Annotated in this window: 42 protein-coding genes, 1 tRNA gene, 2 pseudogenes and 1 other annotated feature (1 of these 46 running past the window's edge); of the genes and pseudogenes, 27 read left to right on the top strand and 18 right to left on the bottom strand. The window is 36.8% G+C overall.

The genetic code is table 11. The annotated features are described in order from the left end of the window. Both F6K27_RS00230 and F6K27_RS00225 read right to left on the bottom strand, forming a co-directional pair. Positions 1–94: the 5' portion of a photosystem II protein Y gene (locus F6K27_RS00230; protein WP_124147437.1), read on the bottom strand. It extends 32 nt beyond the left edge of the window; only the first 94 of its 126 coding nucleotides appear in the window; it begins with the start codon at positions 92–94; the stop codon falls past the left edge of the window. Positions 95–483: 389 nt separating this feature from the next. Then, a complete protein-coding gene (locus F6K27_RS00225; protein ID WP_124147465.1) occupies positions 484–1,011 on the bottom strand; it encodes a gamma carbonic anhydrase family protein in 528 nt (175 codons plus the stop codon). Positions 1,012–1,327: 316 nt separating this feature from the next. On the opposite strand from F6K27_RS00225, the gene F6K27_RS00220 reads away from it, so the two are divergent. From F6K27_RS00220 to F6K27_RS34250, 7 genes and pseudogenes are all read left to right on the top strand, one after another. Then, on the top strand, positions 1,328–1,852 hold the full coding sequence (locus F6K27_RS00220) for a TIGR02652 family protein (RefSeq protein WP_124147436.1): 525 nt from the start codon (positions 1,328–1,330) through the stop codon (positions 1,850–1,852). 354 nt (positions 1,853–2,206) lie between these two features. Then, positions 2,207–2,644: a VOC family protein gene (locus tag F6K27_RS00215; RefSeq protein ID WP_287273818.1), complete on the top strand. Its 438-nt coding sequence runs from the start codon at positions 2,207–2,209 to the stop codon at positions 2,642–2,644. 385 nt (positions 2,645–3,029) lie between these two features. Beyond that, positions 3,030–3,344, top strand: a complete 315-nt coding sequence (locus tag F6K27_RS00210) for a PepSY domain-containing protein (RefSeq protein ID WP_287273819.1) — start codon at positions 3,030–3,032, stop codon at positions 3,342–3,344. Between the two features lie 829 nt (positions 3,345–4,173). Beyond that, positions 4,174–5,019, top strand: coding sequence for a type I methionyl aminopeptidase (gene map, locus F6K27_RS00205; RefSeq protein ID WP_287273821.1), 846 nt, complete (start codon positions 4,174–4,176; stop codon positions 5,017–5,019). Between the two features lie 860 nt (positions 5,020–5,879). Then, positions 5,880–6,095, top strand: coding sequence for a hypothetical protein (locus F6K27_RS00200; protein ID WP_287273822.1), 216 nt, complete (start codon positions 5,880–5,882; stop codon positions 6,093–6,095). 653 nt (positions 6,096–6,748) lie between these two features. Continuing rightward, positions 6,749–7,441 (top strand): response regulator transcription factor, encoded by a 693-nt coding sequence (locus tag F6K27_RS00195; RefSeq protein WP_287273824.1) that lies wholly within the window; start codon positions 6,749–6,751, stop codon positions 7,439–7,441. A gap of 157 nt (positions 7,442–7,598) precedes the next feature. After that, positions 7,599–8,406 (top strand): annotated as a pseudogene (locus tag F6K27_RS34250) (transposase); the annotation flags it as partial. Positions 8,407–9,286: 880 nt separating this feature from the next. On the opposite strand, the gene F6K27_RS00180 reads toward F6K27_RS34250, so the two are convergent. The 3 genes from F6K27_RS00180 to F6K27_RS00170 all read right to left on the bottom strand — a co-directional run bounded on the left by F6K27_RS00180 (position 9,287) and on the right by F6K27_RS00170 (position 13,377). Then, positions 9,287–10,000 (bottom strand): PHP domain-containing protein, encoded by a 714-nt coding sequence (locus F6K27_RS00180; protein WP_287273826.1) that lies wholly within the window; start codon positions 9,998–10,000, stop codon positions 9,287–9,289. Positions 10,001–10,869: 869 nt separating this feature from the next. After that, complete coding sequence (locus tag F6K27_RS00175) at positions 10,870–12,111, bottom strand: HetZ-related protein (RefSeq protein WP_287273827.1); 1,242 nt, start codon at positions 12,109–12,111, stop codon at positions 10,870–10,872. Positions 12,112–12,720: 609 nt separating this feature from the next. Next, positions 12,721–13,377, bottom strand: a complete 657-nt coding sequence (locus F6K27_RS00170; protein WP_287273829.1) for an L-threonylcarbamoyladenylate synthase — start codon at positions 13,375–13,377, stop codon at positions 12,721–12,723. Positions 13,378–13,849: 472 nt separating this feature from the next. On the opposite strand from F6K27_RS00170, the gene larC reads away from it, so the two are divergent. After that, a complete protein-coding gene (gene larC / locus F6K27_RS00165; protein WP_287273833.1) occupies positions 13,850–15,175 on the top strand; it encodes a nickel pincer cofactor biosynthesis protein LarC in 1,326 nt (441 codons plus the stop codon). Between the two features lie 117 nt (positions 15,176–15,292). On the opposite strand, the gene F6K27_RS00160 is transcribed toward larC, so the two are convergent. From F6K27_RS00160 to F6K27_RS00150, 3 genes are all read right to left on the bottom strand, one after another. Further along, on the bottom strand, positions 15,293–19,756 hold the full coding sequence (locus tag F6K27_RS00160) for a tetratricopeptide repeat protein (RefSeq protein WP_287273835.1): 4,464 nt from the start codon (positions 19,754–19,756) through the stop codon (positions 15,293–15,295). Positions 19,757–20,002: 246 nt separating this feature from the next. Next, positions 20,003–20,218 (bottom strand): hypothetical protein, encoded by a 216-nt coding sequence (locus F6K27_RS00155; RefSeq protein WP_287273836.1) that lies wholly within the window; start codon positions 20,216–20,218, stop codon positions 20,003–20,005. A gap of 540 nt (positions 20,219–20,758) precedes the next feature. Then, complete coding sequence (locus F6K27_RS00150) at positions 20,759–21,043, bottom strand: hypothetical protein (protein ID WP_124145216.1); 285 nt, start codon at positions 21,041–21,043, stop codon at positions 20,759–20,761. Positions 21,044–21,716: 673 nt separating this feature from the next. Here F6K27_RS00150 and F6K27_RS00145 point away from each other — a divergent pair. The 3 genes from F6K27_RS00145 to F6K27_RS00135 all read left to right on the top strand — a co-directional run bounded on the left by F6K27_RS00145 (position 21,717) and on the right by F6K27_RS00135 (position 25,522). Beyond that, positions 21,717–23,126: a NupC/NupG family nucleoside CNT transporter gene (locus tag F6K27_RS00145; RefSeq protein WP_287273837.1), complete on the top strand. Its 1,410-nt coding sequence runs from the start codon at positions 21,717–21,719 to the stop codon at positions 23,124–23,126. 863 nt (positions 23,127–23,989) lie between these two features. Continuing rightward, positions 23,990–24,574 carry a hypothetical protein gene (locus F6K27_RS00140; RefSeq protein WP_287273838.1) on the top strand — a complete coding sequence of 195 codons (585 nt, stop codon included), beginning with the start codon at positions 23,990–23,992 and terminating at the stop codon, positions 24,572–24,574. A gap of 336 nt (positions 24,575–24,910) precedes the next feature. After that, positions 24,911–25,522: a DUF3318 domain-containing protein gene (locus F6K27_RS00135; protein ID WP_124145213.1), complete on the top strand. Its 612-nt coding sequence runs from the start codon at positions 24,911–24,913 to the stop codon at positions 25,520–25,522. Between the two features lie 694 nt (positions 25,523–26,216). Here the strand turns inward: F6K27_RS00135 and F6K27_RS00130 are convergent. Continuing rightward, entirely contained in the window at positions 26,217–28,385 is a 2,169-nt protein-coding gene (locus F6K27_RS00130) for a glycosyltransferase family 39 protein (protein ID WP_287283979.1), read from the bottom strand. A gap of 22 nt (positions 28,386–28,407) precedes the next feature. On the opposite strand from F6K27_RS00130, the gene cofH reads away from it, so the two are divergent. Continuing rightward, complete coding sequence (cofH, locus tag F6K27_RS00125) at positions 28,408–29,592, top strand: 7,8-didemethyl-8-hydroxy-5-deazariboflavin synthase subunit CofH (protein WP_287273841.1); 1,185 nt, start codon at positions 28,408–28,410, stop codon at positions 29,590–29,592. 1,258 nt (positions 29,593–30,850) lie between these two features. Here the strand turns inward: cofH and groL are convergent. Further along, positions 30,851–32,533, bottom strand: coding sequence for a chaperonin GroEL (groL, locus tag F6K27_RS00120; protein ID WP_287273842.1), 1,683 nt, complete (start codon positions 32,531–32,533; stop codon positions 30,851–30,853). A 122-nt stretch (positions 32,534–32,655) separates the two neighbouring features. On the opposite strand from groL, the gene F6K27_RS00115 reads away from it, so the two are divergent. After that, positions 32,656–32,952 carry a trehalase family glycosidase gene (locus F6K27_RS00115; RefSeq protein WP_287273844.1) on the top strand — a complete coding sequence of 99 codons (297 nt, stop codon included), beginning with the start codon at positions 32,656–32,658 and terminating at the stop codon, positions 32,950–32,952. Positions 32,953–33,319: 367 nt separating this feature from the next. On the opposite strand, the gene F6K27_RS00110 is transcribed toward F6K27_RS00115, so the two are convergent. Next, the gene (locus F6K27_RS00110) at positions 33,320–35,080 is read right to left on the bottom strand and encodes an EamA family transporter (RefSeq protein WP_287273846.1); all 1,761 of its coding nucleotides are present in this window, start codon (positions 35,078–35,080) and stop codon (positions 33,320–33,322) included. 919 nt (positions 35,081–35,999) lie between these two features. On the opposite strand from F6K27_RS00110, the gene rplS reads away from it, so the two are divergent. From rplS to rplL, 8 genes are all read left to right on the top strand, one after another. Next, positions 36,000–36,383 (top strand): 50S ribosomal protein L19, encoded by a 384-nt coding sequence (rplS, locus tag F6K27_RS00105; RefSeq protein ID WP_124146811.1) that lies wholly within the window; start codon positions 36,000–36,002, stop codon positions 36,381–36,383. A gap of 100 nt (positions 36,384–36,483) precedes the next feature. Beyond that, positions 36,484–36,556: transfer RNA gene (locus tag F6K27_RS00100), tRNA-Trp, on the top strand. A 406-nt stretch (positions 36,557–36,962) separates the two neighbouring features. Beyond that, positions 36,963–37,187, top strand: coding sequence for a preprotein translocase subunit SecE (gene secE, locus F6K27_RS00095; protein WP_124146810.1), 225 nt, complete (start codon positions 36,963–36,965; stop codon positions 37,185–37,187). After that, positions 37,184–37,858 (top strand): transcription termination/antitermination protein NusG, encoded by a 675-nt coding sequence (nusG, locus tag F6K27_RS00090; protein WP_287273848.1) that lies wholly within the window; start codon positions 37,184–37,186, stop codon positions 37,856–37,858. The genes secE and nusG overlap by 4 nt, the downstream gene beginning before the upstream one ends. After that, positions 37,858–38,283 (top strand): 50S ribosomal protein L11, encoded by a 426-nt coding sequence (gene rplK, locus F6K27_RS00085; protein ID WP_287273850.1) that lies wholly within the window; start codon positions 37,858–37,860, stop codon positions 38,281–38,283. Before nusG ends, rplK begins: the two co-directional genes overlap by 1 nt. A 115-nt stretch (positions 38,284–38,398) precedes the next feature. After that, positions 38,399–39,115: a 50S ribosomal protein L1 gene (gene rplA, locus F6K27_RS00080; protein WP_124146807.1), complete on the top strand. Its 717-nt coding sequence runs from the start codon at positions 38,399–38,401 to the stop codon at positions 39,113–39,115. A 205-nt stretch (positions 39,116–39,320) separates the two neighbouring features. Next, positions 39,321–39,509: a sequence feature (ribosomal protein L10 leader region), on the top strand. Positions 39,510–39,522: 13 nt separating this feature from the next. Continuing rightward, positions 39,523–40,095 (top strand): 50S ribosomal protein L10, encoded by a 573-nt coding sequence (rplJ, locus tag F6K27_RS00075; RefSeq protein WP_287273851.1) that lies wholly within the window; start codon positions 39,523–39,525, stop codon positions 40,093–40,095. Positions 40,096–40,240: 145 nt separating this feature from the next. Further along, positions 40,241–40,645: a 50S ribosomal protein L7/L12 gene (gene rplL, locus F6K27_RS00070; RefSeq protein ID WP_287273852.1), complete on the top strand. Its 405-nt coding sequence runs from the start codon at positions 40,241–40,243 to the stop codon at positions 40,643–40,645. Between the two features lie 338 nt (positions 40,646–40,983). Here the strand turns inward: rplL and F6K27_RS33405 are convergent. The 4 genes and pseudogenes from F6K27_RS33405 to F6K27_RS00050 all read right to left on the bottom strand — a co-directional run bounded on the left by F6K27_RS33405 (position 40,984) and on the right by F6K27_RS00050 (position 43,728). Next, positions 40,984–41,604: pseudogene (locus F6K27_RS33405) on the bottom strand (prohibitin family protein). A 55-nt stretch (positions 41,605–41,659) separates the two neighbouring features. After that, positions 41,660–41,875, bottom strand: a complete 216-nt coding sequence (locus F6K27_RS00060; protein WP_287273854.1) for a hypothetical protein — start codon at positions 41,873–41,875, stop codon at positions 41,660–41,662. Between the two features lie 648 nt (positions 41,876–42,523). After that, a complete protein-coding gene (locus F6K27_RS00055) occupies positions 42,524–43,483 on the bottom strand; it encodes a Rieske 2Fe-2S domain-containing protein (RefSeq protein WP_124146804.1) in 960 nt (319 codons plus the stop codon). A gap of 122 nt (positions 43,484–43,605) precedes the next feature. Beyond that, complete coding sequence (locus F6K27_RS00050) at positions 43,606–43,728, bottom strand: hypothetical protein (protein ID WP_287273855.1); 123 nt, start codon at positions 43,726–43,728, stop codon at positions 43,606–43,608. Positions 43,729–43,767: 39 nt separating this feature from the next. Between F6K27_RS00050 and hisZ the strand changes: the two genes are divergently transcribed. From hisZ to F6K27_RS00035, 3 genes are all read left to right on the top strand, one after another. Then, a complete protein-coding gene (gene hisZ, locus F6K27_RS00045; RefSeq protein WP_287273856.1) occupies positions 43,768–45,300 on the top strand; it encodes an ATP phosphoribosyltransferase regulatory subunit in 1,533 nt (510 codons plus the stop codon). A gap of 476 nt (positions 45,301–45,776) precedes the next feature. Beyond that, positions 45,777–46,793 carry an ATP phosphoribosyltransferase gene (gene hisG / locus F6K27_RS00040; RefSeq protein ID WP_287273857.1) on the top strand — a complete coding sequence of 339 codons (1,017 nt, stop codon included), beginning with the start codon at positions 45,777–45,779 and terminating at the stop codon, positions 46,791–46,793. A 716-nt stretch (positions 46,794–47,509) separates the two neighbouring features. Next, positions 47,510–47,755, top strand: a complete 246-nt coding sequence (locus F6K27_RS00035) for a ferredoxin family protein (RefSeq protein ID WP_124146801.1) — start codon at positions 47,510–47,512, stop codon at positions 47,753–47,755. 119 nt (positions 47,756–47,874) lie between these two features. Here the strand turns inward: F6K27_RS00035 and F6K27_RS00030 are convergent, their stop codons facing one another. From F6K27_RS00030 to F6K27_RS00020, 3 genes are all read right to left on the bottom strand, one after another. After that, positions 47,875–49,692 (bottom strand): ribonuclease J, encoded by a 1,818-nt coding sequence (locus tag F6K27_RS00030; RefSeq protein ID WP_287273859.1) that lies wholly within the window; start codon positions 49,690–49,692, stop codon positions 47,875–47,877. A gap of 488 nt (positions 49,693–50,180) precedes the next feature. Then, complete coding sequence (dapA, locus tag F6K27_RS00025) at positions 50,181–51,065, bottom strand: 4-hydroxy-tetrahydrodipicolinate synthase (RefSeq protein ID WP_287273861.1); 885 nt, start codon at positions 51,063–51,065, stop codon at positions 50,181–50,183. Between the two features lie 358 nt (positions 51,066–51,423). After that, positions 51,424–52,461, bottom strand: a complete 1,038-nt coding sequence (locus tag F6K27_RS00020; RefSeq protein WP_287273862.1) for an aspartate-semialdehyde dehydrogenase — start codon at positions 52,459–52,461, stop codon at positions 51,424–51,426. A gap of 1,253 nt (positions 52,462–53,714) precedes the next feature. Here F6K27_RS00020 and tig point away from each other — a divergent pair. From tig to clpX, 3 genes are all read left to right on the top strand, one after another. Next, a complete protein-coding gene (gene tig, locus F6K27_RS00015) occupies positions 53,715–55,154 on the top strand; it encodes a trigger factor (protein WP_287273864.1) in 1,440 nt (479 codons plus the stop codon). 156 nt (positions 55,155–55,310) lie between these two features. Continuing rightward, positions 55,311–55,997 (top strand): ATP-dependent Clp endopeptidase proteolytic subunit ClpP, encoded by a 687-nt coding sequence (gene clpP / locus F6K27_RS00010; protein ID WP_124145365.1) that lies wholly within the window; start codon positions 55,311–55,313, stop codon positions 55,995–55,997. 12 nt (positions 55,998–56,009) lie between these two features. Next, on the top strand, positions 56,010–57,356 hold the full coding sequence (clpX, locus tag F6K27_RS00005) for an ATP-dependent protease ATP-binding subunit ClpX (RefSeq protein WP_124145364.1): 1,347 nt from the start codon (positions 56,010–56,012) through the stop codon (positions 57,354–57,356). Positions 57,357–57,671: the final 315 nt, after the last annotated feature.

Genomic DNA, 57,671 nt, shown 5'->3' with positions numbered 1-57,671 from the left:
GTTGAATGGCTACAGCCCCAATATTGTAAACTGCCCAACCACCAGCAGCAATTATAGGTAATAGAACAATTAACAAACGAAAGTCAAATTCCATTTACTCCCCTCCTAAAGATTTTTAAAGATTTATCATTTCTTATAATCTTAATCTAAAATTAAGTTTTTTGAGCAAAATTTGAATAGGGAATAGGGATTAACGAAGTCAGAAGTCAAAAGTCAGAAGTCAGAAGTTAGAAGTGATTTTTGTAACGGGAATTTTAGCAAAGCTCCAAAAATATTTCCCCTTAAAAGCCAGGGTTGCACGACCAAATTATTTTGATAAAATACATTTGTGTCCTTGAGCAGTCGATCTAAAAATAATTTTTCTTACCTATTTAACCTGACCATCAAATATACAATTAATTTTGCTTGACTACTTATAAGCCTCAATTCACTTTTGACTTTTGACTTTTGACTTTTGACTTCAAATACACTTTTCTTTTGACTTCACTTGGTAAATCCAACATCAGTTCCCTTGCCAGCGTGGACTAAAGCTAACTTTTCATAACGTTGAGCGTGTTCAATTAAATTAGCAGCCTCTGACTCTGAAATATCCCTAACTTTTTTCGCCGGTACTCCTACCACCAGAGACAATGGCGGTATATCCTTAGTGACAATAGACCCAGCTCCCACAATACTACCTGCCCCTACCCGTACACCATCCAAAATTACAGCTCCAATACCAATCAAACAACCTTTTTCTATATGAGCTGAGTGAATCACAGCTCGATGTCCAATTGTCACATGATCTTCCAAAACAGTTACTAAACCAGGGTCTCCATGAAGCACTGCCCCATCTTGGACATTACTATGGTTTCCAATCACGATCCGTTCTACATCCCCTCGGACAACAGTCCCATACCAAATACTAGCTCCCACTCCTACTTCCACAACACCCATAACTACAGCGTTATCTGCCACAAAAGCAGCTTGGGATAAATCTGGAGGAGGCCAAAAAGAGGGCTGATTTGACATGATCTTCGTTAATATTAGTGATGTTTGCTTAATCGGAATTTTATAGCAGGCAACAGGCAACAGGCAAGAGGAAACAGTGGGAAAAACATTACCTAATCTAAGATTCATCATTAGTCCATATCCTAATCAACCCGTTCCTTGCCATAGGCTAAAAAATATTTAACTCCTGACTCCTGGTTGAAACATCACAAATTCTCTACCCCATAATGTAGGTTAAGAGTTTGATGTAGTACTTTAGTAACTATCCTGTAGCTATTTAGCTCAGATTCTTTAACCAAGCTAACTATAATTAAGTCACCACAGCTCTCTAGAAACTATGACCCAATCCTCTATCAATTCTGCCCTCCAATACCCAATGTTTGGCCCTGAAATTCAGTGTCCTCACTGTCGCCAGACCATACCAGCTCTCACCTTGACAGATACGTATTTATGTCCTCGTCACGGAGCTTTTGAGGTTGACCCAAATACTGGTAAGTTGTGTCATCTTCAGTCTGGCCGTCACTGGCGTCTATGGAACGATGAGTGGTATCGGCAACATACTCATCCCGATGGTATTAGGTTTGAAATCCATGAAGCGCTGGATCGACTTTATACTGAAGGATATAGAGCTACTCGTTTGATTATTGCTCAAAGATATCAGGAGTTGGTTAGTACCTATTTGGAACGTAGTACCCCTTGGCGTTCTAACTCTGACTCTTCCTGTAAGCCCAAACTTTATGGTTTACCTGTAGAATTTAGTCCCGACCCCAAGGATGAGCCTTGCTGGGAAGTAATCAATTTTCAGTTGGACAAAGAAGCAGGAGTACCCGTTCGATATCCCTATTTTCGATTGTTTGAATAAACTATTCCGCAGACTTCTTGCGGAAGTCAGGCAATAGGGAATAGCGGTGCGACCCCGCGTCGGCGACAGACCCAAGGGAACGCGCACCAAGAGAGAGAATAGGGAATAGGGAATAGGGAGGTGAAATTGTTGATTTAATATCTTGAATTGATTTAATTAAAACTTTTGCAAGAGGTCTAGCATTTATAAATGATTTATAAATATTGATTGATTGAATAGGGTTGATAGCTGAAAAGTCTTTCCCTTTTCTCTTGAAAAGTTATCCTTATTTATTGCCAAAATAAATTAGTCTTAACTGAGTTCTATTTACTGTAAAATTAATACTGAAAATCAGGTTAAAAATATTAAACTAGAATGCACCATGCCTCGATTCGGACAGCCAATATTCATCGGGCGATCGCTTTCTATGAAAAACTAGGTTTTACGGTCTGCGAACGCTTTACTACAGGCTATACTTTAGCTTGTTGGATGGAGGGATTAAATGGCAGAATTGAACTGATTGAAATTCCTCAGCCAAAACCTGCACCTGATGCTTTTGGGGATGAGCATTATGTTGGATATTATCATTTATCATTTGATTTGACTCAAAATACTACAGATTTACCTAGTTGGTTAAATGATTTAAAACAACAATTTGATGCTACAGCAGCAGCACAACCAGAAATTTTTCAACCATTGAAAATTCTTTTAGAGCCTACTCAACAAATGATTGGAAATAATGTTTATGAAGTTGCTTTTATTGCTGACTGTGATGGTTTACCTCTAGAATTTATTAGAAAGTTAAATCCTTAGAGTAAATTGGACAATGCTTTGAAGATTTTACAGCAGTTTTGGAGTTGATGAGGTACAAAATTTTAGGACTTTAGGGAGTAGGGAGTAGGGAAAAAAAGATTAATCTTAAAACTATACCTCACGCTCCCTAAAAAGTGCTGTAAAATGCAGCATTCAATTATTGTAGTGGACCGACACAGCTTAAATGGTGCATTAGCTTTTTTCATAATCACCCCATCACCCCATCTCCCCATCACCCCATCCCCCCATTTTCTAATGCACAAAATTAGCTGTGTCAGTCCAGTAGTATGTGATAGCCTTGCTTCTAGAAAAAAATACAATCAAGCAAACCGTTAAATATTCCACTTTACTTCATTACTGGTAACTTTAAACTTTAAAGGAAATTATGAAACAAACATTCCGTAAATTACATAGAATAATAGCCCCAATAGTTTTTCTACCATTATTTGTCACTGTCATTACAGGAGTAGCTTACCGACTTGGTAGAAATTGGTTTGGTTTATCCAGAGACCAGGCACATATTTTAATGGTAATTCACGAAGCCGAATATCTTGGAGAAGACATTAAACCTTTTTATGTACTCCTAAATGGTATCGGATTGATCTGGATGTTAGTAACAGGTATTATTATGAGTGGCTTATTTAATAAAAAGAAACCCAAGGAAAATACAGAATCAAATACAACTACAGTAGAATCATAGAATTACAGAAGTTTTCGAGTTGATAAGGTACAAAGTTTTATGCTTTTAGGGAACAGCGGTGCGACCCCGCGTCGGCGACAGACGCAAGCGGTCAGATCCCGCGTCGGCATCAGACGCAAGGGAATGCTGACTCCTGTGAGGGAATGTGCACTCCTGTGAGGGAATAGGGAATAGGGAACAACAAACAAATGAATAAAAAGTATAGATTAGTCTTAAACTGTACCTCACGATCCTGAAATTTGCAGTATTAAAAATTCTGAGTAGATCGGGACTTACGCAAAGTAGAAATTATACACCATCTGTAGGGGCGTTCTTCGTAACGCCCCTAGTATATGTGGTGGTTATGCGTAAGTCTTGTAGATCTCATCAAAAAAAGCTAGTGCAAAAAAGCAGAAGGCTTTAGTTATCTAGGATAGCTTTAGTTATCTAGGATAGCTTTAGTTATCTAGGATAGCTTTAGTTATCTAGGATAGCTTTAGTTATCTAGGATAGCTTTAGTTATCTAGGATAGCTTTAGTTATCTAGGATAGCAGAAGGCAGAAGGGAAGAAAGGTTATTGTACAAGCTTTTGAACCTTTTTTAACTGGTTAGTTATTTCCGCCATCCTGCACTAGTAAACCAATAATTTCATAATATTTTAGTCAAAAAAAGTCTCAATCTATCAATTCCAAGTAGAGTTTAAATATTCTCAATTTATCTTGTCTCAGTCAAGGCATCAATTTGACATTTGACTTTAGTTCTACCTAGACTTTAAGATGTCATAGATAATATTTAAAAAGCGTTTCGGTACAAAAAATGCTGATAGCTAGTTAACAACTTGTCAGAAAACATGAACATTTTTAGTAATATACTCGCAACTCCCGCAAAACCTAAGCCACGTCCTACTGTTAAGAAAAAACAACGTCGAGGAATAGAAATTAAATCTCAACGAGAAATAGAAATTATGCGACAATCCTGTAAAATAGTCGCAACAGTACTCAAAGAAATTTCTCTGATTGTTAAACCAGGAATGACAACTGCTGACCTAGATGCATATGCAGAAAAACGCATTCGAGAAATGGGGGCAACGCCAAGTTTTAAAGGTTATCATGGTTTTCCTGGTTCTATTTGTGCTTGCATAAATAACGAAGTTGTCCATGGTATTCCCAGCAAGAAAAAAGTTATTCGAGTTGGTGATGTTTTAAAAGTAGATACAGGAGCTTACTATCAAGAATTTCATGGAGACTCTTGTATTACCATTGGCGTAGTTGAAGTTGCTCCTGAAGCAGCCAAACTAATTCGTGTAGCAGAAGAAGCAATGTATAAAGGTATCGAACAAGTCAAAGCTGGTGCTTATCTACTCGATCTTGCAGGAGCTATTCAAGATCATGTAGAAGCAAATGGTTTTCGTGTAGTCGAAGAATTTACAGGTCACGGTGTGGGAAGAAATTTACACGAAGAACCTTCTGTTTTTAACTCTCGAACTAAAAGTTTGCCAAATGTGAAACTCAAAGCAGGCATGACTTTAGCTATTGAACCAATTCTGAATGCTGGTTCTAGATTTACACGAATTTTATCCGATAAATGGACTGCTGTTACTGTTGATAATTCTCTTTCAGCTCAGTTTGAGCATACAGTATTGGTAACAAATACTGGTTATGAAATTTTAACAGATCGCTCCCAAGTTAGCTGTTAGGTATCATGTGATAGATGTGATAGTTTTTTTTCTATCTTAATAATTAGAACTTATAGAACCTATTTTGTATTTTTATTCAAGCTAAATTAGCTTCTGAAGTAGCTAGTATATCGAGCAATTTTTGGCTAGATAGTGGTTGAGTGATAACTATTTATGCCAATCATGATTAAACCAAGAAAATGTAAGGCTGATGTTAGGTAAGGAGAACTCAAATGGGTTCTATAAGTATTTGAGTGGGACTCAAACAATTTCTGGAGATGTAGCAATTAGCTATCGGGTACAAACGTCAATAAATAATCTTATATAAGTAACATTTTAGGGTAGTAGAAGTCAAGATTAAACCCTGCAATTAAGTCAAACTTCATTAAGTCTTTAAATATTTTTTTTAGTTATAGCAATGTGCGCTCAGGTATTTACAATGTCCAGCTCAAAGTGCAGTAAGCGAACAGGTGTACAAAAAATAATGTGTAAATATGCCAGCGCACATTGCTATAAATTATACTTGAATGTTTATTCTGTAATATCATGTCCGGATAATTAGTTATAAAAAAACTTTCTCCTTCTTCTGCTGTTGTTCTTCTTTATTACCTCTTTCCTCCTGACTCCTGAGGACTGACTCCTGAGGACTCCGTAGTTATTTATTTATCACTGTTTAACCGGACATGATATAAGACTTTTAACCACAAATATATGGATGGGAGAAATATGTTGTTTTGATGAAGCTCTGTAAAAACACTTGCACTGACTGGAAAATGTTTGCTATTTTCTCCATCAATAAGTAAAGAAATGCTGCAAAAAATTAAATTTGTGCATTTACATTTACTGGATGCTCATAATTTCAGAACTCCAAAATTCTAAATATGAAACATAGTAGATTACTAGCTCTAACAGTTCTAAGTTCGGTTGTATCACTATATGTTAAAGTGCCTGAGGTACGAGCTTTAACTATCAATTTAACTTCGACTGACAATACGCAAGCAGATATTGGTTTTCGGAAAGCTGCTGATTTTTGGGAGAGTCAATTTACAGATGATATCACTGTCAACATTTCTGTGTGGCCAAATAGCGATCGCTAGTCTCAAATCCTTGCTGATTCTGTCATTGAATAGTCTAGAGATATTAATGATGGGTTAGGAAGCAATTAAATGCGTTGGCGGATCCTAGCGGTAGCTATATCGCGCCCTTGAGTACAATAGCAATACATCCTCTAGGAAACTGAATGGATGCGATCAGCTGAAAGGGAGAAATTTTTCACCTAAATCCCTAATGGCCAAAATATTGAATTCCTTACCCTGCCTTACTTGAAAAATATTTAAAATTTCTACTATAACCTGCAGAATGTGGGATAAAAAGTAAAATCAATTCTTATCCAGAAATCATCCATTACTCTTCCCTGTTCCCAGATCCGGTGTTCCCTCTTTTGGAGGAGATGTCTAATGGAAATACTTGTACAGTCTGCCTCTTGCCCTCTACCTTGAGGACAAAGCCCGTTAATTAATTATCTAATACCTTCATTATTGACATTAGGAACGGGTTGAAGTTACTGGCAAAATCTGCTCCATAAAATTTAAAAATAACTTAATAACTTTTTGTCAAGTGTTATAAACCATACATTATTTTAGCTCCACTAATAATGAAAATTAGCTAAATTATAGAAAGTAGTAAAACTAGAAAAATCTATATGCCTGGAATGATTCAAGCTAAAAATAAGCTAGAGGAAAAATTAAAAATGCCAAGCAAAATATTATTAGTAGATGATGAACCAGGGTTACGGGAAGCCGTACAAGCTTATTTAGAAGATAGTGGATTTAATGTAAACGTTGCCAGTAATGCTAATCAAGGATGGGATATCCTACAATCATATTTACCAGACTTAGTAATTACAGATATTATGATGCCTCAAATAGATGGCTATCAATTTCTACAAAAATTACGAGAAGATCCAAGATTTAAAGCTTTACCAGTAGTATTCTTGACAGCCAAAGGAATGACTACAGACCGCATTCAAGGTTATCAAGCAGGTTGTGATGCTTACCTTTCTAAACCCTTCGATCCTGAGGAGTTAGTAGCTATAGTAGAAAATTTGTTAGAACGTCGAATAGTAGCGAAAAGCCCAAATGAAGGGGAAAATACTTCAGATATTGCTGTTTTAGCAAGTCAAATTGCCGAAATTAAAGCAATGTTAATGGGGAAAAATACAATCGCTCAAACCCCATCACCAATTAAAATGGATTTAACCCCAAGAGAGCAAAGTGTATTAGATTTAGTAGCCAGAGGGCTAATGAATAAAGAAATAGCTAGAGACCTAAACACCAGTGTCCGCAATGTAGAAAAGTATGTCAGTAGACTATTTACGAAAACTGGTACAAACAGCCGAACAGAATTAGTTCGTTATGCTCTAGAGCATGGGTTAACTAAATAGTATGATAGTCCTGCTCGCGGAATGGTAGATGAGGATGAACAACGACGCTTCATGGGAGCAAGATACAAGCAAGGGAGCAAGATGCTCCCACTCCACATTGGAGTGGGGGAGTGGGGGAGAAGTAAAGATAATAATATCAGGACTTAGGCACTGACATTGGAAAATCCAAAGGTTTTGTATTCCAGAAAGGGATTTAGCCAGATTTGTCTCCTAAATGGAAGTTGTTCTCGATCTTTACAGCAGTGTCCATTCTGAAGAAAAACCATTAATTAATATGGATGAAGCCTCTGTGCAACTTCAAGGACATCTCTACGAAACCATCCCCATGAAGCCAGGAGAAGACAAAAAAGAAGATGATCACTATACTCCTGAAGGAGTACAAGCTTTGTTCATGTTTTTTGATCCTAACAGAGGATGGCGGCGGCTTAGTAATCGAGATAGTCGGACTCGAATAGATTGGGCAGAAGAAGTGAGGCAATTATTGGATGTGGACAATTCCATTTGCTCAAAAAGTCAAGTTAGTTTGTGATCATCTCAATACCCATAATATCGCTTCTTTTTATGAAGCATTTCCAGCTCCAGAAACCCACCCTTTAGCTCGAAGATTGGAAATTTACCATACCCCTGGCAATGGTAGTTGGTTAAATGTAGCCGAGACTGAACTAAGTATTTGATCGAAACAATGTTTAGAGCGAAGAATTTGTAGCAAAGAAAAATTGGGGGGGTTGCACATTAAAGAATGATAATAGATTTTAAACTATACATATATTGAGGAAAGAATTATCCAAAAATATCTACTTTCGGATTTCATCATTCCTGATTGTGCAACGCCAAAATTGGAAAAAGAATTAATTGCATGGCAAACCGAGCGTAACCAAACTGCCTCTAAGGTGAGCTGGCAATTCTCAACTGATGATGCTAGGGTTGAACTCAAACATCTTGATCCGGTTTTTGAGACCGCCTAAGACTCAATAATTATCACTATCAATTCAATAGCGATCGCTTGTTTCCTGCTACCAATTGACAGTGATCGCCTGTTTGTGATTTTCCATTTTTCTTCAAAGCTGTTATCTTTAAAATAGCAACTTTTTCCTGACTATTCTATTGCACTATTTTAGATTAAACAATCCACTACCAATAGCGTTTATGTGTAATATCATGTCCGGATAATTAGTGATAAAAAAACTTTCTCCTTCTCTTCTCCTTTCTTCCCTCCTGACTTCTAACTCCTGACTCCTGACTTCTCCATCATTTATTTATAACTGTTCAACCGGACATGGTATAAGTCCTAAATAAAATAAATAATGCTAAATAGCTTGCTCATTCTACTTCCTACTCCCTCTTTATCTAAAGATGTCTAATATCAATAAAATATAAGTTTAATCACAAAATATTAATATTTGCCTCGAACTCTTACAACACTTGTTATCCTGAATACATCAATTTAACAAACTGTGATAAAAATCATGAGAGTATCAAAATCATCATTACATCTTGGCCAGTCAATATCTCTAGGAATTGTTTTGTTGCTAATGAGCTTTGGGGTAATGCTTGTAACAACAATAATGATAGCAAATGGAAGCTAAAAAAACAGCAGACCCCTTTCACTAAAATAAAGAGGTCTGGCAATTCAATTTAACAGAAACAGTAAGAATTTCTGTGAACTCTAGTAAAGGAAGTTCATAATAGAATAGCGACAAGTCTAATAAAAATACAGGTAGAAGACCCTGGTGTATAAACAGCGACTCCGCACGCTAGTTTAATCCTGTGGTGTCGCCTAAGCGCAACATCGGGAGTATATCAATACAGCTTTAATTATAGGGGTGGAATAGAGATATTCCCACCCTATAAACGTAGTAAAAGATTTTTTCCATGAGTATCAGTACCGCAGGTATTAAGTAGACCATAAGTAGCACTGAGTTTTTTCACTTGTTCTGTTTGTTTTGGGCTAGGATACCAGGGTTTAGTATGAGTGTAACCGTAGTAGGTTTCTACACCATCAATTCCTAACTTAGCTGCTGCTTTGATTAGATCGGTAGCAGAACGCTTATAACGACAGGGATGAGCAAGTACCGCTAAACCACCAGCTTGTTGAATTGCAGTGATGACATTAATAGCTTGATATTCTTGACCTTGAGTCGCTTTTCCTGTTAAATAGGGCTGCAAACTTGAGTGTTCTGGGTTAAAGCCATATCCTAGAATATGTACTTCAATATTAATTAAGTTGGCGTTAATTTCTACTCCACTCCACAAAGTCGGTGCTAACCGCTCGCGGTCTCCATCATTAGATTTCCAGTTTTCTAACCAACTTTTAGCTACTTGATAACCAGCAACAGTATGATGATCGGTAATGGCCAAACCTTTAAGGCCGATGGCAATTGCTTGCTCCATCAAACTTTCAGGTTTTAACTTTCCATCCGAGTAAATTGTATGTAGATGAAAGTTATAATAGTATGGACAGCTATGAGCATCAATAGTTTCAAAGATTTGCTTAATTTGAGAGTAGTTATTGGCCACTCGATTAGTCAAATCAGGAGCCAAAGCTATATTGATAGACATATATTTTAATAAATCGTTACTTTATCCAATATATCTAATTTTTATCCAAAACTGCTAATTAGCTCCAGCTAACTAATATATTAAAATTTTATATTTAAAAATATCTAATTGATTAAATAGTATTGATTTAATGAGAATGATGGGAAAAATTTCTATCAAAAAATAAGAGGGTATTTATACTGATTAAATTATTTTCGGTTAAATACTGATAATATCTGTGAAAGTAAGTAATTGGTAATTGATAATTGATAATTGATAGTTGGTTATAGTTTAAATAGCTTCATTGTTTGATGGAATGGTAATCCTGAACTCAAAATAGTTAATGACGAATGTACGTCGCTAATCGGACAACTCCCCTAACTGGCTATTGGCTACTAAATATAATAATAATTGCCGATCTCAACAGAATATTAGTCCCAATTAATTTGTATTTTAAATAACATAACAATCTTGAATAGACTGAATATAATACCAATTCACTCTAAGGATGTCACAAATAGTCAGCAACTGATGATGTGGAATAATAAGCTGAAATTATTGTAAACGTCAATACTTTAAGTCTATCAACTTTCACTTCGCGCCTTCTAACTTCTGACTTTTGACTTCTGATACCAATTCAGTTTAAAGATGTCACAAATAGTTTCAAACTTTAAATGTTAAATAATTTCCTGAAATTACTGTATAATTAAAGTTTTGTAGATCTATAAAATCTTACTTTTGACTTTTGACTTTCGACTTATAACTTCCGTGAAACGGTATGACTTCCATAAGGTGGGCATTGCCCACCCTAGACAGAAGCAGGATGACCCATATCGCAAACTTTAATTGATGGATGAGTAAAAAGAATCTGTTTCATTTTTAATACCATACTAACTTTGGTCGCTATTGCGAAAGACCCAAGCCATATCCAACAATTTTGCCCAACGTTTTTGTAACTGTTTCGGAGTACATTTAATAGTCTTCGCGATCGATTGTTCATCTTCACCATTGCGCTTGAGTTGTAAAATTTGCTGTTGTTCAGGAGAAAGAGTTGCCTGGAAAGCTTCCCATTTATTAGAATTCATACCTAATTTTTGGTCAATGTCAGCACCTAACCATTGATGCACTAACTTCCAATTTTTAGAACAAGCAAATTTTTCAACATGATACTTAAAACGTTGTTGTAAATAATCCCGTTGACGAGAAGTTAAACCTAGCTCCTTATCAATATCAGATGCTTGATAATCTTGTAATTTTAGACGCAGATAATCAATACATTGGTCTTGACCTTGAACTTCCAAGTAATTGATTAATTCAGAAATCACGCGATCGCGCAATACAGCCTCAGCAGGGTCAACAGCTTCAGAAACCATTTGCTCCCGTACTTGTTGCACAGCAGAAGACCGACTAAAAGCTTCTGCATCTTCACCTTTGGGAGACTCAACTGCCATTTCAATATCAAGAGAAGTTTCAGGAGGTTGACCCTTAGCAAAACCTTGAGCGCGGAGTACAATCAATCTTTGACGATTCCGGCCAGGCAAACCAATTTGACGCTTGGCGTACTGTTCAGTAAATGCCATATATTCTGCTAATTCTAATTTCACTCTAGGAGTATAGTCTTGCTCCAGATTGTGTTCCCGGCGGAAAGCTCTTAAAGATTCAATATAAAAACCTTGCAGAAAATCCTCAATCAAGTTATAGCGACCTTGGAAACTCAATTGTGCTCTAAAAGAAGCAATATGACGATAAATCATAGAAGCTAGCAGAGAGTGTAATTCTACCCGACCTTGTTTAGAACCAAGTTTGTAGTATTGTACGCACTTTTGCAAGCGATGACGAGCCAAACTAAGTTGCCAAGATTGAACTTCACCAGAATTTTGAATCCGATTACTCTTTTGGCAAATCCGCTCTACTTCTTGGGCGATGCGAGTGATTATGGTTTCAGCTTTTGCTGGCTTACTTTTCAAAGTACCTTGCAATTCTTGCAAAACTACAGCAGCTAAAGTTTCAGTATTCATTTCTAGTACAGTATTCGCTGTATTGTGATTTTCAACTTTGCTGTTGTTAACTTCTGGAGCAATAGCAGGGTTTGTGTTCAGGGAGTTGGGGGTGTGGGCAATGTTAACAGTCATTTGATTTTACCTTTGAATAATGCACGGTAGGTGTACGAAGTAATCATGTAGAGTGATTAGGTGTTGGTTGAAATCTGTGTGATTCCTTTGTTGCCTCTACAGTTACGACTATAGGAAAGTTCACCCAACTATTTGCAGAGGAGGGTTCCACTTTTATGATGTGGTTTTTCTGTTAACAACCAATTCTCTAATTCACTATCAGAAGTATATTTTCCGGATTTCGGTCTAAAATCAACGAAAGCTAGATATAGATTGAAAATCAGAACTTTACTTACCAAATTATCCAACTCAAAGAGACTGTGACAATATTCAAATTGGCAGTGCCACCCGTGTAACAAAAACACAAGTGGCACAGTAGTAGGTCTTAGGTTGTAGGTTTTATGGAAGAAGGAAGAGGGTAGAGGGAAGAAGGAAGAAGGGACACAGAAGTAAGGAAGAGGGAAGAAGGGAAAATCTTAAGACCTACTACCTAATATCATGTCTCTTTAAATATTAGGGAATAGGGAGCAGGGAACAGGGAGTAGGGACGTTGCATGGAACCTCCGTACAGAGGCAGATTTTGCCTTCTGGCTCCTGCCTTCTGGCTCCTGCCTTCTGCCTTCTGCTGTATTAACCAATCAGAGCTGTTACAGTTTCAACTCCAAGACCTTGCCTAATGAGATTTGGCTCTTGGCCAGTTAATTCCAGGATAGTGGATACTTGATATCCAGGATCAGAACCGTCATCAACAATTATGTCCACTAAATTTTCTAGACAATCAAATAATTCTGCTTTACCAGTAACTGCTCCTACATCTACTGGGGCCATTCCTTCCGCATCACTGGTAATGTGAGCTGATGTTGAAATGATGGGATTGGCCAAAGTCTCCAACAAAGACAAACAAGATTGATTGTCTGGAACCCGAATACCCGTTGTTTTTCGCTTAGGACTCATCACCAGCCGTGGGACTAACTTTGTGGCAGGCAACACAAATGTGTAAGGGCCAGGAATTAAACGTTTGATGATTCGGTAGGCTGAGTCACTCACAATAGCGTAATTGGCGATATTGGACAGAGAGGAACAGAGGAATGTCAGAGGTTTATCATTAGACAGTTGTTTAATTTGTCTGACTCGCTCCACAGCAGATTTAGCATAGAGGTCGCAACCGATCGCGTAAACGGTATCCGTAGGATAAAGCATCACTGCCCCATTTTTCAGATCGCTAATAATTTGTTCTACGCGTCTTTGTTGGGGTGTATCAGGATGAAGTTCATAGAATATTGCCATAATTATTATTTTAGATTATAGAAAAAGCATATGTTAGATTTTAGATTGGAAAAATTTACCAAAAAATGGGGTTTAAAGACCCGTCCTTTAGCGTAGCGGAGGAAGGCTTTTTAGAGGAAGGAAGAAATAATACTAAATCTCAAAAAGTTTGCTATATATCTTTAGTAATGGGGAGATGGGGAGTATTAAATGTAGTAAACTGACACTTATGCAATGATGCCCTGCGACGGATTGTTAAAAGCCTTTCAAAGTCTAGATTTTAGCCGTAAATATGCGCCCTACAAATTTGGCTTCTCCCCAACTATGGCCCAAAATACGCTCATTTTTGAACCGGAACTACCTAAAAGCTAGCACTTTTTGATACCTAAAAATCTTCAAACCTTTATTTGTAAAGACTTTGAGATTTAATCATCAGAGCAATCATTATTAATTATTAATTATTGAATCACCTACCACCTAAGACCTAAAATTTATGAAAAAAATAGCTTACCTTGAATGTCCCACTGGCATTGCGGGCGATATGTGTTTGGGTGCTTTAGTCCATGCGGGTGTTCCCCTAGAATATCTGATAGAAAAACTCAATCTTCTCGGCATTTCCCAGGAATATCAGTTAAGCACTGAAAAAGTGCATCGCAATGGTTTACTAGCTACGAAATTTCATGTCAATCTAACTTCTGCAAATCCTGAAAATGGAGAACCTCTAACTTTTGACCACCACCATCATTCTCACCATTCAGAAAATGACCAAAGTACGGAAAAACACAATCATTCTCACAACCGTCACTTGCCAGAAATTGAAGCATTAATCAAAAAAGCAGGATTGCCCCGACGTGCTGAAGCTTGGAGTTTAGCTGTATTTCACAAATTGGCTGAAGCTGAAGGTGCCGTACATGGTATTGCCCCAGAGAAGGTACATTTTCACGAAGTAGGGGCAACTGATGCTATTGTTGATATTGTGGGGACTTGTTTAGGATTAGATTGGTTGAATATTGACCAATTATATTGTTCGCCTTTGCCCACTGGTGGGGGTACTGTGCGGGCGGCTCATGGTCGGTTACCTGTACCTGTCCCAGCAGTGCTAAAACTTTGGGAGTTGCATCAGGTTCCGATTTATAGTAATGGCATTGAAAAAGAATTGTGTACTCCTACAGGTAGCGCGATCGCTTGTACTTTGGCCAGTAGTTTTTGCTCGCCACCGTCAATGTCTCTAGAATGTGTGGGTTTGGGTGCGGGTTCCCGGGATTTAGCTATTCCTAATATTCTACGTTTGTGGATCGGAGCAGGGGAGGTTAATACTCCACATTCTCAACTTACAGAATATCATTCTCCCAGTTCCCCACATCCACACCTAGAAACTGTAATGGTGTTGGAAACTCAAATAGATGATTGTACTCCTCAAGCGATCGCTTATACTTTTGATGCTCTATTTGCAGTAGGTGCATTAGATGTTTTTACTCAACCTGTGACAATGAAAAAATCTAGGTTAGGAGTGTTACTTACTGTTATTTGTCTACCGGAAAAGTTATCTGCTTGTGAGGAGGTAATATTTCGAGAGACTACAACTCTGGGTATTCGTCGCTCTACTCAAAAACGGGCTATTTTGCAGCGAACAATTGATCGGGTGCAGACAGACTATGGAGCAGTGCGGTTAAAAGTGGCAAAGATGGGGAATCAAATTGTAAATGTGCAACCTGAATATGAAGATTGTGTCGCATTAGCTAGACAGCAAAATATTCCTTTGATGAAAATACAGAAAATGGTATTACAAGCGTGGAATGGGCATCTTGCCCGTTCCTGATATTTTCACCGCAAGTGCTGCGCGCAGGTAACAGGCAACAGGGGGAATAATTTATATTTTGTATTTTGGATTGTTTGAACTATTTGTTAATATTAACTATTCCCTGTTCCCTGTTCCCTATTCCCTATTCCCTTGACTTTCTTTCCACTCTCCCTGCAAAGTAAAAGCTGCCCAATAATAAGGTTCTTTCCAACGAGTCTCAGAAACCATCTCCAACTGTGCTTTTCTTAATGCTTCTGTTGGTGATAATTTGTCTTGTAACATCAACCTATAGAATCTACTCATTATTTCGCTAGTAGCAGCATCGTCGATATTCCACAAACTGACAAGTACGCGAGGTGTACCTGCATACATAAATCCCCTGGTTAATCCTACTAACCCTTCTCCCCGTATTTGTTTTCCTAATCCAGTTTGACAAGCACTCAACACTACTAAGTCTGCGGAAAAATCCAGGTTGAAAACATCATGGAGACGTAAAAATCCATTCAGCAAGTTTCCCTGTGGATCTAGCATCGATAACACAATTCCAGAAAGTTCAGGGTTAATGCTATTAAGTAGTCCGTGGGTAGCAAAGTGGATAATTTTGTATTGATTCAGTTGAGAATTGATTACCTGGGTACGATTTGCCACAAAATCAAAGTAGGAGATAGTCTCTGAGTTTGGCAAAAGGGCGAGAATTGCTTCTGCTTCTGTTCGGGTTTCTGGGAGTCGTTGCCAAATTCCTACATCCATTTGTCGAGCGGCACGATTGAGGTTATATTGTTCCCTATTTTCATTCTGAGTTGATACGGCAGTTTTTAATCGGGTATCATCAGGACTAAAGATTGGATCGGCAACTATCGCAATGGTTTTGGGTGCAGTTTTTCGTTGTTGGGCATCTCGACGTAGAATACTTAAGGTTGATGCAGAAGGAAGATTGACAATTTCGTGCTTACTTATTAAAGGTAAATAATTTGCTTCTGATGAAGTTGTTGGTAAGGAAATGGCAGCAAAGGGAATGTAATGTAAAATGCCATCACTAACGATCGCCAAGCGTCGATCTTTCAGTTGAGGAGCAACAGGAGCTAAAATTATCTCATAGAGAGATTGAGAGATTTCTAATAACAAAGATGGATCTACTCGTCTATCAGTAATAGTAAAACGAAATTCTTTAACTATGTTTTCAATTAATGCTTTTGGAGGGAGTTCATGACTGGTAATACTATTTTTAGTAACCGCCCAAAGAAAGCTACGCTTCTTACCTAAAGCATATTGCAACAGAAGTGTATCATTATCCAGAATTTGTGCTTGAATCTGTTTTAAAGTGAGGGGTTGAGGTTGAGTGATAGCTGCATAACTCGGACTTTTTTCGCGGATTTTTGCCTGGACTTCTTGATATTTTCGGAGGAGGTATTGTCGTTCTTGTTCGATCGCTGTTTTTTGTTCTAGGGTTTCTTTTTCACTAATGTAAAGTTCTACCCGTCGTCGCTCAATGGCATCTAATTGTTGTTGTAAATTTCGTTCTTGAATGACTAATTCTGGTTCAACACCTTTGCGGATATCGGTGTTTGCTTCGGTGAGGAGTTCAAGGAGACTTCTTGCTTTAGAACGTTCGCTGATATTCAGTGCTTGAGCATCATATCCTTGAGAGGGATTTTGTTGATGCAGTTCCATTAATAGGTCGATGTAAAATTCATAATAGTCTTGTTTGGAGGTAAAAAAGGTAAGACGTTCTTCGGGAGAATTTTTGCTAGTTCGTGTTTTTTCTATTAAAGAAATTGCTGTTTTTATTTGAGTTAAAGCTGTCTGGAGATTACCTTGTTTTTGTTCGACTTTAGCAATACCAAACAAGTTTTCTGCTTTTGATTCGGGATAGTTCTTGTCAAGTAATTCTAGGGATTTATTAAAGAACTGCAAGGCTGTTTCGAGTTCTCCTAAATTAGAATAAACTTTACCTATCTGTGTATGCAAAGAAGAATAATTTTTTCCATGAGAATTTAGAGCTTGTTTTAAAAATTCTAAGGCTGTTTCTAATTCTCCGAGTTCAGAGTAGATTGCAGCAATATTCATAGAGATGGAGACTAATTTAAGAGGGTAATTATCCTGGGAAATTTTCCAGGCTTGCTGATAAAATGTTAGGGATTTTTCTAAATCTCCGAATTGCTGGTAAAGTTTACCAATTTTGTTCAAAATATCGGTTTGTTGATTATAATTTCTGAGTTTTTTGTAAATTATCAATGCTCGATTGTAGAATTCTAAAGTTTTTTCTTTATCTCCTAATTCAGAGTAAGTATCACCAATTTCACTTAGTATTAAGGCTTGTTTGTTAGGATTCTCAATTTTCTGAGCAATTCTCAAACCTCGATTGAAAGAATCTAAAGCATTTTGATAATTTCCAGCCTGAAAATAAATCCGAGAAATCCAAATTAAAGTATTTATAACTCCCTCATCAAAACCACTATTTTGATAAACTTTCTTAGCTTGATTGAAAAAGTATAATGCCTGCTTTGAGTCTCCTAATTCAGTATAATCTTTACCAATTCGCATTAGACCTGCTCTTTCTAGATCTGGTCCCAGTTTTTGATAAATTATACGATATTGTTCAAAGGCATTTAAAGCATTTTCTGGACTGTCAATTTGATAGCACAGTTTACCAATTTCCCTAAATACTTCTGTGTTTGAAATTGTTTTTGATTGAAGAATTTCTTGACCATAGCTTAGGGATTTTTGGCAAAATTCTAGAGCTTTGTCTGAATCTCCTAAATAAGCATAGATTCGACTCATTCTAATCAATATATCAAGGCTTCGTCTTTCTCGAAGAGGTGCATCATTTTCTTGCTCATAAATAGGTAAAGCTTGCTGATAGGAATCTAGAGCTTTTTTGAAATCTCCTAATATGGTGTAACTTTTACCAATTTCATAAATTGTCCAAGCTTCTCCTGAACGGTCATTATTTTTTTGATAAATACTTTGTGCTTGATTAAAAGTTTCTAATGCTTTGTTTGGATTTTCTAATTCATAGTAAAGCTGACCAATAGTTCGCCAAATCCATGCTTCCTTTTTGTAATCTCCTAATTTTTGAGAAATTGGGATGGCTTGATAATAGAATTGTAAAGCAGTTTCCTTATCTCCAAATTTAATGTAGTCTTCTCGAGCAATATTGGTGAAAATATCTACTGCTTTTTTATCTTCACCATTTTCTATAAAAACTTTTCCTGCTTGCTCAAATACTTCTAAAGCTTTCTCTTTACTGCCTAATTCATAGTATATTTTGCCAATAGTTCTGAGGATATATGCTTCTTCACTAAAATCATTAATTTCTCGATAAAATAAAAGAGCTTGACTATAAAAATCTAGTGCTTTTCGTTTACTTTCCAATGGATTTTGTAATTCATTTTCAGCAGTATAGAGATACAAATAGCCAATCCGACTGAGAGTCTTTGTCACTTCCTCGGTTTCGCCAATTTGTCGGTAAATTTTCAGAGATTTATTCAGAACTTCAAATCCTTTTTCTGAATCTTTCAATCGATAGAAATAAATTCCAGCAATTTTGTCACGCAAGAGATTAGCTTCAGCTTTAAAATCGCCCTTTTCCTGGTAAATTTTCACAGCCTGCGTTAAAAATTCCACCATTTTTTCCAGGTTTTCTTGATTCCCATAATATTCAGCAACTTTAATCAAAAAATCTGTCTCCCCTTCATTATCTCCCAATTTTTGATAAATATTTCTTGCTTGTTTATACGCCTCTACTTCATTTTTTTCATCTTGTAATTTAGAGTAAATATTTCCAATAGCAAACCAAATAACAGGCTGACGATATTCAAAAATCAAGGCAGTTTCTGAATCTCCGATTTGAGTGTAAAATTGACTAGCTTCCTGAAGTATTTCTAATTCTTGACTGTAGAATTCTAATGCTTTTTCTAAATCTCCCGAATCAGAGTAAACTCTTCCTAAACTATCCAAAATATTAGCTGCTTCAATACCATCGCCAATATCTTGATAAATACTCAGTGCTTCTGTGTAAAACTCTAATTGCTTTTCTTTATCCTCTAACCAACCATAGCGATCGCCCATCTTTTTTATCGCCAGTGCTTTGCCTTTTTTCTCCTCAATTGCTTGATAAATTTTTAATGACTGTTCGTATAATTCCAAAGCTTTTTGTTGATTATCTGACCACCAATAATCCACAGCAATTGTTAATAGATTTGCCTGGGCTTGACCTATCGTAAAATTATCGCCATTTTGGGATATAATTTCCCGATAAATTGCCATAGCTCGATTAAATAAATCCCATCCTACTCCATCATTTCTATACTCAATAAGATTCAATTCACTGAGAAGACCCAAAACAAAAGCTTCTCCTTCTTTATCCCTAATTTCTTGATAAATAGCCAAAGATTTTTCGAGTAATTTCTGTTTCCCTTCATTACCATCATATAAATATCGGCTCTGAGCCATTCTATTCAGAATCCTCGCTTCTCCAGATAAGTTATTAAGTTCCTGGTAAATTGCGAGAGATTTTTTGTAAAGTTCTAATGCTTTTTCTGGAGTGCTATGAATTTTTTCTAACAATAATTGAGACTGACCAGAACTGACAAACAAACCATGAAATGATTGAAAATTTCTTTCTTTTTCCAGTCGTTCTAGCTCAATAATATAAATACTACCAATTTGACTAATAATAAATGCTTCCTGGAGGCGGTTATCAAATTCTCGATATAAATTTAATACTTTATTGTAGTGTTCTAATGCCAGCTTTGTTGCGCCAATATTTCTGTAAATTTCACCGAGTTTAATTAAGGTTAATGCTTCTTGAGATTTATCTCCTAATGTTTGCCATTTTAATAATTATTCTTCCCATTTTCTAATAGCTTTTAGCTGAGATGGAATTATTCTTTGTTGGGCAAAAATTTCAGCTTGATTAACAAATTGTTGTTGATTTATCGGAAGAACATTGTTTTTACTAGGTTCTGCTATTACAGATTTTGAAAAAATTAAAAAGTAGGCAAATAAAATTAGGTTTTGCTGAAATATTAGTAAGATATTTATTTTATTTAAAAACATTTACTTATCACCTCCAGACGGCATTCATTAAACATCTCTAGAAAAGAGGGAACAGGGATAAATAATTGATACAGCAAATTCCACTTTAATGAGGTACACCCGTCGCGGGCAAGATCCCCGCACTTGCATTCATTTAATTGTTAATCTCTGTAATTTGAGGATAAGAATTGATTTTATTTTGAATTTTCATGCATATGTCTATTAGACTTCTGGACTATAAGAAAGTAAGAAGTAAAGAAAGAGGAAAAATGACTCTGGTGGTCGTGCATTGTCCGGCAATGTTTGTTATAAGAAAAGTGGGAGCATTTTGCTCCCGTGCTAGGTATTCCTGTTTGTTATATACTATTTCCCTGTATACCATTATTATCAAAATAATATGGGTCTAAAACCCCGCCTTTTAAGACGCAATATTTTTGGAGCGGAGTTCAAATCCCCGTTACAAAAATAACTTCTGTACGGGTGGTTCGCGTTTGCGGAGCATTCCGTAGGAAACCACCCCTACTGACTTCTGACTTCGTTAAGCAGGAATACCCTAAGTTTCTAACTGAAAGGATCTAAATCATTACATTCATCCTCATCTCGATCGCTAGGAGCATACTTAGAAGGTGGGCGATCGCTACTCCAGGCCCACCAACTACAACCACACTTACAATGATAAAATTCTTGCCATTTGCGACGACTATTTTCTCCATAGACAGGGGAACGTCGATTAATCCAAACTGCCTGTGCGTCTATTGTACCTGCCCCACATTTAGGACAGGAGAACTGAAAAACATGAATTGAAGATTCTGTCCATTGGGGAGGAGTTGGGCTAAATGCTTCCATAACTTATCCTATATACCATATAAGTTTTATTATGTCAATATTGTAACTGAAAGTTAAAAAGCATTTCCTGACGGAATGCTCCGCAAACGGCAATTCAATACTCAGCATTACTGCTTAGATTTATAGTCAAACCGAAAGAAAAACAATTTCTAAGGATATTTTAACCCCTCTTAAATTATCTGGCGTATCAGCCGAGTATTTCAGCCCAAGCTAATAACTAAAAGTTGTTAGCCGAGAGTTAGTTAAACTGAAAAGAACAACTTATTTAGGATATAGCTTTGAAATTAAATTAAGCGTTAGAAGGAATAGAGAAAAATACAGTAGATTTATCCCATAAGAAGTACATAGATTAACAATTAAATGTTTCTATTTCAGGCATCTTGCCCACCATAGGTGTACCTTACTAAAGTAGAATCTTCTGTAATTAAGAGATTTTTTTGTAGTCAAAATCCAAGCCCCCGCGCATCCCCCAATTTTGGGGGACTAGAGCAAGCAAATTGACTCTTGTTCCCCCCCAAAGTTGGGGGGATAGGGGGGCAAAATTCAGTATCAAAAAACTTTTCAGATATCCTCTAAAATTGGTTGGGTTTTGATTCCCTATCTACTTCCTTCTTACTTCTTCCTTCTTACCTCTTCCTTCTTCCTTCTTGTTTCTTTATTCAACCCTAATCAAATGAATCTGTTATTAAACTTTATATCTTTAATTGGAATTGTAATTCTGTGTTTTATCGCATGGTTAGGTTCAGAAAATCGCCTAGTTATTCCTTGGAAAGTTATATTTTGGGGAATAGGATTACAACTATTTATTGGTCTGCTCATATTTGTATTACCAACCCGCGACCTCATTGCACAAATCAATAACCTTTTAAATGCAGTACTAGATGCTTCAGAAGCAGGGGCCAGATTTTTATTTGGTGGCTCTGATTCGGCAATTGTCCCAGACCCTAATCGTATTGTGGGACCAGGCCCCGCAGCTAGATGGATAGTTAGAACCGTAGGTACTCCTTATGTAGAAATTCCAGGCGATCGCCTCACACCGGATAATCTGAATTTAGGCTTTATTTTTGCTTTTCGTTCTCTCCCACAAATCATCTTTTTTTCTGGGTTAATTAGTCTATTATATCGACTAAATATTATTCAGCCTATCGTTAAATTATTTGCTAAAATTTTCCAAAAAACAATGAATATTAGTGGGGCAGAATCTTTATCTGGAGCTGCGAATATATTCGTAGGAATAGAATCAGCAATTGCCGTCAAACCATATCTACAGGATATGACCCGCAGCGAACTTTGTACTATTTTATCTTGTTGTTTCGGTTCGATCGCCTCTTCAATATTAGGCATATATGCAGTTATTCTCAGACCAACATTTCCTGGTATTACTGGGCATTTAGTCTCAGCATCAATAATGACTATTCCTGCTTGTTTTGTACTATCAAAACTCTTGATACCAGAAACCGAGCCACCGAAAACTTTAGGTCATATTCCATCTGAGAAAAAAAAAGAAAATGACCAATTACCAAACCCAATGGATAGTTTAATGAATGGAGGGATAGATGGAGTAAAAATGGCAGTGGGAATTGTGGCAGTAATTATTGTAATTTTAGGATTACTTGCATTAGTTAATGCCATATTTAATGGTTTAGCAAATCTACCAAGTCCCCTCGGAAATATATTTCAAATAATTACTGTACAAAATATCTTAGGAGCGATATTTTTACCCCTAACTTTTCTCACTGGAGTATCTCTAGAATGGAACGAACTTTGGCAAGTTTCAATATTAATTGGACGTAGATTATTTGAAACCAGCATCCCTCCTTATTTTACTCTGGCACAACTAAAGGCGGCTGGAGAAATTAGCGATCGTGGCTTACTAATAGTTAGTTATGTTCTTTGTGGTTTTACCCACATAGCATCCTATGGAATTTTTGTCGGTGGAATATCAAATCTCATACCATCGAGGCGATCGGAACTTTCTGCTCTTGGTTGGAAAGCTCTATGGGTTGGTACTCTTGCTACTTTAATGACAGGTTGTGTCGCCGGATTATTTGATTTTGGCGACCCTACTATTTTAGGTCTTTGATAGTAGATGGTAGGTGGTAGGTTAGTAGTTAAATATTCTGAGGAATTTAACTGATAATTTATAGCCATTGCCATTAGGTATTTCCAGAAAAGAAGGAATAGGGAATAGGGAGAAATAATTGATAATTGTATAGATAAAAATTGATTTTATTTTTGATTTTTTGAGATGTCTATTAGTACTCTTGACTTACCAAATAATTAAGGTTTAAAGCCTCTTCTTTAAAGGATAAAAGCGGTAGATATTCGGAGTTTCCCGTAGGGTGGGATGGCGTTTGCTACCGCAAAGCTTTCCGTTCCGGAATGCTACCGCAAACGCTAACAGCGGAGCGGCTCTGATAAGAACGGGTCTCCTCACTGATCGACCATCGACCAAGAGAAAAGAAAAAATTTTCCCTACCGCGCCAATCCTCTTCTTTTCAAGGAGAGGTAATTGTTAATTATTAATTATTAATTGTTGAAAGTACTTCCCGCTCGCTGCCCGTGAGGTACACATCTAGCGGGCAAGATGCCCGCACTACAAGAATTTTACCATTCAAACCTGTACATCATTTGTCCGGAATATGCTGTATGTAATATTAACCTTCCTCCTCCCTTCTGCCATACAACTTTTTTTCACATACTGTATACCTAAATTATTCTGACTATAGTGACGATAATTTACAGAAAAAAATTAATTTGGAAGTTTAATATATAGGAAGCAAAGAGTTGGTTAGGAAATAGATTGATGATGAATCTGAAACAGAGAAAAGCTTTTGCCACTGTTCCCTGTTGCCTGCTATAGTAATTCTAAATGATTTGTCAAAAATATCAGGATATATAAAAACTCTGAAACTTTTACAACTGATAACTGATAACTGAAATAAGATGGCTATATATATGAAAAAATTGCGCTTAATTAGCATAGGATTATTCACAGCTCTAACTTTATTTATTTTCAATTATATTGTCGGAAATTGGCATCAAATATCCTTACTTAAACCTGCCAAAGCTGAAGATGTTACTAATTCATTAATCACTCTGAGTTCTCGCTTATATAAAGACAGTAAATTTGAGATTGGAATTATAGAAGATTATCAACAAAAAATTATTGCTGGCGTACCAGTATTTGAATCCCCAGAAGGAAATTTAGCTTATACTGTAGTAGTCAAACCTCAAGTTAATTTACAACAATTAGATAATCAAACTTTAGCGATAATTGCCATAAATGAATTTGCTAGAGGCGAAGATTTTAAACCACAAGAATTTCAAATAATTAAACCAGGAGAAATTGCTTTACCTTGGAGCGGTAGTTTAACAATAAATAATAATACACAACCGATAAGTGGAATAATTTTAGCTCGTCAGATTGATAGAAATGTATTTTTATTGTTAATTAGTGCCACAGACGCAAAAACAGAAAAAATAACCCAAATTTTACAAGTTTTATCCAAGAGTTTAAAAGCAGTTTAAGCATTCAGCCTTCAGCTATCAGCTATCAGCTATTGCTTTTAGTTTAGGAAAAGCTTTATTAATTGTCTTACTACAAAAGTTTGCTCCCTTGCCCTTAAATTCAGTTGTTAATTTAAACATTATTCTTAAGAACAGAGTTTTGTTGCTGACTGCTAATAGCTGTTTGCGCAGTATTCCGCAGGAAATGCTTACAAAGCAGTTTAATTTCAATCAAAAAAATAATGCTTATAGCAATTAAAGGAAAGGTTAGGAGAGATGAACAGCTTAAAACTCAGACAATGTAATATTTTTCCTTCTTCCTTCTTCCTTCTTCCCTCTTCCTCGAATTTAAAAATTATGAATCCAGAACTTTCCGAAACTACCCGCTTATTAGATATCATGCCTGCTTCTGGGCGAATGATGACAAAAATAGTTGGTAAAAATCAACAACCTACCATTATTGAAACAACCTTTCCTTTACCTTGGAAAAATGACCGGGTAATCTATTTGAATTTTGACTTATGGATGAATTTACCCAAAGGACAACGGGATTTAATCATGTTACGAACTGTCAATTGGTTATGTGAAATTCAATGGTTTAAGCCTAATCTGAATCAAGGTATTTTTGCAGTTGGTTTAATAGGAGTAATTTCCCAATTAAGCGAAGCAGATGTAGTTGGAATATTAGTTGCTGGTGGTTTAAGTACAATTGGTTTAATCAAAATTTGGCAAAATAATCATAGTACACAAACAGAATTAGCAGCAGATGAAATGGCAATTAGAGTGGCAACCAGACGAGGTTATCAAAAAGCTGAAGCAGCAAATTATTTATTACAAGGAATTGAAAATGTAGCCAAAATTGAAGGGCGTAATAATCTGAATTTTACCGAGTTAGTTAGGTGTCAAAATTTAAGAGCGATCGCTGGTTTATCTCCTGTAGCAATTCCGGAAAAAGTGAGAAAAGAATAGGTAGTTCTGCATAGTTAAGACTTACACATAAACGCTATTAGTAGTGGATTGTTTCATCTAAAATAGTGCAATAGAATAGTCAGGAAAAAGTTGCTATTTTAAAGATAACAGCTTTGACTAAAAATGGAAAATCACAAACAGGCGATCGCTGTCAATTGGTAACAGGAAACAAGCGTTCGCTATTGAATTGATGGCGTCGCACAGTCAGGAATGATGAAATCCGAAAGTAGATATTTTTGGATAATTCTTTCCTTAATATATGTATAGTTTAAAATCTATTATCATTTGAGCAGGAAATTTCAGTGACAATTTGCCGTTGTTGAAGTTCTGAAGTTAATCATCTGATTGTCTAATCTGCTCTGTCCTCTGGTGGGTAATACCATTTTGATAAATGTTTGCTACAAATAACTAGGGGATTTTTTAGGAGTCAACCCACCCCTCGCCCCTCCCCCTCCCAGGAGGGGAAGTCAGGAGTCAGGAGTCGTATGGGAATGGCTTCAATACCACTTTTTAGGTTGGAAATCATCTTTTTTGTCAAAGGGATGTCTCCTGAAAATTATTTTTATCCCTCTTACTATTCGTAACATTCTTTTTTCAAAATGGTATAACAACAACATAAGGCAATAATTTGCCCGTAACTTTGCTCCATCTACTTTATTAATTAGTGGTGGATTTGCAGAGTAATAATCCATATTTATCCACCCGAAAAATGGCAATGATAAAGCTGATATTTATAACCATCTATTAATAGAAATCCACCTTTATCAACCTGACAGTTTTCTACTGCAATATTAAAATTACTCGCAAAATTTACTAACCATAAATCAAAAGGATATTCCAGTCTATTGATAATTTCCTGAAGTGAATTGACAGTATTTTCTCTATCGGTTTTTTGCTCTACTAAAATAAATTTTACACCCTCTAAATGTTTTTCTTGACAAATACTCTCTTTTCTACATTTTTGCTGAAAAATTTTTCTCATATTCCAAGCTATTCCCATCAATTCCCCAGTTTCAACATGAGTGTTATGAATAGTAGCAATAACTATCGGCTTGTCAGATTTTTTTTCTATCAGAGAGACCAATAAATCTGGTCGGTAATATTTTTGATAGCCTAAATTTGAAACAACAGTTAAGCCACTTAATAAAGCCATTAACCAAATTAAAATTACCGCTTTTTTGCCAGTATTTGTGCAAATTAAGACATTCAAAAACTTACTTTTAACAAACTGCCGTTCAAAAATTTGCGCGAGAATTGCTGCTACAAAAATAATTACTGCTGGAAAATAAACAAAACTGTAACGGGCACCTCTAGTTAGGTCAATACCAAAAATATAAGTAAAACCAAAAAATAATAATTTACTAGCTAATATTACTCCGGCAAAAGTAATGAAATAAATACTAATATCAGAATTTTTTAAGCAATTAATAGTGCCACTAATAAATAGAGGAAATAGCCAGATGAAAAATAAAATCATCACCGCGACAGAAATAATGGCTATAGGAAAAATCGGAGATTCTATCGGCAATAAAAATAACATAGTAATCCCTGTAGCCAGGTATTGAAAAATCGGACTGAGCAAACTTTTTAAGTTACTATCGCTAATCGAAATCCATTTTGTTAATTCACTGCTATAACCATTTTTCCAAAAAGGCAGCCAAACTAAACCACCTGCTAAAGTTCCCAAAATTACTATGTAGAAACTAGCAAGTGATTTTAGCGGAATATGGGGAGTAAATTTACCTGATTTTTTAACTTTGAAACTAGAAAATTTATCTTTTTCTTCTGAGTTGAATACCCCGCCGTCTACAGGGTGTTGAAAATTGGTAGAAGTTTGAGTATCCATCAAATTTTTCCTTCTTTCTTCTTCCCTATTTCCTCTTCCTTCTTCTGAGTTGAATACCCCGCCGTCTACAGGGTGTTGAAAATTGGTAGAAGTTTGAGTATCCATCAAATTTTTCCTTCTTTCTTCTTCCCTATTTCCTCTTCCTTCTTCTGAGTTGAATACCCCGCCGTCTACAGGGTGTTGAAAATTGGTAGAAGTTTGAGCCTCCATCAACTTTTTCCTTCTTCCTTGTTGCTTCTTCCCTCTTCCCTCTTCCTTCTTCCTTCTTCCTTCTTCAACAAAAAATAGAGAAATTAATACCATTGCTTCGGCACAGAGAGTCAAAATAAAAAAATAGTGGATGGCAATACCTAAACTATTAACTACTACCCAAATAAATGCCGTAAAAATTGGCAAAGATTGACCTTGCTGAAAATGGCGAATACTAATAATTAAACAACTAAAAGAAGCAATAACAAATAAAATAGCTAAAGTATAATGACGTGCCTCTTGGGCAAGATAAATACCATAAGGAGAAACAGCCATTATTGCAGCAGCAAGTTGTCCCACTAACCGAGAATCAAAAGCCAACTTAGCCAAACCATAAATAGCAGGAATAGAAGCAACACCAAATATAACACTCAAAGACCGCGCACCCCATAGAGAAACTAACTCCCCTTCTTTAGAAAAAAACTGCATCCACCAATGAGTCAAGATAAAATAGACAGGTGGGTGGTTACTATGAGTTAATAGGTGATCGACAACATCCTTAATTTCGGCGTTGGGATGAAGTTGCAGGGGTTGGAGTACAATATCAGGAGCGATCGCTCGATCTAGCGGTACATCCTGGAAACTATTACCCAAACTAAAAACCAAAGTAGAAAATTCATCCGTCCAAGGTGGTTTACCATCTAAATTAGTCAGACGTAAACAAGTAGCGATCGCTATCCAAACTAGCAAAAGTAACCATTGACTATGTAAACTTCTGCGCCAAAAGTTGACTATTTTCTGATTAATATCTCGATTAAACTTTCTCACTCTTACTTTTAACCTAATAAATATGACCGCTTTCAACTTGACAAACCAAAACCCAGAGACAATTTTAAATCGCGCTTTAGAAGGTTATGACCTATCTACAGCAGAGACACTATTATTGTTATCCCCAACTTCTCAAGCAAATTTCGGAAAACTTGCCTTAACTCAACTTCCCACAGAAATAACCACTATCCAGAAAACAGCAGATCAACTCCGACAACAACAAGTAGGAGATACTGTTACTTACGTTATCAACCGGAATATAAATTTCACCAATATCTGCGAACAACATTGTAGTTTTTGTGCTTTTCGCCGAGATGAGGGAGATGCGGGTGCTTTTTGGTTAGATATTGGTCAAATTCTGGAAAAAGCTAATGATGCAGTACAACGAGGGGCAACAGAAATTTGTATGCAGGGAGGATTAAATCTTCAAGCTAAAATTGCAGGTAAATCTTTACCTTATTATTTGCAAATAGTAAAAAGTATTAAAGATGAGTTTCCTCAATTACATTTACACGCTTTTTCTCCCCAAGAGGTACAGTTTATTGCCAGAGAAGATGGCATGAGTTATGAATATGTAATTGCTGCTTTGCGGGATGAGGGGGTCGGGTCGATGCCAGGTACTGCTGCGGAAATTTTGGATGATACAGTGAGAAGGGTTATTTGCCCAGAAAAAATTGATACGGCGACTTGGTTAGAAATACTCAGCACAGCACATCGTTTGGGAATGCCAACCACAAGTACGATGTTGTGCGGTCATATTGAAACCCCTCAACAACAAATTTTACATTTGGAGAGGTTGCGCTTTCTCCAACAAACTGCCATTGAGAAAAATTATCCGGCGAGAATAACAGAATTTATTTTATTACCATTTGTCGGGCAAGAAGCACCTGCACCTTTGCGTCGGAGAGTGGGACGCGACCAACCTGTTTTGTTGAATGTTTTATTATTAACGGCAGTGTCGAGAATATTTTTAGGAAATTGGATAATTAATCATCAACCAAGTTGGGTAAAAATTGGTTTGGATGGAGCAAAGGAAGCGTTGAAGTGGGGTTGTAATGATATTGGCGGTACGTTAATGGAAGAGCATATTACAACAATGGCAGGTGCTGTTGGAGGTACTTGTATGGAAGTCGAAAGTTTGCAAGGAGCTATTAGGAGTTTAGGAAGAAATTATCAACACAGAGATACGCTTTATCAGTATTTGTAGGTTGGGTTGAGGCAACGTTAGCGTAGCTTATCCGCAGGATAAACCCAACAAAGAAAGTAAAAGTTATATATATAGCAACTGCCAAAGCGGTTAGGACTTATGCTAACGATCAATCTCAGACAGGGAAATGCTTTCCCCCCTATTCCCTATTCCCTGTTCCCTGCTATAGATTTGTTGGGTTGCGCTGTCGCTTAACCCAACCTACAAATTTTATCTGAAAAAGACTTTTGCAAGAAGTATAGTCATTTAACTTTAGATTGAGACAAAGCTTTCTTGCTATGAGGGAGTTTCAGACGAAAAAACGCCTCATTTTTAAGTTATATCATGTCCGGATAATTAGTTATCAAAAAAACTCTCTCCTTCTTCTCCTGTTCTTCTTCTTCCTTCTTCCTTCTTCTTTCTTCCCTCCTGACTCCTGACTCCTGACTCCTCCGTAGTTATTTATTTATCACTGTTCAACCGGACATGATATTAATACCAATTTGATAAATGTTTGCTACAAATAGCTAGGGTATTTCTTAGAATTTCCGTTTGTCATACTCCGCAAACAGAATTTCCTACGGAATGCTCCGCAAACATAATTCAGGAGTCGTATGGGAATAGATTTAATACCAGTTTTTAGGTCGGAAACTCTCTTTTTTGTCAAAGGGACATTTCCTAAAAAATCTTTTTATTGCACTTATTATTCGTAATATCATGTCCGGATAATTAGTGATAAAAAAACTTTCTCCTTCTTCATTCTTTCTACCCTCCTGTCTCCTGTCTCCTGTCTCCTGACTCCTTCGTCGTTTATTTATAACTGTTCAACCGGACATGATATAACATTCTTTTTTCACGCTTGGTATAAACTACTATATAAAATAAGGAAACGGGAAAGTTGAACATAATCTCAATTCATCAATCCCGTTTTAGGCAAAATTAAAATAAGGCTTTAGTACAGCGTGGCGAGGCAGATAAAATCAACCATACAGTCTTCTGCCTTCTAATACTAAATAGGGTTTACCGATCTAATCTAAAACCATTGACATATAAAGACAAGTGCCTTTTTGGGGTCGAAAAAAGTGCAAACTTTTCAGCTCTCCATGCTCAAAAAGTTAGTATTTTAGGCAGGAGTTTGGCATAAAAATCAAGGAACAATTCTTACTCCTACCTCCTCGCTCCCGATCCATTTCTCCCCTCCACCGGAGGGGTTAGGGGTGGGTTGTCTCCTGTCTCCTACCCCTACTAAAGAGCGCAAACCCTAAATAGACAGGCGAACTTACATCAGACCCATGCCAGGCATACCCATGCCACCCATGCCGCCCATGCCGCCCATGCCGCCCATGCCGCCCATGCCGCCATCCATATCTGGCATCGCAGCTTTCTTCTCAGGTTTCTCAACAACCACAGCTTCAGTAGTTAACACCATACCAGCGATGGAACCCGCATTTTGCAACGCAGAACGTACTACCATTGCCGGGTCAAGAATACCAGCAGCAATCATATCTTCATATTCACCAGTTATGGCATTAAAACCAACACTGAAATCAGTAGAACGTACTTTCTCTACAACTACCGAACCTTCTTCACCAGAATTATCAGCAATCTGACGCAAAGGTCCTTCTAAAGCACGTTTGACAATATCAGCACCAATCTGCTCTTCCTCACTTAAACTACCTTTCAATTCATCAACCTTAGTTGCCAAATGAATTAAAGTAGTACCGCCACCAGGCACAATACCTTCTTCTACAGCAGCTTTAGTAGCATTCAAAGCATCTTCTATTCTTAACTTGCGGTCCTTAAGTTCAGTTTCTGTTGCTGCACCAACTTTAATCACTGCTACCCCACCAGCTAACTTAGCGATGCGCTCCTGCAACTTCTCCTTGTCATAATCAGAATCACTCTCTGCAAGCTGTCCGCGAATTTGAGCAATGCGCTTTTTCACTTCCTCTGCTGTATCCCCACCAGCAACAATAGTAGTGTTGTCCTTGTTAATAGTGATTTTCCGACCAACTCCCATCATATCTAAATCTGCCATCTCCAGATTCAGACCTATTTCTTCAGAGATAAGTTGACCACCTGTAAGAATAGCAATATCTTGGAGCATAGCTTTACGGCGATCGCCAAAACCAGGAGCTTTCACAGCAGCAACATTCAATACACCCCGTGCTTTATTCACCACCAAAGTAGCTAAAGCTTCCCCTTCAATATCCTCAGCAATAATTAAAAGAGATTGACCCGCACGAGCAACTTTTTCTAGTACAGGTACTAAATCTTGAATAGAGGAAATTTTCTTATCAGTTATGAGAATGCGAGAATTTTCAAACTCAACTACTAACCGATCTTGGTCAGTAATAAAGTATGGAGAAAGATAACCACGGTCGATTTGCATCCCTTCAACAACTTCTAAATCTGTAGAGAGAGACTTAGATTCTTCAACAGTGATTACCCCATCTTTAGTCACTTTATCCATTGCCTCAGCAATCATTTGTCCTACTTCTGCATCGCCACCAGCAGAGACCGTAGCTACTTGAGCGATCGCTCCTCCTTCTACTGGTTTAGCAACTGCTTCTATTTCTTTGACTAGCTGATTAATGGTTTTTTCAATCCCTTTACGCACTGCTACTGGGTTTGCACCAGCAGTGATGTTTTTGAGACCTTCTCTAATCATAGATTGAGCTAAAACTGTAGCGGTAGTTGTGCCATCTCCAGCAATATCTTTTGTTTTGGATGCCACTTCCTGAATAAGTCTAGCACCTGTATTTTCTAGAGGGTCTTCTAGTTCGATATCTTTGGCTACGGTAATCCCATCATTCACTATGTGTGGTGCGCCAAATTTTTTCTCTAATAATACATTTCTACCCTTTGGACCCATAGTGATTCGGACTGCATCAGCTAGGGAATTTATTCCTCGCTCTAGAGCGCGTCTGGATTTATCATTAAATTCTACAATCTTGGCCATATACTTTCTCCTATTGCTTCCAAATAAAAATTTAGCACTCGGTGAGGTAGAGTGCTAGTTCGTGGAAACCGTACCTATAGCAAAAGGCAGAAGGCAGAGGGCAGAAGGCAGAAGGAAAAATCTTGCTTTGTCTAGGTTTTAGGCTTTATATTGCTAAAACTAAAAAAATTCTTGGACAAAATGATTCTGTAGCTGAGTGGGAAGAGAGGGCAAAAAAACGAAAAAATTCATCAATTCAGTATTTATGGGATGGCGATCGCCAGTTTTTCAAGGAACACAGCCTCTGGGAAAAGTATAATGTCGTGAATATAGCGGAAATTGCTGGAGATGGCTGTTATGGTCCATCTGTTAATGGCTTTGGTTGGACCAATGCTATTTTTAAAGTTTTTGCGGAACATCTAAAGTTCGACAATATTTAGATGTTTTGGTGTTGTTGAATGTTGAATATTTTTTGTCTGGAATTTATCTGAAAAAATCACAATTGTACATTCCATCAATAATAAATATTATTACCATTACAGCAACACCTAAACAGGGCTTACCGATTAAATCTAAAAGCACTGACAGATAAATAATTTAGCCTTTTTAGGTAGAAAAAAAACCCTGGTTTTCAGTTGAAAACCCTCAAAAAATTAGGATATAAGGCAGAATAATAGCAGAAAAATCAAGGAACAAATATATCTGACTATCTTCTAATTAATTCCTTGTTTCTCCTCACTACTCTCTACTCCTGACTCCTGACTCCTGACTCCTACACTTGTAATTTTCAGGATTTTTGAAACAAAATTAACTTGTTTTTTGCCTTGCTGCAAACATTCTTTCAAAGCTCATCGCAGCAACTCCAATAATCACCAATAACATTCCCAAAATTTGTTTTAATAATAAAACTTCTCCAATAACCAAAAGAGCAAATAAAGCAGTCAATGCCGGACCAGAAGTACCAATTATAGATGCTCTTGCAGCTCCAGCAAATCTAATAGCAAAACTATTTAATACATAGCTAGAAAGTGTTAAAATTCCCAGAATAATACCACTAACAATTAAACCAGACCATACATTAACACTAGGGTTCATATTAATATTAACTGACCATTCTGTCGGTAAAGGCATCATCAAACCTAAAGCAGAAAATACAAAAATTCCGGCAAAGTTCACTAAACTAAAAGGAATAGGATGAAGTTTTCCTGCTGACATTTGTGTGAGAATAACATATCCAGAAAAAGTAATTCCAGCACCCACAGCAGCCAAAATTCCTTGTTGATAATCACCCTCTCCACTAGGAAGAGCTAAAAACCCTCCTATAACAATCAGAACCATAGCAAAAATTCTTATCATAGAAGGGCGATCGCCAAATAATCCCCAAGATACTAAAACAGTAATAATTGGATAAATAAAGAAAATTGTAATAGCAATAGCAGTAGGTATATTACCTATAGAAATATATATTAATACCTGAGATAAGAACAAAAAGAAAGCACTACCAATAACCTTCCACCATAAAGAAAAATCTTTGGATTTGATCAGGCGCTCAATATCGCTCCAAACCGCAGGATAGAGAAATGTTGCGACTATAGGCATCAACAACATTACTACAATGAGTCGTAGTAATAAAATTAACAAAGAATTACCAACATTAGGATTTATCAACCCTTCCACCGGAAATAAGCCGAAAATTGTACTAGGTTGTGGAGGCGTATTAAGGATAACTTTAATACAAACATTAAATAAAGATAACAGTGCTGCAGAAAGTAAAGCTAAAATTAAACCTACTTGAACTTGAGAAGCAGATTTTTTAGGTTTGGCAGTAGACTCAGTTTTGGACTTAGGGGATACTTCTGAGGACTCCACAGGAGATGTCGTCAACATTGATTTTCCTGAAGAAGTAGTATTTGCTGAGTTGTTAGACCCAGACTGAGAAACTTCATAAGTTCTAGATGAAACTGTATTATTATTTTCCAGTTGTGCTTGAAGACGACTGACCAAAGCTTCTAGAATGACCTCACCCTGCTGTTCCATACTACGCATACTATTTAACTGTACAGAAAGGTCACTTTGGTAACTATCCAACTCCTGTTTTAATGCCTCAAATGTTCCAGTCACAACACCAGATAAAGAATCTCCAAATTCATTAGTAGTCCCATAATAGTTATTTGAAGGATTAGTCATTGGTAACTCTCCCCCTGGAATACCAGCTTGTTGTAGTCCCGGATCGACACTCTCCGTTAAATCTCTAATTTTTTGGCCTAACTGTTTTTGTAAGTTATTAGCCAAAACCTGGGCTAATTGTTTAAGCCATAATTGTTGCTGGGCTATTTGTCGCTGAGATAAAGATTCGAGTTGTTTAGATTGCAACTGTTCATATTGCTTTCGTAATTTACTGATATCCTCATTAAGCTGTTCTTTCTCGACTCTCAGTCTGTATACATCTTGGCTTAACTGATTTGTCAGATTTTGGCGAAAACTATCTAAGTCTTGAATCACTAATTTCAGGACTTCTTCTGGTGATTTGGGAGTTTCGGCTCCCTGATTTGGGGGTTGAGTATTCATTTTCCCTATAGGTCTTTTAACTAATACCGCGAAAAGTCCCACTCCATAAGGTACGTTGGGATTGGGGCAGAACTAATAAATATGTGGCAGTAATTCCCCACACAGCCCCTAATAAATCGCGGGAATTGATTGTGCTTTAATATAATAAATGCTGGAACTCCAGTATTAATCTCGATAACTAAGTGAATCTCAACAATTAGCCTGTGGAAGATGAGTATTTGCTTCCCTTGTATTTAGGCATTGGCTGTTGAATTAGAAAGCCCACTATAAACAAAGTTTGCTGTTGGGTACTTCACCGGAAAATTGCGTCTGAAGCCTCGTCCTCAAAGGAGGACTTTTCCTAAGATTTCTGTAGCAGAAAATATGCTATAATCTTTAAATTAGTTTCCTAGGGGCAGCCCTGATCCGGAGGAGCTGAGAATTTTGGAAACTCTAAACGGACGCGGAGGAAAGCGCAATTACTAACACAATACTTAGCAGCATTCGATGTTAGCCGCAGCTCTGCCTGAGCAAAACGTCAACCCACCGAAATCTATCGTTCAGTAGGAATATCAGCGCCTTTAGGCCGGAGAGGATGTCAACTTTGACAGTTTCTTTCATATATATACTTGAATGAATAATGTCCCATTTTTATCGATATGACTATTCTTTAACTGAATTTAGCTATAAAATTGGGGACATATTACCTCCACGATATCTCCACATTACATGATGATTAAGCTTTAATGCGGAAAGTTTATTTTTTAACTGAGATACTTTTCCTTGACTCAAATACTGACGAAGAGGTCCAAGGTATAATCATCAAACTAGCAAAACTAATATTTGATCGGGAATGGGCAGTCTTTCATCATTTTGTTGCTGCTTGCATTGCTCATAATAATTGATATATAGTAATAGATTGTGAGTTTTAAAGAGTATTATGACAGCCCAAGAAATCATTCGCTCAATTGAAGCCGAGGAAATAGAAAACCTCAAACAAGGCTCGAAAAAGAAATTGCCTCAAATTTATGTAGGTGACACTGTAAAAGTCGGAGTCAAAATTATAGAAGGAGGAAAAGAAAGAGTCCAGCCCTACGAAGGTACTGTAATCTCCATGCGGAATGGAGGAATCAATGAAACTATTACAGTTCGTCGTGTTTTCCAAGGTGTAGGAGTAGAAAGGGTATTTCTGCTCCATTCTCCTAGAATTGCTAGTATAAAACTAATCCGTCGAGGTAAGGTGCGTAGAGCTAAACTTTACTACTTGAGAGAACGTATTGGTAAGGCCACCCGTGTCAAGCAAAGATTCGATCGTCCTTTATAGTCTCCAAGATAGTTTAAGAAATTATTTGGAACTTGATGAAAAGTTATGTTATACTAGATAAAGTAGAGGTCATTAAGATTTAATCTAAGGCCTCAACGATGCGCTCTTAGTTCAGTTGGTAGAACGCAGGTCTCCAAAACCTGATGTCGGGGGTTCGAGTCCTCCAGGGCGCGCTTAATACTTAAAGTTAATCAAGATATTCTTTCATCGTAGATATTTTTATATCTACCCAAAATTAACCAATAATATTTTTGTATAGAGAATTTTTACTAAGGCAAAGGTTTCCTAATTATTTCTATGCGAATTTTACTGCTGTCGCTGACATCAAAAGCAGTTATTAATTGCGGACAATATTTGTGCTATAGTAAGTAGATTGCTGAGACTCCAGTGTATAAATGTAATATTATCAGAATCTTCCTTGAGATTCTAAGTCCTACCGATGAACTAAGAATCTGAATCTATAAAACAACCATTAGCAATAGTATTTGGGAAGACTATACAGTAAATACAGTAAAAAATCCCAACAATTAAGTATAAGTAAATAAATTGAAAATCCAAAACTTAGGGAGATAAGTTATTGTGGCCAAAAAAGAGGAAGTTAGAGTACAAGAAAACAAGGAAAGTTTCCAGCTTCTAGCTTTTTTCAAAGAAACAAAAGAAGAACTAGATAAAGTAGTATGGCCAAGCAGAGAGCAGCTCATCAGTGAGTCTGTTGCTGTACTGTTAATGGTTATTCTCTCGGCAACAATCATTTATCTAGTAGATGAGTTCTTTAGTTGGGCAGCTGGGGTGGTGTTTGGATGAAATTATATCCTGAAGAAACACAAGACACAACGCAATCAAACCAGGGGGAAGAAAAGCCCAGAGAGTTTCTCAAAGGAGAATTACGGTGGTATGCAGTACAAGTTGCCTCTGGTTGCGAAAAACGAGTTAAGGCTAATTTAACCCAGCGTATTCAAACTCTTGATGTTGCAGATAAAATATTTAAAATAGAAATACCTCATACACCCGCAGTTAGGCTTCGTAAAGATGGCAGTCGCCAACATAGTGAAGAAAAAGTTTTTCCTGGCTATGTATTAGTACAAATGAGGCTAAATTGGATAGAGGAACAAAAAAAATGGACAATTGATGACGAAGCATGGCAGGTTGTCAAAGGTACCCCAAATGTGATTAACTTTGTAGGGGCTGAACAAAAGCGTCGCTATGGAAGGGGTCGTGGTCATGTTAAACCTTTACCACTGAGTCCTTCAGAAGTAGAAAGAGTCTTTAAACGAGCTCAAGAGCAAGACCCAATGCTCAAGGTGACAGTGGCAGAAGGAGATCATATTACAGTTCTCTCAGGGCCATTCAAAGAGTTTGAAGGTGATGTAATTGAAGTAAGTCCAGAAAGAGGTAAATTGAAAGCGCTATTATCCATTTTTGGACGAGATACGCCAGTAGAATTAGAATTTAATCAGGTAGAAAAGCATAAATAATGGCAAAAAAAGTCGTGGCGCTGATCAAGTTGGCTATTACGGCGGGAAAGGCTAACCCTTCTCCGCCTATAGGTCCTGCTTTAGGTCAGCATGGTGTGAATATTATGGCGTTTTGTAAAGAGTATAACGCCAAAACTGCAGACCAAGCTGGTACAGTAGTTCCAGTAGAAATCTCGGTTTATGAAGACCGTAGTTTTACTTTTGTTCTGAAAACCCCTCCTGCAGCAGTCTTAATTAAAAAAGCAGCAGGTGTAGAACGTGGTTCAAGTGAACCAAATCGTACAAAGGTAGGCTCAATTACAAAAGCTCAATTGCAAGAAATAGCCCAAACAAAAATGCCAGACCTCAATGCTAATGACATTGAAGCTGCGATGAAAATTGTAGGAGGCACAGCTAGAAATATGGGTATTACTATTGCGGATTGATTTGATTAATTAATCCAATTCCGAAATATCTGCATTCTAAAGTAGAAATAGAAACAAAAGTAAATTGATATTAGGGGGAGAAGCAGAGCTTCGTTAAGTACCCCAGGAGAATAAAATGCCAAAAAAAGTCTCTCGTAGATTAGAAGAACTGAGAAAAAAAGTAGAAGAGCGACCTTATGAACCTGAAGAGGCGCTTCAAGTTTTAAAAGAAACAGCTACAGCAAAATTTTCAGAAGCAGCAGAAGCTCATATTCGCTTAGGGATCGATCCTAAGTATACAGATCAACAGCTACGAACTACAGTGGCCTTACCCAAAGGAACTGGTCAAACCGTCCGAATTGCAGTCATTGCCAAAGGTGAAAAAGTTAACGAGGCTCTGGCCGCAGGAGCGGACTTAGCTGGATCGGAGGAGCTAATTGAAGAAATTAGCAAAGGGATGATGGATTTTGATACCTTGATCGCTACACCTGATGTGATGCCTAAAGTAGCTAAACTAGGGCGTTTATTAGGACCGAGAGGTTTAATGCCATCTCCTAAAGGCGGTACTGTAACTTTCGATCTGGCACAAGCTATTGACGAGTTTAAGGCAGGTAAGTTAGAATTTAGAGCCGACCGCACAGGTATAGTTCACGTTATGTTTGGTAAAGCTTCTTTTTCTGTAGAAGATTTGCTGATCAACTTAAAGGCTTTACAAGATTGTATTGACCGTAACCGTCCTTCTGGTGCAAAAGGTCGCTATTGGCGTAGTATATATGTATCAGCAACAATGGGACCATCAATTGAAATTGAAGTTAGTGCCCTGCGGGATCTAAAATTAACAGCAGAAGCTTAATCTATATTAAATGAGTGGTCAGCTTTCAGCAGATTTTTTTTGAGATGCCTTCGTTTGCTGAGCATTCCGGAAAGGAAAGGAGATTTTAACTTGTCCAAGGGCTATCCGGCAGGTTGGAAACCGGGTATTTTTACCCAAAGCAATAAAAGCTGATGGCTAATGGCTAATCGCTGATAGCTAGTTAAATAAGATTTCTCAAGCTAAAATAATTAAAATCAAAGAGCTTAAGACAGCAGGTGCTAATAGCTTAATTTCCTGCCGAGGTTCAAGGATTAACAATTCAAAAACAGGTATAAGGGATTTTTGTCGAAATCTTTAATAAGTTACTTGTTTTGGATTCATAATTCTTTGCCCTGGCAGATAGTATAGTCCGCCAGGGTTTTTGGTTTGTCAAGGAGGTGATAAATATGGGCAAAACGAAGGAACAAAAACAAGAGATGTTGGCAGACATCAAGCAAAACTTGAGTGAAAGTCAGCTAGCACTTGTAGTTGATTATCACGGACTATCCGTGGCAGAAATTACAGACCTGCGTAGACGACTACTGCCTACTGGTAGCTGTTGCTCTGTAGCTAAAAATTCTCTGATGGGAATAGCAGTTAAAGAAGATGCCAACTGGCAACCTATGGAACAGTTGCTGGCAGGATCTAACGCTTTCCTATTCCTAAAAGATGATATCGGCGGTGCTATCAAGGCGTACCAAGAATTCCAAAAAACCACCAAAAAAACAGAATTTAAGGGTGGCGTGATGGAAGGGCGACTGCTGGATCAAGACCAGGTTAAAGCGATCGCCGATCTACCATCTAAGGAAGAGTTACTTGCTAAAGTGGCTGGTGCTCTCAACAGTATAGCTACTAAGTTGGCTGTTGGTCTAAATGCTGTACCTACTCAACTTGCCACTGGTATTAATGAGGTTCCAGCTTCTGTAAATAGAGCTATTAAAGCAATTTCAGAAAAAGAACAACAAGGCGATGGTGCCTAACACAAACAACATGAATTTTTGACTAATATCCTATCAGTTTTATTATGAGAATAATTCCAGTAATTTAACTATATTAAAGGTAATAAAAAAGTCGAAATTCTAGCAAAAAAATAACCGCAAACTAACAAAAAAAAGGAGATTACTAATGTCTGCAAAAACCGACGAAATTCTAGAACAACTTAAGTCTCTTTCTTTGCTCGAAGCATCTGAATTAGTTTCACAAATAGAAGAAGCTTTTGGTGTTAGTGCAGCAGCTCCTGCTGGTGGCATGATGATGCCTATGGGTATGCCTGGTGCTGGAGGAGCAGCAGCTCCAGCAGAAGAAGCTGAAGAGCAAACTGAGTTTGATGCAATTCTTGAAGAGTTTCCTTCAGATAAGAAAATTGCTATTCTTAAAGTGGTTCGTGCCATTACAGGTTTGGGTCTGAAAGAAGCAAAAGATTTGGTAGAGTCTGCACCTAAGCCAATTAAAGAAGGTATTGCTAAAGAAGCTGCTGAAGATATTAAGAAGCAATTAGAAGATGCAGGAGCTAAGGTAACAGTTAAATAGTTATCTTTGGGAAAATATTTAGTGAATAATATTCACTATAACATTAGACAAATTTCTCTATAAACTTAGAGAATGTTGATATTTTTTTACAGCCTGTATCATTGATATGGGCTGTTTTATCTGAAAATTATCATTTTCTTTGTGGGTTTAATACCCCACCGTCAACGGGGGTGTTCAAAATTACTTGGGGGAGCGAATCCCCATGTAACTTTCCTCCTGTCTCCTGTCTCCTGTCTCCTGTCTCCTTCTTCAAAGCGGTCTTGATTAAAATTAAAATTCCGCACGACAAAATATAGTACATGAATTTGGAAAAAACTTGAGACAGCAGTTTTTATCTTTTATCTTTGTTGTAAAATAATAGGTAATCTATCTTCGCCCCCACCAATAATAACCACTTTTGTATTAGGAGAAGCTGCTAACTTTTCAGTAGCTTCAATAGCTTTTAACTTCAAGACTTGTTCAGTTAATCCTTGAGAAAGTAATTTTTGAGCATTTGCCATACCTTGAGCTTCTATTTTTTTTCGTTCTGCCTCTTGAGGTGCTTTTTCTAATTCAAATTGCATTCGCTGGCTTTCTTGTTCTGCCTTTAATTTTTCTTGAATTGCTTGTTGAATATTTCTAGGTAATGAAATATCTCTTAATAAAGCTGACTCAACTATAAAACCCAAAGGATTTAACTATTGAGTAAGTTTTTTACGTAAACTTTTGGCTATTTCCTGTCTTTTTTCACTATAAATATCTCTAGATTCATAGTTGGAAGTAATTTCCCGAATTAGGGAACGGAATCGAGAAATAATAATTTCTTTTTCCTCTAAACCAATATTTTCATATATTTGTCCTGCTTGTTTAGGGTCAATTTTATATTGAAGGCTAACATCTATTTGAAAGTTTAATCCTTCTTTGGATGTAGCAGTAACAGTTTCTTTTAAATCTTTGAGTCGAGTAGAAAATTTTATTATTTGAGCAAGGGGGTTAACTAAGTGAAGACCAGGGGTAAGCGTAGATTCAGAAACATTACCAAGTATTTATACCACACCTACATTTACCTGCTGGCATAATTACCAAAAACTTACTTATTGTTTGATAAATGGAAATTATCGCAGCCAAAGAACCAATTAATAGAGCGAGGGCGCGTACTTTTTTTCTTTCTTTTTCCCCCGCAATATTAGGACTTTTCAAAGCTATAAGGAATGCCACCAAAGTAATGAGCAATGATATGATTAATTCCATTGTTTTGATTGGGGATTTATTGAATCTTTACCGATTAAGGTGAAATAATTTTCATTGCTTAGATAAACAGATTTAGAGCTAACTAACTAAGCAGAATTAACTAGAAATATTACTAAACTGACATAGTATCATTCCAGTAATTACTTAAGCAAATTTTTATAGATTCTTCAAATTGTCATACGGAATTCAAGCATGGGAGCAAAATATTCCTAGTGATAAATAATTAGGGTTTTCTGAAAAAGTCTTATGGATAAGGGCAGGAGTAGGGGTAATTTCCTACGGAATGCTCCGCAAACATGAATTACCCGTACAGGAGTCAGGAGAAACGGAAATCATAGAGGAGTTAGCCGAAAGAATTTTTCCTTGATTTTTTCGTCCTCGCCCAATGAAAATGCTAACTTTTTGCAGCTCTATAGACCAAAAAACTGGCACTTTTTTCGACCTAAAAAGGCTAAAGCTTTTATATGTCAATTCTTTGAGAATTAATCACCAAGCCCTAATTAAATTCTAACTTTTTATCAAAAATTTAAAGTATTTTATATTATTGATTCAGGAAATTGTTACCAAGAATTGGTGCGAATTAATCTATCAAAAATTGTAAAATATAGTTTTTTATTTTTAAACTGAAGTATCTGATATCCAAGAATTTTATGAGTAGAATTGACCCGCCCAACTTCGAGATTGACGCACAGGACCATCATCTTGATATAAAGGTGGATTATGAATATCTTTTTTATTCTCTAAAATACTCACATCTTGTTCAAAAGTTTCTAAGACATCCTGTTTTAACATCTTATTTAAAATCAAGCTTAAAGGAAAAGGTAGAACTTTCTTCACACTGTAAAATATTGCAATATCAAGATACTCATTATCTATTGGTGTTCCTGTAAAAATAGTTAACAAACCTAGCTTTAATTTTCCTTCTGTCCAGTAAAAACTCACATCATAAGCAGGTCCGTAATAAATAGTAGTAACTGAGCCATCTTCTAATACTAATTTTCCTGCTGCTAAAGAAGATAAATTATATTTCTGAGACATTCTATGAGTTAAAATTGGTCCGTCAATTTCTACCCCATGACTATGAGCGCTTTTAAAAGTACGGCTGTGCAAATTATATAAGTGAGAGACATCTACACTGTTATCCATATAATCTTGAAGGGTAGTGCGGACTTTCCACTGACGGACTAAACGTAGGGGAGTCCATTCGACCGAATTTAGTTCTGGTATTTGAGGTATTTCCCAGTCTGGCAGTTTTCCTTGATGGTGATGGTACATCATTATGAGACCATTAAGTTCAAGTACAGGCCAGCTCTGTATTTTCGCTTTGGGTTTAGGTTTATCTGGATAAGGAATAGCAGCACATTGTCCATTTGTATCCCAGAGCCAACCGTGGTAAGGACATCTCAGAGTTTGGCCTTGTATTCTACCTCCATGAGCAAGATGAGCGCCTAAGTGAGGACAGTGAGCATCAAAAATATGAGGTTTGCCATCTTCTGTACGAAATAGTACAAAGTCTTTTCCGAAGTAATGAAGTGGTATTACTCCTTTGGTAGATAAATCTTCACTTCTGGCAACACGAAACCAGCTATTAGGGAGGTTTGAATACATAATTATTTTTTTTGAATATAGACAAAAATCAGCTATCAGTGTATAAGGGTAGCGATCGCTTGCCAACTAGAAACATTAAAAAATATAGTAGTCGAAGCAGAAAGTTAGGACAGATAGACAGCTTAAAACTCAGACAAACTAATACTTTTCCTTCTTCCTTTTTCCTTCTTCCTTCTTTCTTCTGCTATATCAATTTTTCTTGACAAAAGAGAAATAAAATCATCTAGTAGAAGCTCTCTTGTCAAAATTGCGATGAGAAAACTACAATCTTTTATATTTTGTCTATGCAAACTACAAAAGTAGAACGAGTCAGAGGTGTCAGGGACATTCTGCCAAACACCTATCACATTGATAAACAAATCAAAAATGCACTAAGTGGTAGTTTTGAATCTTATGGCTACCGACCCATAGATGTGCCACTCATAGAATATACCGAACTCTATCTGAAAAAATCTGGCGAGGACATAGTTTCTCGCCTCTACGACTTTATTTATCGTAACCGTCGCCTCTGTCTCAGGCCAGAATTTACTGCTTCAGTGGTCCGCGCTTATTTGGACAACTTCCAAGAAATACCCCTGCCAGTAAGACTTTATTATACAGGGCCAGTATTTCGCTATGAAAAGCCCCAGAAAGAGAGATATCGTCAATTTACCCAAATGGGAATAGAGTTAATTGGGGCTAAAGGGGCGATCGCTGATGCGGAAGTTATTTCTATGGCCTGTCAAGGTTTAGACCGCTTAGGTTTAACTGAATATCAAATGTTTATTGGTCATGTTGGAATTATTAACAAATTCCTCGACCATCTTGAGTTAGATACTCGTCTTCGTAGTTTTCTACTTACTCAAATGGAAACTCTGAGAAAAGAAGGTAAACAAACAGTAGAAAATTTACTCTCTGAAATTTATCCAGCGTTTCAAAAAAATACTTCTGCTCAACAACAACCAGGCAAAAATATTACGACAAAAAAAATCACAGACCTTCTACAAAATCTAGAAGAAGAGGAGGCGAGAACAGCCATTTTTGAGTTTCTCGAAAGTATGAATATCGAACTCTCAAGCACTCGCGAACCTGAAGAAATAGTTGACCGTTTGTTAGTGAAAATCAAACATCAAAACCAAACTAAACAGCTCAATCAAGCATTAGAATTTATGACGGAATTGAGTCAACTAAAAGGAGATCCCAATGCTATTTTAAAAGAAACAGAAAAACTACTTTCAGCTTACAGTATTGATGATTATGGCTTAACACAATTACAAGATATTCTTCAAAGTTTAGATGCCTTTAATGTAGACAAAAATCGCATTAGTATAGATCTTGGAATTAGTCGTGGTCTCCAATATTATACAGGTATGGTTTTTGAAATTTCTGACAGTAACTTAGGAGAAAGAAAATTATGTGGTGGTGGTAGATATGATGATTTAGTTGTTAGTTTAGGAGGTCAAAAAGAAACTCCTGCAACTGGTTTTTCTTATGTAATAGAAGAACTCAGACAAGTATTAGCTGAAAAATCTCATTTGAATATCAATAATTATCAATTTGTCGAAATTTTGGTAGTTGCTATTAGTTCAGATGATTATGTTTATACTGTCGAAATTGCCGAAAAATTAAGAAAGCTAGGTTTGCGGATAGAAACTGATATTATCGGGAGAAATATTGAAAATAATATTGAGTATGCAATTAAGCATAATGTTCCATTTTTAATTATTTTAAATTCTGTAGAACAACAAGATAGTAAAGTGCTTTTGCAAAACCTAGAATCTGGGGAAAAGCAAAATTTGGAATTAAATGAAGTAGTAAAAAAAGTTAGAAATAGTTGAATTACTGAAAAATTAATCCCCTTAAATCAAATGACAGAAAAATTCTGGTAAATAGTCTCCTCTTTTATGAGGATAAAAAAAGAGAATATTCCAGATTTTAAGCCTCCTTATTGCAGAAGTACTGATAATTAATAACTGATAACTGAAATGACCACCGATTCATTAGCTTGAATTGTATGGGTTAAAAACTCAAAACAAGTCTTTCTTGTGCTTCAATTTATGGGTGGAAAATGTAGTATTAAGTTAAACGAATTTTTACTTCATTCATTAAAAAGCTGAATGGGAGCGTATCCCGCACCGAAGAGCTGACCACTAATAGCTGAATGGGAGCGCATTCCGCAGGAAATGCTTAAATCAAATGACCGAAAAATTCTGGTAAATAGACTCCTCTTTTAAGGGGATAAAAAAAAGAGAATATTCCAGATTTAAAGCCTCCTTATTGCAGAGGTACTGATAACTAATAACTGATAACTAAAATGACCACCGAGCAAATTTTAAAAATAGCCTTACCCAGTAAAGGTGCATTAGAAAAAGGAGCCATGAACTTATTGTCCGCTTGTGGTTTAACTGTATCTAGACCCAGTGAAAGACAATATTTCGGCTCTATTCCTGCCTTGCCACAAGTAAAAGTATTATTTCAAAGAGCAGCAGATATTTTTACAAAAGTAGAAGAAGGAAGTGTTGACTTAGGAATTACAGGTTATGACGTAGTTTGTGAAGAAAGTCAATCCGATGATGATGTAATAGTTATTTGGGATAAATTAGGTTATGGTAAATGTGAAGTTGTTTTAGCCGTTCCTGAGAGTTGGGTAGATGTGTCTTCCATAGAAGATTTAGCAGAGCTAACTTTACTATTTAAAGAGAAAGGCAAAAATCTCAGAATTGCTACAAAATATAATAACCTGACTCGAAAATGGTTGTATGAAAAGTTAATTGTACATTTTTCCTTAGTAGCAGTCCAAGGAGCAATGGAAGCCGCACCAAGTATGGGATATGCTGATATGATTGCTGATGTAACTAGCACTGGCACAACTCTGAGAGAAAATCGTTTAAAGCGAATTGAAGGAGGCACACTTCTTAAGTCTCAAGCTTGTTTAATTGGTAATAAACGTTTGTTACAAGAAAGTGAAGCTAAGTTGGAAACAACTAAGGTCTTTTTAGAGTTAATTGAAGCTCAGATGGAGTCAAAAAAATATGTGTCGATAACTGCAAATGTGCATGGAAAGTCGGCAGATGAAATAGGTGATTTGTTAATGAATAAAAGTGGATTAAGTGGCATTACTGGTTTACAAGGACCGACTATTGCTAAAGTATATTCTGGGAAGAAAAATGATTGGTATGCTGCCACAATTGTAGTGAAACAAGAAATGTTGTTACCAGCAATTAATCATCTCAGAAAAGTAGGTGGTACAGATATTACAGTTTCTTCTCCTAATTATGTTTTTGGCTCCAAATCTCAAACTTATGAAGCATTTTTGAAAAAGTTAAATTAGGCTATTATATCATGTTCGGTTGAATACTTATAAATAAACGACGGAGGAGTCAGGAGTAAACCCACCCCTAACCCCTCCCAGGAGGGGAAGTAAGGACTCAGGAGGGAAGAAAGAAGAATAAAGAGGAGGAAAAGGAGAAAGTTTTTTGTTTGCTGGCGCACAACTTTCCTTACGGAATGCTATCGCAAACGTTAACGTGTCAGTGGAATTGAGTTCTATTGCTAATTAGGGCTTGCTGATTAAATCTCAACGTCTTTACACATAAAGGTTTGAATATTTTCAGGTATCAAAAAGTTCTAGCTTTTAGGTAGTTCCGGTTCAAAAATGAGCATACTTTGGGTAGATTGTGGCAGAAAAATTAAGGGACGATCCTTCCAACTACCTCTTCTATAATTCCCATTCCTCCTCGATTCTGGATTCTGGCTCCTGACTCCTACTCTTACCACTCATACTTTTTCAGCAAACCCTAATTATCCGGACATGATATTATTGGTGGAGAAAGTTGATATTTTCTAGAAAAAATATCGACTTAACTCTCCTGTTATATCATGTTCGGTTGAATAGTTAATTATATAGTTGGGAGTGTGAGAGTAGGGGAAATTTAAGGCTTGAAGTAATTATAGAATTATCAACATATACTATATAACTGGATTCTATATTACAACAGAGAAATATCCCTTAGAAATTTTTAGTTTTGACTTGATAAAATAATAAAAATGCCACATACAATTGTTACTGATATTTGCGAAGGTGTTGCTGACTGTGTTGGAGCTTGTCCTGTCGCTTGTATCCATGAAGGACCTGGTAAAAATACTAAGGGAACTGATTGGTATTGGATAGATTTTGATACCTGTATTGACTGCGGAATTTGCCTAAGTGTTTGTCCTGTAGAAGGGGCAATTTTGGCCGAAGAAAGACCAGAGTCACAGAAGACACCTAGTACATCTAGTACCAGTAGTTAATAAGGGAGGAGTCAGGAGTAACTAACTTTAGGGTGCGTTGCAACGCACCTTATACCAGATCCGGTTATCAAAAGTCCGTTTTTAAAATTACTCTCTAACCCTTCTGCCTTCTGAGTTCATTAAGATGCTACTTTTGCTGCAGTAGACCGACGTTTCCGTCTTCCCAGTGGTGTTTTGGGTATAGGCAGTTCTTTTTTCTGCTCTACTTTCTCTTCTACACTTCTATCTTGTATATCTCCTGCTTCTGGAGTTTGCATTAAGAAAACTAGCAAAGGTTGACCTTGAAGCTTTCGTCTCAACATTTGCTGAACAGCACATTCAAGATCCTTTTTCAATCCAGACCAATTAACTTGAGTATTATTTGACTTAGCATACTCAAACCAGTTATTGCTCAAACTATTTTCTAATGTCTTGATAACCAGTTCGCGCATTTGTGATATTTCCATAGCACTTACCACACCACACCAATCGAATTGAGGTCTATCAATCAATTTACCATCCGAATTCACTGCCAACGCTACAGTCACAACACCATCCTCTGCCAATTGCTGTCTTTCTCTCAAGATGCTGTCTTCAACCATACCAGAACGAGAATTATCTAGCAGTTCAATACCAGAAGGTACTTGGTCTGCAACACCGATAGAATCTTTAGTTAATTCCACCACATCACCATTTTGTACCACTACCATATTTTCTGGAGAAACCCCCATACTTTGAGCAGTTTGACTGTGTTTAACTAACATCCGATGCTCACCATGAAACGGTACAAAGAACTTAGGACGAGTAAGTGCTAACATTAATTTTTGGTCTTCCTGACAACCATGACCAGAAACATGGATACCCTTATCTTTACCATAGATCACATTTGCTCCTAACATCATTAGTTTGTCAATGGTGTTAACAACAGCGATCGTATTACCAGGAATAGGGTTGGCAGAGAATACAACTGTATCTCCTTTACGAATTTTTATTTGCCTATGTTCACCCTTAGCAATACGAGTTAGTGCTGACATTGGTTCCCCTTGAGAACCTGTAGTCAGAATCAATAGTTTCTCATCAGGTACACTTCGGACGCTATGTAGAGGTACAAACAAACTATCTTCACACTTAACATAACCAAGATTGCGAGCATGAGCAATCACATTCAGCATCGATCGCCCTACTGTTGCCACCAACCTACCATGTTTTTTTGCTAGCTCTAGAACTATTTGTAATCTATGTACGCTAGATGCAAAGGTTGTAACCATTAAACGTCCAGGAGCGTTGGCGAATACTCGGTCTAAATTTGGATAAACTGACCTTTCTGAAGGCGTGAAACCGGGTACTTCTGAATTTGTGGAATCACTTAATAAGCAGTGAACTCCCTTTTCTCCATACTCTGCTAACCTTTGAAAGTCAAAATTTTCTCCATCTACAGGAGTATGGTCAATTTTGAAGTCACCTGTATGGATAACTACTCCCACTGGTGTTGTGATGGCGACTGTAAAGCTATCCGCCATTGAGTGAGTATTACGAATATATTCAACACTGAAATGTCTGCCTAACCGGACAATATCACGTGGACGAACAGTCCTTAATTTTGTGCGATTTTGGACTCCTGCTTCCTCTAGTTTTGGGTAAAGTAAAGCCATTGCCAATCTTGGTCCATAGATGACAGGAATTTCTACATTTTTCAAATGGAAAGGAATACCACCAATATGATCTTCGTGACCATGGGTGACAATCATACCTTTGATTTTATGATGATTTTCAGTCAGATAAGTTACATCTGGTAAGACGATATTTACACCATGCATTCCATCAGTAGGAAAAGCTAATCCTGCATCAAGCAGAATAATTTCGTCATCATATTCAAATACGCAGGTGTTTTTACCAATTTCATGTAGTCCACCCAGAGGAATAATTTTTAGGGCAGATGATGATTTCTTTCTTGTCATAATTATCCTATTTTTGTTGTTGTTCACTTTGAAAGATTTTGAAAGATTGTTATAGCAGGGAACAGGAAACAGAGGGAAAAGCTTTTTTCTGTCTCAAATTCATCATCAATATAAGTCAAACATCAACTTGTTCCTTGCTATATACCAATTTGATAAATATTTGCTATAAATAGCTAGGCTATTTCTTAGGTGTCTGGATGAGCGAGTCAGGAGTGATAATGAATAGCTTTTATACCATTTTTTAGGTTGTAATTCATTTTTTTAGTCAAAGAGACATCTCCTGTAAATTATTTTTATTACCCTGAATTATTCTAAACATTCTTTTTTAAAATTGGCATTACTGATTTTTAATACCCATTAGTTAAAAGTAGAAAAACTAATCTCTTAAAAATTCAAGATTTTAGCGATTTAGTGAGGGGGTAACTAAATCATTATTCAGATTGATGATATTTAATTTTCTGAAAAATTTTATTACCAGTGAAATTGACTCATAATAAACCTAGTTGACCCATTTCTGCTGATAATTTTTCAGTTACTTCAGTGGTCGGGTCGCATAGTGGAGGGCGAGTAGAGCCTACTTTCCACTCTAGCAGATTCAGAGCTGCTTTTACCGGAATGGGGTTAGTTGTTGCAAATAAAGCTTTGAATAAGCTGAATAGTTTTAGGTGAATTTCTGTAGCAACTTGTACCTTACCTGTTTCAAACGCTACTATCATCTCTTGTAGCTGTTTTCCTACTAAATGACTAGCTACACTGACAACGCCACTTCCACCAATAGCCATAAGTGGTAGTGTGAGGGAATCATCCCCAGAATAAATCTTAAACTCTGGTGCAGTCAAGTGCCTAATCTGACTTACTTGATCTATGTTACCACTGGCTTCTTTAATCGCAACAATATTAGGAATTTCGGCCAGTTTGGCTACAGTTTCAGGAATCAGATTTTGACCAGTACGCCCTGGTATATTGTATACCATTATTGGCAATTCTGGGGTGGCTTGAGCGATCGCTTTAAAATGTTCATAAAGTCCTGACTGTGGTGGCTTATTGTAATAAGGTACCACCTGTAATGAACCATCTAATCCTAATTTAGCAGCTTTTTCGGTGGCTGCGATCGCTTCTATTGTGGAGTTTGACCCAGTACCAGCTATTACTTTAGCTTTTCCTGCTACTGCTTTTTGAACTACTTGAAATAGTTTATATTCTTCTTCCCATGTTAAACTTGGAGATTCTCCTGTTGTTCCACATATTACTAATGAATCTGTCCCATTTTCTGTCAACCATATAGATAGTTTTTCTACTTCTTCATAGTTAACACTACCGTCTGAATTAAACGGCGTAATCATTGCAGTTATAACTTTACCGAAATCTACCACACTCTTTGCACTCCTTATGGTTTTTTTATAGCTTTGTTAGGTCTTATTCTTTTTTTTGGGCTATCTTACTAGACCTAATTTTTTTTCAGATTAACATCGCTTTCGCTTTACAGTCTCTCTGCAAAATTTTTTTATTTTTGTATGACTGAACTATTGTTAATAACCCATTTCATTACATTGTAGAAATAGGAACTAACTTTAGCGAATAATTAAGGTTTAAACCCTCTGCTTTAAAGGAGAAACAAGAAAAAATTTTCCTTTGAGTCAATCCTCTTCTTTTCAATAATAGATAATTGTTAATTATTAATTATTAATTGTTGAATACTCTTTTTTTTCTTTTGTTTTCTGCACCCTGAGTCTAAACTGTTGCTGCTTCTACCCTCAACCAATGTTTTTCCACCAATAACTCAGCTATTTGTACTGCATTCAAGGCAGCTCCTTTTCTGATCTGGTCTCCACTTAACCATAATTCTAATCCACAAGGATGAGAAATATCTTGACGAATTCTCCCCACTAATATGTTGTCTTTACCACTTGCTTCCATTGGCATTGGAAAATAATTTTTTTGCCAATTTTCTACCAGTGTTACTCCAGGTGCTTGACTTAATATTTCCCTAGCTCTATCTACACTAAATGGTTGAGCAAATTCTAAATTAACAGCTTCTGAATGGGCACGTAATACTGGCACCCTGATACAAGTTGCTGTAATCCCGATATCGTTAGTTCCCAATATCTTACGAGTCTCATTAACCATTTTTATTTCTTCTTGACAGTATCCCTGCTCATTCAACGGGGAATTGTGTGGGAACAAATTAAATGCTAATGGATAGGGAAAAATCTCTGTTCCAGGAGTTTTCCCCTGTAAAATTTCTATAGCTTGGGTTTTCACTTCTTCCATGGCCCTAGCCCCTGCTCCACTTGCTGACTGGTAAGTGGCCACTACCAGTCTTTTAATTGGCTGGACTTGATGCAAAGGCCATATTGCTACACACATTAATATTGTTGTGCAGTTAGGGTTGGCTATTATGCCTTGATGTAGAGCCGCAGCTTTTGGGTTAACTTCTGGAACTACAAGAGGCACTTTAGGGTCCATACGAAAGGCACTGGAGTTATCAATTACTATAGCACCAGCTTCTACTGCTTTCTTTGCCCATTCTTTTGATGTAGATGCACCTGCTGATGCTAGCACTAAATCTACTTCTTTAAAAGAATCATCTGTTACAGCTTCTACTTGTAAGTTTTGTCCTTTAAATTTTAGAGTGCTACCTGCTGAACGGGGTGATGCCAATAGTTTTAATTCTGCTACTGGAAAATTTCTAGTTTGCAGTAATTCTAACAACTCTGTACCTACAGCTCCAGTTGCTCCTAATATTGCTACTTTGTAAAACTCTGACAAATTCTTGTCCTCCTTAATTGTTCAATAATTTGATTTTTTGATAATATTTAATTAAGTTTAATAGTTTTTTTTATGGTCATTAATTTTACCGACTAATAGTTTTATATAATTTTTTTATCTTCTTAACTAAGAAATATTTTTTATTTTTATTAAACTTGATTGTCATCTAGATTATATAATTACTCCTTACAAATTGGTTAGTTTAGTATAAATAATTTTGATAAACTAAGGATTAAAAATCAGCTTGGTATTTCATATATATACAGATACTTAATTAGATAATTTGATCGTAAATGGCACTAACACCATCTTTTTTTTAATAAAACAAATATAATTTCTATATTACTAAATTAATTCTATACCTACTGACTGACTATCGTCAAATATAATCAAAATATTCTTAGATATTTCAGTTTAATCCTTTGATATAGTAGTAGTTTGAGGTGATTATATGTAAGCTATCAGCCGTCAGCTATCAGCTATCAGCTATCAGCTATTGCTTTTAGTTTAGGATAAAAGCTTTATTAATTGTCTTACTACAAAAGTTGCCTTCCTTGCCCTTAAAGTCAGTTGTTAATTTAAACACTGTCCTTAAGGAGACATTCTTGTTGCTGATAGCTAGCTGAATGCTTACGATTATATTTCTTCGGCTATCTATCTAAATAATCAACTATTAACATATTGATCTTCAGATAAAATATAGGAAAATCCAGAAAAATTTATCTTTAAAATTGTTGTCTAAATTTAATCAGTGCAAATGTAAGCATTCAGCTATCAGCAATTAGTAATTATTTATTACTTCTCAGGTTTAGGAAGGAGACTTTAACAGTAACTTTTATTCTGTCTCAATTGCTCAATTATTTTTACCTTCCCCAAAATTAATAGCTGATAGCTAATAACTGACCGCTGAATGCTTACGTGCAAATTATGATTATAATGTCACAACTTGAGAATACTGAAATAATAATCTATGAATCATTTCACTTTAAAGTAAATACATAGTAGTACCATAATATGGTAGCTTTAACAGATTGAGAGTTCTCAACTTACTTTGCCAATAGCTATAAAGTTAAAAAAAACCTAAAATCAAAGCATTATTGGCGAAGGTAGATAAATATTTATAGTAAGCTAAAAGATATAGTGCAAGAAAAAGAAAATAAGAATATTAAGATTCCCATAAATAATTATATAGCTTAATAGAATCATAGCCTATAATCTTAAACTTAGTTCTAACTAACTTAAACAAAACGCCGATGAAAGTTACCCAGGAAAAACTTCCAGCTAGCCAAATAGGCCTGGAAATCGAGATTACACCAGAAATGTCCAAGAATGCCTACGAACAGGTGATTCAGAAATATATCCGTACCGCCAATATTCCTGGGTTCAGAAAGGGCAAGGTGCCTCGACAAATATTGATACAGAGGCTGGGTAGAAATTATGTTAAAGCTATGGCCTTAGATAACCTCATTAATGATTGCTTAGAAAAAGCAAGAGAACAAGAACAAATCAATGCAATAGGTCAATTTGACCTGGTTACAGAATTTGAAGAGTTAGTAAAAGATTTTGAACCAGGAAAAGAAATGGCCTTCTCAGCTAAAGTGGATGTAGAGCCAGAGGCTAAAGTTAATGATTATAAAGGATTGGTGGTCAAGGCTGAAGAAGCTAAATATGACCAGGCTCAATTAGATGAATTTCTAGAAGAACGTCGCTCTGAAAAGGCTACACTAATTCCCGTAGAAGGAAGATCTGCTCAGTTAGGAGATGTGGCAATAGTAGATTTTGAAGGTATAATCCCATCTGATACAGAGGGAGAAGAGCCGAAAGAAGTTCCAGGAGGCAAGGCTCAAGATTATCAAATGGATTTGAAAGAAGGACAATTTATTCCTGGGTTCATTGATGGAATAGTAGGCATGAACCTAGAGGAAACAAAAGAAATTTCCGTTCAATTTCCTGAAGAATATGGTGAACCAGAGTTAGCAGGTAAACCAGCAGTATTTACAATTACTCTTAAAGAATTAAAAGAAAAAGAATTACCAGAGTTGGATGATGATTTTGCTCAAGAAATTAGTGAGTTTGAAACATTAGCCGAATTACAAGAGTTCATGGAGAAAAAATTTACCAAAGAAAAAGAGGAACAAACAAAACAGAATAAGGAAATTGCCATTGTAAATGAGCTGGTGAACCATCTGGAAGTAGAATTACCAGAAACTTTAATTAAAAATGAAGTTCAGCAGATGTTAGCCCAAAGTGCCATGGAGTTGAGCCAGTATGGGATAGATGTTAAAGAATTGTTCAGTAGTGATAAATTGCCAGAAATGCAAGAGCGATCGCGGCCAGAAGCAATTGAGCGATTAAAAAGAGATTGGGCTATTAAAACAGTGGCCAAGGAAGAGTCAATCGAGGTAAATGAAGAAGAGATTGTAGCAGAGTCAGCTAAAGTCATGGGACAACTCCAAGGAAAGGATGTCGATCCAGATAGATTAAGAGAAGTAGTCACAGAAGACTTACTGAAGGAAAAAACAATCAAATGGTTGGAAGAAAATGGCACAGTAGAGTTAGTACCTCAAGGAACTCTAACTAAAGATTCAGAAATAGATGAAGCTACAGAAACTCCTGTAGAAACTGAGTCAGAGTCAGAAACTATTGTAGAAGTTGAGGCGGAACCTGTAGCTACTGTGGAAAATCCTCAATAATGAACAAGATTAACTAAACTCAAATTAATGAATGGTTGGGTAATCCCAACTACCAATATTAGTAAAGCTAAGTCATAATAATATTCAGCTTGGATTGATACGAATCAAAAATGAGCAAGTCAAAACAAAATTTGTTTATATATAAACTGATGGACTATGGTTATATCTCAATATTCTGATGATTTAGTTAATATCTATAATAAGTTACAAGTTTACTCCGGTCCTAGTAACATTGTTCCTATGGTAGTTGAACAATCAGGGATGGGAGAAAGAGCTTTTGACCTCTACTCACGGCTCCTTAGAGAAAGAATAATTTTTTTGGGGACCCCAGTAGACGATAATGTAGCTAATACCATTACTGCTCAGATGCTATTCCTGGATGCTGAAGACCCAGAAAAAGATATTCAACTCTATATCAACTCCCCTGGAGGGTCTGTTACTGCTGGAATGGCTATATACGACACCATGCAGCAGGTACGGCCTGATGTAGTAACAATTTGTTATGGTTTAGCTGCAAGTATGGGAGCTTTTCTTCTTTCTGGTGGGACAAAAGGTAAAAGAATGTCCCTTCCTAGTTCTAGAATAATGATTCACCAGCCTCTAGGTGGGGCTCAAGGTCAAGCAGTAGATATTGAGATCCAGGCTAAAGAAATCTTATATCATAAACGTAAGCTGAATGAACTTTTATCAGCTCATACAGGTCAACCTCTAGAAAAAATAGAAGTTGATACAGACCGCGACTTTTTTATGTCCGCAGAAGAAGCCAAAAATTATGGCTTGGTCGATCAAGTGATTACTAAACAGAATCTTCCTGTACCAGGAGAGTCTGTTCCCGCAATGTAATAAGAGGAAGTTATGTCTAAATACGACTCCCATCTAAAATGTTCATTTTGTGGCAAGTCTCAGGAACAGGTCCGTAAGTTAATAGCAGGTCCTGGAGTTTATATTTGTGATGAATGTGTAGAGTTGTGCAATGAGATTTTAGATGAGGAGCTTTTTGACTCTAACACAACAGGGCCACAATCTCCAACGCCAAGACCAACAACCCCTACTCAAAAGCGAAGTAGTACTGCCAAAAGAGTGTCAGTTGCCCAACTTCCTAAACCTAGAGAAATTAAGAATTATCTGGATACTCATGTTATTGGTCAGGAGGAAGGTAAGAAGGTTTTGTCAGTGGCAGTTTATAACCACTATAAACGTCTGACCTTTGTAGAAGCCAAAAAAAGTGGCAAGTCTTCTCCAGATGAGGTGGAATTACAAAAATCTAATATTTTATTGATTGGGCCGACTGGTTGTGGTAAGACATTGTTGGCTCAAACTTTGGCAGAATTATTGGATGTACCATTTGCTGTGGCAGATGCGACAACATTAACAGAAGCTGGATATGTTGGGGAAGATGTGGAGAATATTTTGCTGCGACTTCTGCAAGTGGCAGATTTAGAGGTAGAGGAAGCACAACGGGGTATTATATATATAGATGAGATAGATAAGATAGCTCGCAAGAGTGAGAACCCTTCGATAACAAGAGATGTCTCTGGAGAGGGGGTACAGCAGGCTTTATTAAAAATGTTAGAGGGAACTGTTGCGAATGTCCCGCCTCAAGGTGGTCGGAAACATCCCTATCAAGATTGTATTCAGATTGACACGAGTAATATTTTATTTATATGTGGTGGGGCTTTTGTTGGTTTAGATAAAATAGTAGAACAGAGAAACGGCAAAAAGTCAATGGGCTTTGTTCAGCAAGTAGGAGAAAAGGAGTCCAAGGATCGAAAAGTTGTAGATTTAATGAAGCAAATGGAACCGAATGACTTGGTGAAGTTTGGTTTAATTCCAGAGTTAATTGGGCGAATACCAATGGTGGCGGTAGTTGAACCTCTGGATGAGGAGACTCTGATGGCAATTTTGACAAAACCTCAGAATGCTTTGGTGAAGCAATATCAAAAGTTGTTGCAGATGGATAATGTACAGTTGGAGTTTGAGGAAGAGGCAATTCGAGCGATCGCGAAGGAAGCATTTAGGAGAAAGACCGGAGCACGAGCGTTGCGGGGTATTGTGGAGGAGTTGATGTTGGATGTGATGTATGAATTACCTTCGCGCAAGGATGTGACTCGGTGTACTATTACTAAGGAAATGGTAGAGAAGCGATCGACTGCAGAGTTATTAGTGCATCCATCATCGTTGCCAAAACCTGAGTCTGCTTAACTAGCGATCGGCATTTCAGGCGTTGTCAGATTAAAAGATGAATTATAGAGACAGGGTGGGAACAGGGACTTCTTTAAACTTAAGGTAATGAATCAGTAGTCGAATTGAGTGCTTTAACATTTCAACAGACTTGGAATAGCACAAGGTTTTGCCATGTATAGCGCTGTGCGCAGGCAACAGCTCCGGAAGGCAACAGCTCCGGAAGGGGGAATAAAAGACCGATAATACAAGACTTTTAGCTATTGGACACCTCTTGTAATTTGTAAATATGCCAGCGCACATTGCCATCTAACATAGCTCAGTAATGACGTAGCG

Source organism: Okeania sp. SIO2F5 (assembly GCF_010692685.1).
In the GTDB taxonomy this organism is placed as follows: Bacteria; Cyanobacteriota; Cyanobacteriia; order Cyanobacteriales; family Microcoleaceae; genus Okeania; species Okeania hirsuta.
Note: the sequence above shows the minus strand (reverse complement) of the source record. Positions and strands in the feature narration are given on the sequence as shown.

Coding starts and splice junctions, on each gene's coding strand:
- F6K27_RS00060 (WP_287273854.1), bottom strand. CDS start 41,875: ATGGAATTAATCATATCATTGCTCATTACTTTGGTGGCATTCCTTATA.
- F6K27_RS00035 (WP_124146801.1), top strand. CDS start 47,510: ATGCCACATACAATTGTTACTGATATTTGCGAAGGTGTTGCTGACTGT.
- F6K27_RS00055 (WP_124146804.1), bottom strand. CDS start 43,483: ATGTATTCAAACCTCCCTAATAGCTGGTTTCGTGTTGCCAGAAGTGAA.
- F6K27_RS00225 (WP_124147465.1), bottom strand. CDS start 1,011: ATGTCAAATCAGCCCTCTTTTTGGCCTCCTCCAGATTTATCCCAAGCT.
- F6K27_RS00170 (WP_287273829.1), bottom strand. CDS start 13,377: ATGGCAATATTCTATGAACTTCATCCTGATACACCCCAACAAAGACGC.
- F6K27_RS00030 (WP_287273859.1), bottom strand. CDS start 49,692: ATGACAAGAAAGAAATCATCATCTGCCCTAAAAATTATTCCTCTGGGT.
- F6K27_RS00180 (WP_287273826.1), bottom strand. CDS start 10,000: ATGTCTATCAATATAGCTTTGGCTCCTGATTTGACTAATCGAGTGGCC.
- tig (WP_287273864.1), top strand. CDS start 53,715: ATGAAAGTTACCCAGGAAAAACTTCCAGCTAGCCAAATAGGCCTGGAA.
- rplA (WP_124146807.1), top strand. CDS start 38,399: ATGCCAAAAAAAGTCTCTCGTAGATTAGAAGAACTGAGAAAAAAAGTA.
- rplK (WP_287273850.1), top strand. CDS start 37,858: ATGGCAAAAAAAGTCGTGGCGCTGATCAAGTTGGCTATTACGGCGGGA.
- map (WP_287273821.1), top strand. CDS start 4,174: ATGAACATTTTTAGTAATATACTCGCAACTCCCGCAAAACCTAAGCCA.
- F6K27_RS00135 (WP_124145213.1), top strand. CDS start 24,911: ATGAATCCAGAACTTTCCGAAACTACCCGCTTATTAGATATCATGCCT.
- cofH (WP_287273841.1), top strand. CDS start 28,408: ATGACCGCTTTCAACTTGACAAACCAAAACCCAGAGACAATTTTAAAT.
- F6K27_RS00175 (WP_287273827.1), bottom strand. CDS start 12,111: ATGACTGTTAACATTGCCCACACCCCCAACTCCCTGAACACAAACCCT.
- groL (WP_287273842.1), bottom strand. CDS start 32,533: ATGGCCAAGATTGTAGAATTTAATGATAAATCCAGACGCGCTCTAGAG.
- F6K27_RS00200 (WP_287273822.1), top strand. CDS start 5,880: ATGAAACATAGTAGATTACTAGCTCTAACAGTTCTAAGTTCGGTTGTA.
- clpP (WP_124145365.1), top strand. CDS start 55,311: ATGGTTATATCTCAATATTCTGATGATTTAGTTAATATCTATAATAAG.
- rplS (WP_124146811.1), top strand. CDS start 36,000: ATGACAGCCCAAGAAATCATTCGCTCAATTGAAGCCGAGGAAATAGAA.
- rplJ (WP_287273851.1), top strand. CDS start 39,523: ATGGGCAAAACGAAGGAACAAAAACAAGAGATGTTGGCAGACATCAAG.
- F6K27_RS00215 (WP_287273818.1), top strand. CDS start 2,207: ATGCACCATGCCTCGATTCGGACAGCCAATATTCATCGGGCGATCGCT.
- F6K27_RS00210 (WP_287273819.1), top strand. CDS start 3,030: ATGAAACAAACATTCCGTAAATTACATAGAATAATAGCCCCAATAGTT.
- F6K27_RS00195 (WP_287273824.1), top strand. CDS start 6,749: ATGCCAAGCAAAATATTATTAGTAGATGATGAACCAGGGTTACGGGAA.
- F6K27_RS00155 (WP_287273836.1), bottom strand. CDS start 20,218: ATGTTTTTAAATAAAATAAATATCTTACTAATATTTCAGCAAAACCTA.
- F6K27_RS00145 (WP_287273837.1), top strand. CDS start 21,717: ATGAATCTGTTATTAAACTTTATATCTTTAATTGGAATTGTAATTCTG.
- hisZ (WP_287273856.1), top strand. CDS start 43,768: ATGCAAACTACAAAAGTAGAACGAGTCAGAGGTGTCAGGGACATTCTG.
- nusG (WP_287273848.1), top strand. CDS start 37,184: ATGAAATTATATCCTGAAGAAACACAAGACACAACGCAATCAAACCAG.
- F6K27_RS00110 (WP_287273846.1), bottom strand. CDS start 35,080: ATGAATACTCAACCCCCAAATCAGGGAGCCGAAACTCCCAAATCACCA.
- hisG (WP_287273857.1), top strand. CDS start 45,777: ATGACCACCGAGCAAATTTTAAAAATAGCCTTACCCAGTAAAGGTGCA.
- clpX (WP_124145364.1), top strand. CDS start 56,010: ATGTCTAAATACGACTCCCATCTAAAATGTTCATTTTGTGGCAAGTCT.
- F6K27_RS00150 (WP_124145216.1), bottom strand. CDS start 21,043: ATGGAAGCATTTAGCCCAACTCCTCCCCAATGGACAGAATCTTCAATT.
- F6K27_RS00220 (WP_124147436.1), top strand. CDS start 1,328: ATGACCCAATCCTCTATCAATTCTGCCCTCCAATACCCAATGTTTGGC.
- F6K27_RS00140 (WP_287273838.1), top strand. CDS start 23,990: ATGGCTATATATATGAAAAAATTGCGCTTAATTAGCATAGGATTATTC.
- larC (WP_287273833.1), top strand. CDS start 13,850: ATGAAAAAAATAGCTTACCTTGAATGTCCCACTGGCATTGCGGGCGAT.
- rplL (WP_287273852.1), top strand. CDS start 40,241: ATGTCTGCAAAAACCGACGAAATTCTAGAACAACTTAAGTCTCTTTCT.